Source organism: Pseudomonas sp. BTN1, from assembly GCF_001907715.1.
Taxonomy (GTDB): domain Bacteria; phylum Pseudomonadota; class Gammaproteobacteria; order Pseudomonadales; family Pseudomonadaceae; genus Aquipseudomonas; species Aquipseudomonas paracarnis.
Map to the genome: position 1 here is coordinate 1 of NZ_MPBM01000012.1, position 46,242 is coordinate 46,242.

Genomic DNA, 46,242 nt, shown 5'->3' on the forward strand with positions numbered 1-46,242 from the left:
GACTGGGTTTTTTGGAAGAAGCCGGCGCGACCAGTGCGACCTGTTCTCCCACCTTGAACACCTGCTCCACGCTAAGTGCCGAACCACTTAAAAAGCTGTCGGTCCACGTATCAAAGGTATTCAGGCAGGTGCGGAAGTCCGCGAATACGCGCTCAACCTTCGGCGCTTCGGGATCCATGGGCACTAGCACCAGGTTGGCCAGCACCGAGATCAAGAGACAGCCCCATTCATCAGGGCTCTAACGAACACCACCATCTGCAATCCCTCGCACTGTTTGATCAGGCGAGGGACTTTGCAGCGGTTGAAAGAGGAGGGGAGTAGAGCTTATCCGGCAGTTACGTGGGACGTTTCAGCAGCTTTTTCGCGCAGCACCAGGCTGCACAGCGCCGGCAAAAACAGCAGGGTCAACACCGTGCCCACCAACACCCCGCCAATCAGCACATAGGCCAGGGACGACCAGAATACCGACAACGTCAACGGAATAAACGCCAGCGCCGCCGCCAGTGCGGTCAGGATCACCGGCCGCGCACGCCGCACCGTGGCTTCGATGATGGCCTCGCGAATTGCCATGCCGTGGTCCTGGTTCTGGCGGATCTGGTCGGTGAAGATCAGCGTATTGCGCATCAGAATGCCGCCGATGCCAATCAGGCCCAGGATCGCGTTGAAGCCGAACGGCTGGTTGAACAGCAACAAGGTCGGCACTGCACCAATCAGGCCCAAAGGCGCGGTAGCGAACACCATGAACATCACGCCGAACGAGCGCACCTGGAACATGATCACCGTGAGGGTCAGCAGGATCATGATCGGAAACAGCGCCGCCAGGGCCACGTTGGCCTTGGCGCTTTCCTCAACCGGGCCGCCGATGTCGATTTTGTAACCGCTGGGCAGTTTGGCGATCAGTGGCTGCAGGTCTTTGTACACGGCCATTTCCACATCGGGCGGTTGTACGCCGTCGATGATGTCGGCGCGCACTTCCACGGTGGTGGCGCGGTCGCGGCGCTTGAGGATCGGCTCTTCCATTACCGCCTGGAAATGCCCGACCTGGGCCAGCGGCACCGACGTACCGGCGCTGTTGGTCAGCGTCATGTTGTTGAGATTGGCCAGGTCTTCGCGTTGGCTGCCTTGGGCGCGGGCCACCACTGAGACGGTGCGGTTGCCTTCGCGCACTTCGGTGATCGGGTTGCCGCTGAGCAGGGCGTTGAGTTGGGACTTGACCTCGTCGGGGGTAAAACCCAGCAAGCGCAAGCGATCCTGGTCCAGCACCAGGCGATAACCGCTGGCGCGTTCGCCCCATTCGAGGAAGGTGTCTCTGGTCAGCGTGTTGCCAGCCACAACCTGACGCACGTCTTCCGACAGCCCGCGCAGCACATTCAGGTCCGGCCCGGAGACGCGGAACACCACCGGGAACGGCACCGGCGGTCCGAAGACGAGCTGCGTGACCCGTACCCGCGCCGACGAAAATTCGCCTGCTGCAATGCGCTCGCGCATCCGCAGTTTCAGTGCGTCGCGGGCGTGGGAATCCGGGGTTTGCACAATCAATTTGGCAAACGCCGGGTCGGGCATTTCAGGGTTCAACGATAGGAAAAACCGCGGTGCACCGCCGCCCACATAGGTGTCGACCATACTGGTCTGCGGCTCTTGCAACAGCGCCTTCTCCACCTGCGCCGCCACGGCTTCGGTGCTTTTGAAGGCGCTGCCGGGTGGCATATACACTTCCAGAATCAGTTCCGAGCGGTCGGAGTCCGGGAAGAACTGTTTCTTCACTACCGCCATACCCAGGCCGCACACCACGAACGCGGCCACCACCAGCCCGGTCACCAGCCAGCGCCCGCGCACGCAAGCCTCCACCAGGCTGCGCAGTTTCTGGTAGTAGCGCCCGGCATAAATCGCATCATGCCCGCCGGGCACTGGCTTGATCTGCGGCAACAACTTCACGCCCAGGTAGGGCGTGAACACCACGGCCACCAGCCAGGATGAAATCAGCGCGAAACCCACGATCCAGAAGATATTGCCGGCGTATTCACCCGCCCCGGAGCGCGCAAACCCAACCGGCAGAAAGCCGATGATGGTGACCAGGGTGCCGGTCAGCATCGGCGCCGCCGTGGAGCTCCAGGCGTAGGTGGCCGCGTGGATGCGGTCAAAGCCTTCTTCGAGTTTGACCACCATCATCTCGATGGCAATGATCGCGTCGTCCACCAACAGGCCCAGGGAGATGATCAATGCCCCGAGGGTCACGCGGTCGAATTCGCGGCCCGTGACCAGCATGATCACGAACACGATCGACAGCGTCAGCGGCACGGCCGCCGCCACCACGAGCCCCACGCGAAAGCCCAGGGCCAATAGGCTGATCAGCATCACCACCGCCAGGGCGACGAAGAATTTGAGCATGAATTCATTGACTGCCAGGCTGATGTTTTTCGCCTGGTCGGAGACCTTGGCGAAGTTCACGCCCAGGGGCAGGTCGGCCTGAATCCGCGCTTCTTCGGCTTGCAGGCTCTTGTCCAATTCCAGGCCGTTCCAGTGCTTCTCCATGATCACGCCCAGCATCAACGCCGGGTCGCCCTGATGGCGGATGCGATAACTGGGCGGGTCTTCATAACCGCGGCTCACGGTGGCCACATCGGCGATGCGCAATACGCGGCCATTGACTTGCAGGGGCACGTTCTCGATCAAGGCCAGGCTGTCGAACGCGCCGTCGATGCGGATATAAGCGCGGGCGCCCGCCGTTTCGACGAAGCCTGAGGGCGCCACGGCGTTTTGTGCGGCGAGGGCGGCGAAGATCTGTTCGGGCTTGATGCCCAGGGTTGCCAGGCGCTCATAGGAAAACTCCACAAACACGCGTTGGGCCTGTTCGCCAAGGATATTGACCTTCTTCACCCCTGGCAGGTTGAGCAAACCCTGGCGCAGCTCCTCGGCCATTTGCACTTGTTGGCGATGGGGCAGGTGTTCGGCTTCCAGGGCGTACAACGCAAAGTACACGTCGGAATATTCATCGTTGAAAAACGGCCCGATCACGCCCTTGGGCAGGCGCGTGGCTTCGTCGCTGAGTTTTTTGCGGGTCTGGTAGAACAGTTCCTGGATTTCGCTCGGGCGTGTGGACTCCAGGAAGGTCATGCGCATCGACACAAAGCCTGGCTGGGCGATGGTCTCGACGCGGTCGTAGTAGTCCAGTTCCTGTAGGCGTTTTTCCAGGCGGTCGGCCACTTGCTCCTGCATCTCCTGGGCGGTGGCGCCGGGCCAGGCGGCGGTGATGGTCATGACCTTGACGGTAAACGAAGGGTCTTCGGCGCGCCCCAGCTTGCCGAACGCGAAGACCCCGGCGACGAGGATCGCAATCAGCAAGAACAAGGTGACGGCGCGGTGTTTGACGGCCAGTTCGGAGAGGTTGATCCCGCGCATACTCATTGATCCTGCTGACGGTTGAGGGCCAGCGCCTGGGCGGGCAGCAAGCGCACCGTGTCGCCGCTGTGCAGCAGGTGAGCGCCGAGGGCGACGACGGTTTGGCCGGGTGTTACGCCGCTGTCGAGCAAGGCGTCTTCCTGGCCGAGGCTGGCGACCTTCACTGGGGCGAAGCTGATCTTTTGGTCATCGCCAATCAGCCAGACGCCCGTGCCTTGCCCCGCATCCTGCAAGGCGCCAATCGGCACGCGGGTTTGCAGCGGCTGGCCATTGCCTTGCAGGCGTACGGTGATGGTGGAGCCGAGGGCGAACCGCTCGACCGGACCCTGCAGCACATAACGTGCGCGGTAGGTGCGGGTGACCGGGTCGGCGCTGGCGGACAGTTCGCGCAGGGTGGCGGTCACGGCCTGGTCCGCTGCGCCAAAGGGAAGCGCCAGGGCTTTTTGCGCGGCCAGGTCACGCCGGTTCTCCGGCAGGTTGACGATGGCTTCGCGGGCGCCGTCATGGGCCAGGCGCGCCACGATTTGCCCTTCGGCCACCACTTGGCCGCGATCGGCCAGTACGTCGGTGATGATGCCGTCGCCATCGGCCTTGAGGACCGAATAAGTGCGGCGGTTTTCGATCTGGCTGGCGTCCGATTGCGCCGCGGCCAGTTCGGCCTGGGCGACGCGCAGGTTGGTGGCCGACTGGTCGAAGATCTGCCGCGACACCGCGCCGGTACTGGCCAGGCGTTGGTAACGGTTTTCATCATCACGGCGCTGGCGCAGTTGGGCCTGGGCGGCGTTGACGCGGTTCTTGGCCGAGCGCAGCGCCAGTTCGAAGTCGCCGATGTCCAGCACCAACAGGGTGTCACCACGGGAGACGTGCTGGCCGGGGTCGACCTTGCGCTCGATCACCTTGCCGCTGACCCGAAAGCCCAGGTCACTTTCAGTGCGTGCCGCCACCACGCCGGTATAAGCGCTTTGCTGGGTGCCGGCTGCTTCGACTTTGACGGCCAGCACCGGGCGCGATGTGGGCGCCTGGGCGGCGCTGTCGGCCTTGCTGTTACAACCACTGAGGACCACCAGCAGAGCCAGGGGCGTGAGAAGGCGCAGGGGGAGAGGGGGCATGGCGAACTCCGGAAACCATTGTGCAAAAAATTATGGGCGTAATCTTTTGCTTATATTATGGTTGAAATATAAATTAATCCAGCCCCCGATATTCCCAGTCAGCTATGCGCCAATCTCCAGTGGGCTTGTTCGTGAAAGCGGAGTGTCTGTCCCTGATGACCCGCCGTCAGGCGGAACCCTAAGTGGCCGTTACCGCAGCAATGGATATGTACACAATCCAACTGTGTTGACTGCAAGGCCGCCTTCGCGAGCAAGCCCGCTCCCACAGGTTAAAGTATCGTTCTATATGTAGAACGATCAGGGCCAATTTTACCGTCTAGTGCTCAGGAGTGAGGCGAATTAAGCTGTACTCACTTTGGAGGTACACCATGAAAAAGCTGATTGGTATCTACACCAGCCCCCGCGCCCACTGGGTCGGCGATGGCTTTCCGGTACGCACGCTGTTTTCCTACGACACCATGGGCAAGCACATCAGCCCATTCCTGTTGCTGGATCACGCAGGTCCGGCCGAATTCACCCCGACTGAACAACGTCGCGGCGTCGGCCAGCACCCGCATCGCGGTTTTGAAACCGTGACTATCGTCTATGACGGCGAAGTCGAGCACCGCGATTCCACCGGTGCCGGCGGCAAAATCGGCCCGGGCGATGTGCAATGGATGACCGCAGCCAAAGGGATCCTGCACGAAGAGTTTCACTCCCAAGACTTCGCCCGTAGTGGCGGCGCACTGGAGATGGTGCAACTGTGGGTCAACCTGCCGGCCAAGGACAAAATGGCGGATGCCGGTTACCAGACCATCGTCGATGGCGACATTCCGGTGCTGCCATTGGCAAACGACGCCGGCCACCTGCGCCTGATCGCCGGGAAATTTGCCGGTACTCAAGGCCCGGCCCGCACCTTCACGCCAATAGACGTATGGGACTTGCGCCTCAACGCCGGTAAAGCGGTCACGCTGGACCTGCACGCCGGGCGTAACACCGCCTTGGTGGTGCTCAGCGGCACGTTGTTGATCAACGGCGAGGAGGTCGCACGCCAGGGGCAATTGGCGCTGTTCGAGCGCGACGGTAAGCAACTGACCCTGGAGTCCAACGACGACGCCAAGGTGCTGCTGCTCAGCGGCGAACCCATCGACGAGCCCATCGTCGGCCACGGTCCGTTCGTGATGAATACCGAGCAGGAGATTCACCAGGCATTTGCCGACTTCCAGTCGGGAAAATTCGGGCAGATGCACGCCTGACGGTTCACCGCCACCTCCTGTAGGAGCGAGCTTGCTCGCGAAGAACTTCAACATACCGCGCTCAATCAGACAGCACGCGTGATCGTTGTGGTTTTTCGCGAGCAAGCTCGCTCCTACATTTTGTTTCCAGGGTTCTGATTTCATGCGATCTTCTCGGCATTCGCCCTGGAGTCGCCTGGATGCCCTCATTTATCGCTGATCACCCGATGCTGTGCGCCGTGGCGTTGATCCTGATCGACATCGCCGTGTGGCGCCTTATTTCCGCCAACCTGGCTAACTGGAAACTCGCAGCGCGGCTGGTGATTTTCGCGGTATTCAGTGCCGTGTTGTTCAACGACGGCATGAACCCCATGCAGGCGGCGCCCTATGCCGATGACACCACCTTGCACCTGGCCGCCACGGCATTGCAGATCGGCTGGTGGCTGTTTGCGGCGCGCACCCTCACGGTATTGCTCGGCGCAGTGATGATGCAGCGGGTCGGCCATACCGGGCGCTTGTTGCAGGACCTGATGGGCGCGGTGATTTTCCTCATTGCGATCATCGCCGCCATGGCCTACGTGCTCGACCTGCCGGTCAAGGGCGTGCTGGCCACCTCCGGCGCCGTGGCAATCATCGTCGGCCTGGCGTTGCAAAGCACTCTGAGCGATGTGTTTTCCGGGATCGTCCTCAATACCACCAAGCCTTACCAGATCGATGACTGGATCTCCATCGACGGCACCGAAGGCCGCGTCACCGACATCGACTGGCGCGCCACGCGCCTGCAAACCTCCCAGGGCAGCCTGGCGGTGATCCCCAACTCCCTGGCGGCCAAGGCCAAGATCATCAACTTCTCGCGCCCGGCAGACATGTTCGGCCTGGCGGTCAGCCTGCAAGTGAGCCCCCATGCGCGCCCGCAAACCGTGATCGAAGCGCTGGAACGTGCGATGCAGGGCTGCCGGCCGTTGCTGGCCCAGCCGGCGCCCAGCGTCGCGTTCAAGGCGTCCACCGGCAGTGGCGTGGAGTATGAGATCAGCGGCTTTGTGCCGGCCATGGGCCTCAAGCGCGAAACCCGCAACCAGCTTTACGACCTGGCCTACCGGCATTTGCAGGCGGCGGGCGTGGGCCTGTTGTCCGCCACCGAAGGCAGCACGCCGCCTGCGGTGTCTGGCGCCCGCGCCTTGCTGGAGCGCTCGACGATCTTCTCCACCTTACGCCAGGAAGAAAAAGACACCTTCAGCCAGAACATGACCCTGCACACCTACCGCGCCGGTGAGATGATCCTGGCGGCGGGGGAGGTCAGCGATCACCTGTTCATCATCGAGTCCGGCGTGGTCTCGGTGCTGTTGATCAAGGACGGGCACACGTTCGAGGCAGGGCGCATGGGCCCGGGGGAGGTGATCGGTGAGTCCGGCATTCTCTCCGACCAGGCGGCGCTGGCGGATTTTTCGGCCAAGACCTACTGCACGCTCTACCGCATCGAAAACGAATACCTCAAGCCGTGCCTGGACGCCCGGCATGATATCGGTGAAGCCATGAAGGCGCTGCTGGACTTCCGCCGCCATGCCGCCCAGGCCCTGACCGAAGACGCGCCCGTGGTACCGGTCAAGAAGGGCTTCATCCAGTGGCTGAGGAACCGCGGCCTGTAGATTGGTCACCTGTTCTTCGCCCGGATTGGCTATTTCTCCAGGACGCCGGGGTGACTAACCTGCTCACCAATCCCACTGTCCTGGAGCAACACCATGCAAACCCGTACCGATTTCTACACCGCTTCCCCAGACGCCATGAAAGCCATGCTCGCCCTGGAAGCGGCAGTCGGCAAACTCTCCATCGAACTGCCACTGCTGGAACTGGTGCGCCTGCGCGTATCGCAGATCAACGGCTGCGCGTTCTGCCTGGACATGCACACCGCCGATGCACGCAAGGGCGGCGAAACCGAGCGGCGCCTGTACACCGTGTCGGCCTGGCGTGAAACCCCGTTCTTCACCCCGCGCGAGCGCGCCGCCCTGGCTTGGGCCGAAAGCCTGACCCTGCTCAGCCAGACCCACGCCCCGGATGAAGACTTCGACGCACTGGCCGCCCAATTCAGCCCCCAGGAACAAGTCGACCTGAGTGTCGCCATCGCCACCATCAACAGCTGGAACCGCCTGGCGGTGGGCTTTCGCAAGATGCCCAAGTAAGGCCGTCAGTTGGCTTTGAAATAGCTTCGCGGCGTGGTGCCGGTCATGCCTTTGAAAAAGGCGATCAGTGCACTGTCGCTGGCAAAGCCCAGTTCAAAGGCGCAGTAGCCCAGGCTGCGCCCGGTGGCGAGCAGTTCGATCACCCGCATCAGACGCCACTGTTGGCGCCATTGCTGATACCCCAGGCCGGTTTCCTTGAGGAAAATCCGGCCGATGGTCTTGGTGCTGGCGCCAATGTGCTGTTCCAGGTCCTGCAGCGTGGGGGGCAGGCGGTCGAGCTGGGCTAGCAGCGGCGCCAGGCGCTTGTCCCGTGGCAACGGCAGCAGCATGGGTTGTGCGGCTGCGTGGCGGATTTCATCCAGGCACAGCCCCAGCAAATGGGCATAGCGACCCGCCTGCCAATCAGTCTCGAACGGCGCCAGGGCCATGGGTTCCAGCACTGCCCTGAGCAAGGCACTCACTTCGATCACCCGCACCTGGGCCGGCAACTGCTCGGCCAGGGCCGCACTCACATACACCGAACGATAATCCACTGCCTGCTGCATCACTGCGCGATGGGGCAGGCCGCTGGGGATCCAGGCTGCGCGGCTAGGTGGCAACAGGCACAGTTGATTGTCCAGGGTGATGCGCGTGCAACCTTGCTGGGTGAACAGCAGTTGCCCGCGCTGGTGCACATGCAGGCCCGAATCGTGATTGCCCAACACCGCCGCGATGCCGATCACGGGCGCTGAGTAAACATCGGGGTTGAAAGACGCGGTGGCGGCAAGCCAGGCCATGGGTTGTCCGATTTGATGGATAAAGTGTCGAAGTCTGGATAATAGCCCAGCTGGCGCGCCCTAGAATCCGTCCGTTGTGTTTATGGAGGGATCTTGTGATGACGTTTAAAAAATTGCTGGCGCTGACCATGGCCCTGCTGATGTTCCCGCAGTTGGCCCAGACCCTTTACAGCCCGGCCTTGGGCGATATCGGCCGGGCCTTTGATGTCGCGCCCGAGCGAGCGGGGCAGACCTTGTCGGTGTATTTCCTCGCCTTCGCCCTGGGCGTGGTGGTGTGGGGCCGGTTGAGTGATCGTTTGGGGCGGCGGCCGGTGATGCTGATGGGGCTGGCAGTCTATGTGGGCGCTTCGGCGCTGGCCTTGACTGCGACGACATTCAACGCCTTGCTGCTGGCCCAGGCCTGCGCGGCATTGGGTGCGGCCGTGGGGTCGGTGGTCACGCAGACAGTGCTGCGTGACCGTTTCCACGGTGCCGAACTGGCCCAAGTGTTTTCCGTGATGGGCGTTGCGCTGGCCGCCAGTCCTGCTATCGGCTTGTTCAGCGGTGCGAGCCTGGTGGAGTTTTTCGGTTACCGCGGTGTGCTCTGCACGTTGCTGATGCTCGCGGGGGTGTTATGGGGCTGGTGTTGGTGGGCCTTACCGGAGACCCGTCCGGCATCGCTGCCCACCGCCGCCCTTGGCCAGACGCTCGGCCTGATGCTCAAGGATGCCGGAGTATGGCGCTCGGTCGGGTTGGTCGCGGCGTTCAATATTGCGCTGTTCAGCTATTACAGCGTGGGGCCGTTTATCTTCGCGCAGCAGGGGCGTTCCACCGCCGAGTTTGGTTACAGCGGTGTGCTGCTGGCGCTGGGCTCCGGCTCGGGTGCATGGCTGAACAAAGCCTTGCTCAAGCATGGGTGGAGCGGCGAGCGGTTGGTGGTTGTCGCCGCCGCGGTGACCGTGGTGGGGAGTCTGTTGGTGTTGGCCCTGCAGCACAGTTGGCTGTTGGTGTGGCCGATGCTGTTGGTGGTGCTGGCCTTCGGCATGGCGATTCCCAACGTGCTGGGGGCGGCCCTGGTCGATTACCGTGACCGCCTTGGCACCGCCGCCGCCCTGTTTGGCTTGCTGTACTACCTGGTGATTGGTGGCGGGCTGGCTTTGGTGACCTGGTCCCAGGATCTTGGCTGGAGCCTGTTGGTGTGCGCTTTGGCGGCGTTGTGGCTGGCCACGTCGCGGCTATTCAGAAGTTGACCGACGCGCTCAGGCGCGCGGTCAACGGTGCGCCCTGGAACAGGTAGTCATCACCCATGTATTCGCCGGCGTCGCGCCAGTAGCGCTTGTCGAACAGGTTATCGACGCTCAGGCGAAACACCGTTTCGTAGCCATCGACCTTGGTGGTGTAGCGGCTACCGACGTTGACCACGGCGTAGTCGCCCACTTCCACATTGCCGGTGCGATTGGCGGACTTCTTGGCGCTGTATTGCACGCCGCCCAATACCGCCAGGCCGTTGACCCAGGGCAGGGCGTAGTCGGCGTACACGCTGGCGCGCAGCTTGGGCACGTTGATCGCCTGATGGCCTTCGTACGCCGGCGTGCCGCTGCCGCTCACCCGCGCTCGGATCGCGGCCACGCTGGTGGCGATCTGCAGACGGTCGGTGGCCCAGCCGTTGGCGGACAATTCAATGCCGGTGTTTTTTTGCTGGCCCTGCTGCACGTAGTTGAACGTGTCACCTTCGGGTTTGGCGTACTGGTAAGCCTGGCGCGTCTGGAACACGGCGGCGGCGAAGCTGATACGGCGCCAGTCGTATTTCACCCCGGCTTCGATCTGGCGCGAGACGGTGGGGGCGAGTGTTTCATCGGCATTGCTTGCAAACCACGGCGCGGTGCCGCCCAGGGACAGGCCCTTGCTGTAGCTGGTGTACAGCGAAACGTTGTCCACCGGCTTGTAGATCAGCGAGGCCTGGGGCAGGAACACGTACTGTTGGGTGTGGCGGGTCTGGTTGCCGGTGACGCTGTCGAAGGCTTTTTCGTCCAGGCGCACTTCACGGCCGCCGAGGATGGTTTGCCAGTGCTCGTTGAAGCGGATGCGGTCGGTGACGAACAGCCCGTACTGGCGGCTGTCGAGGTTGCGGTGGCTGTCGTTCAACGGCTTGTCGGTCGGGGGAAAGCTCGGCACCTCTTCGTTGATATTGGCGGTGCCGATGAATTCGTTGACCGACTTGCGTTTGTCGATCACTCGGCGAAACGCGCTGCTGCCAAAGGTCAGTTCATGGCCGATGCCGGCAGTGTCGAAGAGGCCGGTCATGGCCGCCTGGATTTCGTCGTCGCGGCGAGTGTCGTCCGGGCTGCGGTAGTCGTAGACGTCGTAATTGCCTTCGGGGCTGAAGTAGTTCGGCACGCTGGCGGCACTGCAACTGGCCGAACCATAGCAACCCCAGGCAAACGAGCTGTAGTCATCAATCACCACCTTGCTACGCGCCGCGCTGACACTGCCTTTCCACTGAACGCTGAAACGGTACTCGAACTTGCCGTTGAGGTTCAGCGAATCAATCCCGACCTGCTTGCCGCCCGTCTGGTGCCCCAACAGCTTCTTCGGTGAAGCACCGTGGGGCACTTCGGTGCCCCCCAGCAGTTGATACCCCGGTACCGAACGCTGTTGCTTGTTCTGGTATTCGGCGTCCAGTTGCAGCACGGCGTCGGGGCTGATGTTCCAGTCAAAGGCCAGGGACACGAAATCGCGCTGGCCGTTGGCGTGTTCCACATAGGAATTGAGGTCTTCATGGGCGACGTTGGCACGCAGGCCGAACTGCTGCTCGCTGCCAAACCAGCCGCCGACATCGGTGGCGATATAACCGCTGCCGCGATCATCGGTGGACACCGTCACCGAGCGCACATCCTGGGGGCGTTTGGTCACGTAGTTGATCACCCCGCTGGGCTCGGAAATGCCGCTCTGCAAACCCGCCAGGCCCTTGAGCACTTCCACCTGCTGCTTGTTCTCCAGCGCGACGTTCTGCTCGCCGGTGATGGTGCGCCCATTGATCTTGTAACTGCTGGCCGCGTTCAGCGAAAAGCCACGCACCACGAAATTCTCGTAATAACCGATAGGCGCATAACTGTCGCCCACTGAGGCATCGTTGCGCAGCACTTCACTGAGCAAGCGTGCCTGCTGGTCCTTGATCAGCGCGGCGTTGATCACGGTGATCGAGGCGGGGGTGTCCAACAGCGGCGCTTCATCAAAGCCGCCCACCGACGCGGTTTCACTGCGGTAGCCCGACTCATCCTGGCCCTGGACCTTTACCGTCGGCAACTCGATCTCGGCGGCCAGGCTGCTGCCGATGCCGCCACTGAGCAACAGGCCGAGGGCGAAACGTGAAGTGACGACGGGGCGAAAACGCAAAACCATGGGGCAAGGCCTTAAAGCGCTGGGCGGGGGGCGCCTAAGCTAGGCATAAGCGCGGCCTTTTACAAGCTTTCGCGCAAGGTTCGCACGGCGAGACAACCCGTCTCAGCTCCGATGCCGATCCTGTTGCGGCTCGACAGCCAGGCGCCGGCTTGCGATAGACAAGGCTCCCCTCATCGTTTCAGGAGATTGTCATGGGTATCGCAGGTAAAGTCGCGCTGGTCACCGGCGCCGGGCAGGGCATAGGCCGGGCTATTGCCATGCGCCTTGCACAGGACGGCGCCGATGTCGCGTTGGTGGACATTGACGGCGCCAAGCTCAACGCCGTGGCCGCCGAAATCGTCGCCACCGGCCGCAAAGCCTCTGTGTTCATCGCTGATGTATCCAGACGCGAACAGGTGACGGCTGCGGTAGAGCATGCCCACCAGACGCTGGGCGGATTCGACATCATCGTCAATAACGCCGGAGTGGCGCAGATCGACTCATTGCTCGATGTCAGCCCGCAGCAGGTCGAGCGCACCCTGGATATCAACGTCAAGGGCGTGCTGTGGGGGATCCAGGCGGCCGCCAACAAATTCAAGGCGCTCAAGCACAAGGGCAAAATCATCAATGCTTGTTCAATCGCAGGGCATGAAGGCTTTGCGCTGTTAGGGGTCTACTCGGCGAGCAAATTCGCGGTGCGCGCCTTGACCCAGGCGGCGGCCAAGGAACTGGCGAGCGCGGGGATCACGGTAAACGCCTATTGCCCCGGTGTGGTGGGCACCGATATGTGGGTTGAGATCGACAAGCGCATGGCCGAGATTACCGGGGCGCAGGTGGGGGCAACCTACAAGCAGTACGTGGATGGGATTGCCTTGGGCCGTGCGCAAACGCCGGAGGATGTGGCGGGGTTTGTGGCATTTCTGGCAGGCCCGGACGCAGACTATATGACCGGGCAGGCGCCGTTGATCGACGGTGGCCTGGTCTACCGCTGACAGCGTGGTCGACTCGCCTGCGTGGGAGTCGATCCCTTGTATCAGTGGGTTTTGCCGGGCATATCAATACCCAGTTGGTTCACGCGTCGGTACAGGGTTGCCCTTGAAATCCCCAGGGCCTGTGCCGCAGGCGAGGGTTTCCAGCGATGGCGAATCAACGCATCCAGAACCATTTGACGCTCGGGGCTGGCGCTTTGCTCTTCCAGCCCTTGAGGCTGCTCGCCCCGGATTTCAATCGGCAAATCCACCACTTGCAGAGTAGTGCCTTCGCACACCGCACAGGCGTACGCCAGCACATGCCGCAGTTGCCGCACATTGCCCGGCCACGCATAACCCAGTAGCAATTGCAGTGTGGCCTGGCCGATGCCCAACGACACGCCACTGTTACGCGCCTCTTGCTCCAACAGCCGATTGATCAGGGCCAGCTTATCGGTGCGTTCGCGCAACGGCGGCAGGCAGAAGCGCGCACAACCCAGGCGAAAGTACAGGTCTTCACGGAATCGGCCCGCGCTGACCAGCGCCGCCAAATCGCGGTGGCTGGCGCAGATCACCTGAATGTTCACCACGCGGGTTTTCGCTGCGCCCAACGGCGCGACTTCACCCTCGGCCAGCACCCGCAGCAACCGTGTCTGCAACGCCAACGGCATATCGCCGATTTCGTCGAGGAACAACGTACCGCCGTCGGCTTGCAGTAGCAGCCCGCTCATGCCTTTGCTGGAGGCTCCGGTGAAGGCGCCGGGCGAATAGCCGAACAGCTCGCTTTCAATCAGGCTCTCCGGAATCGCCGCGCAGTTCACCGCCACAAACGGCCCGTGCCGGCGCGCGCTGTGCTCGTGCAACTGGCGGGCGAAGACTTCTTTGCCGACGCCGGTTTCACCTTGCACCAGCACGGGCAGGTTGCGGTCCTTGACCCGCGCAGCCAAGCGCAGGTGCTCCTGGATCCGCGGGTCGACTTGAGTCTCTGGCAGCGCCCGAACCGAGGGGCGTCGGGGTGCATTGACCCTCACGTGTACCGCGCCGGGCTTGCCCAGCCAGTGCAACTGCCGGGTTGACTGATCAGTGGCTGCACGCAATGCATCCACATCGAACACTTCGCCGATATGCTCAGGCAGCTGGCCAAAGCGCAAGCGCAGGGCTTGACGCGCCTTGCTGTTCAAGGCGTGCAGACGTCCGTCCTGGTCCCAGGCCAGCAGCAGGTCGGGTTGGCTGTCGACAAAGCCTGGAGTGCTATGGGCTTGTAACACCCAGTGCTGCCGGGCGCTGTGCATGAAAAAAGCGTTTTCGATGGCCTGGGCGCTCTGCGCCACCATCTGCCGTATCAGGTGCTGGCTGCCGCGGTCATCCGGCGACTTGAGCGCCGAGACATCCAGCACACCCAACAGGTGGCCCTGCGGGTCGAAGATGGGCGCAGCCGAACACGTCAGGCCGATAAACGCTGCGCGAAAGTGATCACGCTTGTGCACCGTTACCGCCGTTTTACTGGTCAGCACCGTGGCCACGCCGCAGGTGCCTTCCTCGGCTTCCGACCAGCAGGTGCCCAGGTAAAGGCCGGCCTTGCGGCAGTCGGTGCGAATGCTCGCATCGACACGGTGATCGATGGTCTGGCCCTGGGCGTCGGTGAGCATCACGCAGTAGTCGGCATGGCGCACGCGATGGTGCAACTGTGCGACTTCTTCGCCGGCGATGCGCATGAACAGCTCGGCGCGCTCGCGGCATTCCTTGAGCAAGGGTTCGCTGAGGATACGTGGACCTTGCAGGGAGCCGGGGTCCAGGCGGTGTTGCTCCATGGACCGCCGCCACGAATCGAAGATCAGCGACGGCACGGGCGCCTGGGGCAGGCGCTCGGCATTGCGGACCACGCGACTGACACAGTCGACATGCTCCCTGGAGTTCATGGCGAGCATAAAGCCTCCGGTTCTCAAGCTTTGTTGTTATGCGCGTCATTAAGCGCGCATGTGTGCCCACGGACAAGGGCACCCTGACCAACGCCTGCATTGAGACGCTGCGTCTCATGCCGCTGAGACTCAAGGGTCGAACTGCGTGGTTGCGTCTCACATTTAGTCGACCACTTGCCTGGGCATCGCTGTGTGGCAAGGCTCTGGATCAAGGCTTTGCCAGGTTTTCTCGACGGTTGGCACAAGCTGTGCTGAACAGCTTGGCACTGGCCGCAGCCAGTTTTTTGTGCGTCGAGACAACCTGGAGAACAACAAGATGTCCACCCACCTGTGCACCGATCAGTTACTGCATGCCTACACCGTGATGCGCACCATCCGCGATTTCGAAGAACGCCTGCATGTGGAGTTCGCCACCGGCGAGATCCCCGGTTTCGTTCACCTGTATGCCGGTCAGGAAGCCTGCGCCGCTGGCGTCATGGCGCACCTCAATGATGATGATTGCATCGCGTCCAACCACCGCGGCCACGGACACTGCATCGCCAAGGGCGTCGACGTGTTCGGCATGATGGCCGAAATCTATGGCAAGAAAACCGGCGTGTGCGGCGGCAAGGGCGGCTCCATGCACATCGCCGACCAAGAGAAAGGCATGCTCGGCGCCAACGGCATTGTCGGTGCCGGCGCACCGTTGGCCGCGGGGGCTGCGCTGGCTGCCAAGCTCAAGGGGAGCCAGGGCGTGGCAGTGGCGTTTTTTGGCGACGGTGGCTCCAACGAAGGTGCCGTGTTCGAAGCGATGAACCTGGCGTCGATCATGCAGCTGCCGTGTCTGTTTGTCGCCGAAAACAACGGTTATGCCGAGGCCACTGGCGCCGGTTGGTCGGTGGCCTGCAAAGACATCGCCGAGCGCGCCGCCGGGTTTGGTATGCCGGGGGTGATCGTCGACGGCAATGATTTTTTCGCGGTGCATGAAGCACTCGGCGTTGCTGTGGAGCGGGCGCGCCAAGGCGACGGGCCAACGCTGGTCGAGGTCAAGCTCAGCCGTTTCTACGGGCACTTCGAGGGCGATGCGCAAACCTATCGCGGCGCTGACGAAGTGAAAAACCTGCGCGAAAGCGCCGATTGCCTGGCCTTGTTCCGTCAGCGCTGCCATGCCGAAGGCTGGCTGGATGCAGCGCAGTTCGAGCGCATCGACGGTGAAGTGGCGCAATTGATCGAAGACGCCGTACGCCTGGCCAAAACCGATCCCAAGCCCCAGGCCGCCGACCTGCTAAGCGACGTTTACGTGGCCTACCGCTGATACCAACCCTATAAAAACAAGACGTGGAGAGAATCTAATGGCTCGTAAAATCAGCTATCAGCAGGCGATCAATGAGGCCTTGGCTCAAGAGATGGGCCGTGACCAGAGCGTATTCATCATCGGTCAGGATGTGGCCGGTGGCACCGGTTCCCCCGGTGAGCAGGACGCATGGGGCGGCGTGCTTGGCGTGACCAAGGGCTTGCACCCGCAATTTCCCGGGCGCGTGCTGGACGCACCGTTGTCTGAGGTCGGCTACGTGGGCATGGCGGTGGGCGCCGCTACCCGTGGCATGCGCCCAGTGTGCGAATTGATGTTCGTCGACTTCATCGGCTGCTGCCTGGACCAGTTGCTCAACCAGGCTGCCAAGTTCCGCTATATGTTCGGTGGCAAAACCACTACACCGCTGGTGATCCGTGCCATGTACGGCGCCGGTTTGCGGGCGGCTGCCCAGCATTCGCAAATGCTCACCTCCATGTGGACGCATATCCCCGGCCTTAAGGTGGTATGCCCGGCCACGCCCTACGACGCCAAGGGCATGTTGATCCAGGCAATCCGCGACAATGACCCGGTGATTTTCCTTGAGCACAAAATGCTCTACGGCATGCAGGGCGACGTACCGCAAGAGCTGTACACGGTCCCGTTTGGCGAAGCCAACTTTGTGCGTGAGGGCAAGGATGTGACGCTGGTGACCTACGGCCGCATGCTGCATATCGCCCTGGAGGCTGCGGCCAACCTGGCGCGTCAAGGCATTGATTGTGAAGTGCTGGACCTGCGCACCACCAGCCCGCTGGATGAAGACAGCATCCTTGAAAGCGTCGAGAAAACCGGGCGCCTGGTGGTGATCGACGAATCCAACCCACGCTGCTCGGTCGCCACCGACATCAGTGCCCTGGTGGCCCAGCGGGGGTTCGCTTTCCTGCGCGCTCCCATCGAGATGGTCACCGCGCCGCACACCCCGGTGCCGTTTTCCGATGCACTGGAAGACCTGTACATCCCCAACGCCGCGAAGATCGAGGCCGCCGTGATGAAGATCGCCGACAAGAGGACCGCCGCATGATTCATACCCTGACCATGCCCAAATGGGGCCTGTCGATGACCGAGGGCCGCATCGATGTCTGGCTCAAACAACCCGGCGACCGAGTGGAAAAGGGCGAGGAAGTGCTGGACGTGGAGACCGACAAGATCTCCAGCAGTGTCGAGGCGCCTTTTAGCGGCGTGCTGCGTCGGGTACTGGCGCTCAGTGATGAAACCCTGCCGGTGGGCGCTCTACTGGGAATTGTGGTGGAGGGCGAGGCGACAGAGGCTCAGATCGATAGCGTGATCGAAAGCTTCAACGCCGGGTTCGTCTCCAGTGCCGCCGAAGCCGAAGAGGCCGGCCCCAGCGCACAAAAAGTCGAGGTAGGCGGGCGCTTGCTGCGTTATCTGGACATGGGCGAGGGCGGCACGCCGCTGGTGTTGGTGCACGGCTTCGGGGGCGATCTGAACAACTGGCTGTTCAATCAACCGGCCCTGGCCGCCGAACGCCGGGTGATTGCCCTGGACCTGCCAGGGCACGGGGAGTCGGGCAAGTCTCTGCAAACGGGAGACGCTGCCGAACTCAGTCACGCCGTACTGGCATTGCTCGACCACCTGGCGCTCGACCGTGTGCATTTGGCCGGCCACTCCATGGGTGGGCTGGTGACCCTCACCGTCGCCAGCCTGGCGCCTGCACGTATCGCCTCCATCACCTTGATCGCCAGCGCCGGTCTGGGTGCCGATATCAACGGCGATTACCTGCGAGGTTTTGTCGAAGCCAACAACCGTAACGCGCTCAAGCCGCCATTGACTCAACTGTTCAGTAACCCTGCGCTGGTGACGCGGCAGATGCTGGAGGACATGCTCAAATTCAAGCGCCTGGAAGGGGTGGATCAAGCGTTGCGCCAACTCGATCACAAGCTGTTCGATGGCGGGCGGCAGATGCTGGATCTTCGCAGCGAGGTGGGCCGCCAGCCGAGCCTGGTGATCTGGGGCAGTGACGATGCGATCATCCCGGCAAGCCACGCCCAAGGGCTGCAGGCTCAGGTGCATGTATTGCCGGGGCAGGGGCATATGGTGCAGCTGGAGGCGGCGGAGCAGGTCAATCAACTGATCTCCACCTTTTTGAAAGCGCAGCCCTGATTGAGGTTCAAGGGAGGGACGGTTTGGCCTGTCCCTCCCACAAGGTCAAGGGTGTTTTTTCAGCTGGAGCGTTTCAGGGTTTCGCTGGGCAGCTCCTGAAAAAGCGCCCGGTAGCTGTTTGAAAACCGCCCCAAATGCCAGAACGACCAATTCATCGCGACCTCGGCCACCGTGGTGTCGGTCGTGCTCAGCAACTCCCGCCGCGCCCCGTTCAAGCGGCGCAACCGCAACCACTGCGCCGGGCTCATCCCTGTGTAGGTCTTGAACCCTTGCTGCAATTGGCGCAACGGCACCCCCGCAATCTGCGCCAGTTCCAACAGGTTGGCGGTTTCATCCGGCGCATCCGCCGCCCATTCGCCGATGCGCGCCATCAATTGGCGTTCTTCGCTGCGCTTTTGCAGTGAACTGCCGTCCAGGCACACGCAGGCGTTGTCGAGGATAAACAGGCAGTCGTCGAGCAGTTGCTGGGTGAGGGCATCGCGGCTGATGGGGTCGGTCAGTGCCGACAGGCGCGTAAGGGTGCCGCTCAGCCAGCGAGTGAACAGCGCATTTTGCCGACAGCTCAGCGGTGCCATGAACAGGCCTTCGAGCTTGGCCATATCCAGGCCGTGGCGCTGGACGAACTGCGGGCCGAACACCACGGCCACTTCGCGGTAGTTGACCGGGGTGATCCAGGTGTTGCGGCTTTCGCCATTGAGCAGGTACAGCGCGTTGTCACTGGCGTCGAAACAGAACGCCAGGGCGCCGGCAGGTGCGTTGAAATGCTGCTCCACCCGGGTGTTCATGCATTCTTCGTAGACCTGCACCCCTTGCAGGTCGAGGTAGCGCACCTGCCCGGCAAAATGCCCGGGGGACATCTGCTGGTACTGCTGCACCCAGCCGGGTGTCGCACTGCATTGGGCGGCCACATCGCCGGTGGCGAAGGCCTGTACGCGCAAAGCGGTTGCCTGTGTCATGGTGATCCGTGCGCACTCTATTGGTGCGTTGTGCCGCGTGCAAAGTGGATAGATGCCGTTTCAAGGCTGGCCCAAGATAGACCTCAATGCGCTGGGAGTACAACCCGGCGTCGCATCCCACCCAAGACGAGGTCCTTATGAACGCCCCCTTCGATCAGCTGTCCACCTGGCTGAAAGAACACAAGATTACCGAAGTCGAATGCGTGATCAGTGACTTGACTGGCATCGCACGCGGCAAGATTGCACCCACCAACAAGTTCCTGCATGAGCGAGGCATGCGCCTGCCGGAAAGTGTGTTGCTGCAAACGGTAACCGGGGACTTTGTCGACGACGATATCTATTACGACCTGTTGGACCCGGCCGATATCGACATGATTTGCCGCCCGGTCGCCAACGCCACTTACGTAGTGCCGTGGGCCATCGAGCCCACCGCCATCGTGATCCACGACACCTTCGACAAGCAGGGCAACCCCATCGAACTGTCGCCGCGCAATGTGTTGAAGAAAGTCCTGCAGCTCTACACCGACCAAGGCTGGCAGCCGATTGTCGCGCCGGAAATGGAGTTCTACCTGACCCAGCGCTGCGAAGATCCGGACCTGCCATTGAAAACTCCCATCGGCCGCTCGGGCCGCGCCGAAACCGGGCGCCAGTCGTTTTCCATCGATGCCGCCAACGAATTCGACCCGCTGTTCGAAGATGTCTATGACTGGTGCGAAGCCCAGGGCCTGGACCTCGACACCCTGATCCACGAAGACGGCCCGGCGCAGATGGAAATCAACTTTCGCCATGGCGACGCCCTGGACCTGGCCGACCAGATCACGGTGTTCAAGCGCACCTTGCGCGAGGCCGCCCTCAAGCACAACGTCGCCGCCACCTTCATGGCCAAGCCGGTGGCCGACGAGCCCGGCAGCGCCATGCACCTGCACCAGAGCGTGGTCGAAATCGCCACCGGCAAACCGGTGTTCGTCGATGCCGACGGCAACATGAGCCCGTTGTTCCTGCATCACATCGGCGGCCTGCAGAAGTACATCCCCAAGCTGCTGCCGATGTTTGCACCCAACGTGAACTCGTTTCGGCGTTTTTTGCCGGACACCTCGGCGCCGGTCAACGTCGAATGGGGCGAAGAGAACCGCACCGTCGGCCTGCGCGTACCCACTTCCAGCCCGGAGGCGATGCGCGTGGAAAACCGCCTGCCGGGCGCCGATGCCAATCCTTACCTGGCGATTGCTGCCAGCTTGTTGTGTGGCTACCTGGGCATGATCGAGCACATCGAACCCAGTGCCCCGGTGGAAGGCCGCGCCTATGAACGCCGCAACCTGCGCCTGCCGTTCACCCTCGAAGATGCGCTGGCGCGCATGGAGGATTGCGACACGGTCAAGCAGTACCTGGGCGAAAAATTCGTGCGCGGCTACGTCGCGGTCAAGCGCGCCGAACATGAGAATTTCAAGCGGGTGATCAGTTCCTGGGAGCGTGAGTTCCTGCTGTTGAGCGTCTGAAAACAAGCATAAGAGGGGTGACGATATGCGTCTTGTGAACAAGCTTCTTCCACTGGCCCTGGTCGCGGCGTTCAGCGGTGCCGGTCAGGCGGCGCCGACGGTGAGTGTCTACAACTGGACCGATTACATTGGCGAGACCACCTTGGCGGATTTCCAGGCCAAGACCGGCATCAAGGTGATCTACGATGTGTTCGACTCCAACGAAACCCTGGAGGGCAAGTTGCTGGCCGGGCGCACCGGGTATGACGTGGTGGTGCCGTCCAACCACTTCCTGGCGCGCCAGGTGAAGGCCGGCGCGTTCCTCAAGCTTGACCGCGCGCAGTTGCCCAACTTCAAGAACCTGGACCCCAAGCTGCTGAAGTTACTGGAACAGAACGACCCCGGTAATGCGCACTCGGTGCCGTACCTGTGGGGCACCAATGGCATTGGCTACAACGTCGACAAGGTCAAGCAAGTGCTGGGCATCGACCGCATCGACTCGTGGGCCGTGCTGTTTGAACCGGAAAATATCAAGAAGCTGCATGAGTGCGGCGTGGCCTTCCTCGATTCAGCGGATGAGCTGTTCCCGGCGATCCTCAACTACATGGGCAAGGACCCACGCAGCGAGAATGCCGAGGACTACAAGCAGGCCGAAGCCAAGCTGCTGACGCTGCGGCCGTACATCACCTATTTCCACTCTTCCAAGTACATCTCGGACCTGGCCAACGGCAATATCTGCGTGGCCTTCGGTTATTCCGGCGATGTGTTCCAGGCCGCCAACCGCGCCAAGGAAGCCAAGAACGGGGTGAACATTGCGTACTCGATCCCCAAGGAAGGCTCTAACCTTTGGTTCGACCTGTTGGCGATTCCGGCCGATGCGAGCAACCCTAAAGAAGCCCATGCGTTCATCAACGACCTGCTTGAGCCTGAGGTGATTGCCAAGGTCAGCACCTCGGTGGGCTATGCCAACGCCAACCCGGCCGCCAAGCCGTTCATGCCTGCGGAGCTGGTGAACAATCCTGAGGTGTACCCGCCCCAGGACGTACTCGACAAACTCTATATCTCCACCACGCCTACGCCGGCGACCATGCGCGTGATGACCCGCGCCTGGAGCAAAGTGAAGTCCAACCGATGATGCAGTCCAATGAACATGCCCCGTCCTATTACCGCGCTTCGGCGAATGCCATGGTGCAGCGGCCCGCACTTGAGGCAGACCTGAGCGCCGATGTGTGTGTGATCGGCGGCGGTTTCACCGGGGTCAACACCGCCATTGAACTGGCCCAGCGCGGGCTTTCGGTGGTGCTGCTGGAAGCGCGCTGCATCGGTTGGGGCGCCAGCGGGCGCAACGGTGGGCAATTGATCCGTGGCATTGGCCATGATGTCTCCGGGTTTGCCAAATACGTGGGCGAGGAGGGCGTGCGCTATATGGAGCAAGCCGGTATCGACTCGGTCGCCCTGGTGGGCCAGCGCATTGCCGAGCACGGCATCGACTGTGACCTGCGCTGGGGCTTTTGCGAACTCGCCAATACTCCGGCGCAGTTCGCGGCGTTCAAGGGCGAACAGGCGCACCTGGCGGCCGTGGGGTATGCCCATGAAACGCGGCTGGTCGGCCCACAAGACATGGCACAGGTGGTGGGCTCTGCTATGTATGCCGGCGGCCTGGTCGACATGGGTTCCGGGCATCTGCACCCGCTCAACCTGATATTGGGTGAAGCGCAGGCGGCCGAGGCCCTCGGGGTGCGTATCTTTGAGTACAGCCCGGTGCTGGAGCTGATCCATGGCGAGACGGTGCGGGTGCGCTGCACAGGCGGCAGCGTGCGCGCAGCCAACCTGGTGCTGGCATGCAATGCCCATCTTGAGGAACTGGAGCCGCGCTTGAGCGGCAAGGTGCTGCCGGCGGGCAGCTACATCATCGCCACCGAGCCACTGCCTGAACCAGTAGCCCAGCAGTTGATCCCGCGGAACCTGGCGCTGTGCGACCAGAAAGTCGGCCTGGATTACTACCGGCTGACTGCCGACCGGCGCCTGTTGTTCGGCGGTGCCTGCCACTACTCGGGGCGCGACCCCCAGGACATCGCCGCGTACATGCGCCCGAAAATGCTCAAGGTGTTCCCACAGTTGGCCAACACGGCTATCGAGTTCCAGTGGGGCGGCAAGATTGGCATCACCGCCAACCGCTTTCCCCAGGTCGGGCGGCTCAAGCAGTACCCCAATGTGTTCTATGCCCAAGGCTATTCCGGTCACGGCTTGAACGTGACGCACTGGTGCGCACGGTTGCTGGCCGAAGGGATACACGCGGGGGCAAGCCAGGGCCTGGATATTTTCAGCCAGGTGCCGCACATGACCTTTCCCGGTGGCAAGGCGCTGCGTTCGCCACTGCTGGCGTTGGGGATGTTGTGGTATCGGTTGCGCGAAGTGCTCTGATTGATCGTTCCCACGCTCTGCGTGGGAACGCCGCCGCGGACGCTCCGCGTCCCGCCGTTTAGTGACGCGGAGCGTCATGGGATGCATTCCCACGCGGAGCGTGGGAACGATCAGCGGAGCGTGGAAACGATCAGTCGGTCAGCACTTTGCGAAAGGTTTCCACCAACGGCCTCAAGTTGACGCGGTGCCATGCCGCCCACAGCGGTGTGGTGTAGGCCAGCCACGGCAGCTCGCGCAACACTACGCCTGGCGGTGCGTTGCGGCTCAGGCCTTTTTGCACCATCGCCACCCCCAGCCCGGACGCCACCAGGCCCAGTGCGGTAAAGGGCTCGCTGGCTTCCATGGGAATCTGCGGGGTGAAACCGGCACGGATACAGGCGGCGACGAAATCATCGGCCGGGTTGGCGCCAGGTTTGCGCTGCACGCCGATCCATTGTTGGTCGGCCAGGTGCTCGGGTAACAGTTCATGTTGTTGAACTAGCGGATGCTGTTCGGGCAGAGCCAGCAGCATCGCGTCGTCGAGGACTTGCCAGGCGGTCAGGTCCGGGTCGTCGGCGGCAGGTGGTTCGCTCACCAGGGCGATGTCCAGGCTGCGTTGGCGCAAACCTTCCAGTTGTTCCAGGGAGGGCAGGTTATACAGCTTGATATGCACGGCGGGCCTATCGTCGCGCAGTATGCGCAAGGCATTGGGCAAGACACCGGCGTGCATGGCGTTTTCGATATAACCGATGCACAAACCGCCTTCTTCGCCGCGGCCCAGGCGCTTGCCCAGGGACTCCAGGCGGTTGGCGTGGGTCAGCAGGGCCTTGGTTTCGGCCAGGAAGGTCTGGCCGTCGCGGGTCAGGCGGATGCGCTGCTGGCTGCGCTCGAACAGGGTCAGGCCCAGGCGTTCCTCGAGCTGGGCGATCTGCCGGCTCAGGGGCGATTGGGAAATGTGCAAGCGCTCGGCGGCGCGGCCGACGTGTTCTTCTTCGGCCACCACTTCGAAGTAGCGCAACTGGCGTAGATCAATCATGTAAGACCTGCAAGGACTCAAGTTGGTCGCAGTATGTCTTGGACGGTCTGATGGGCGCAATCTAGCATCTGCTCAACGGTCACCGCGACCTCGCACCGATTGAGGAACCACATGAGCTTGAAAGACACACTGCCCGGCGTACTGGGCTTTGGCACCGCCCCCTTGGGCAATATGTTCCGCGCCATCCCCGAAGCAGAAGCCCAGGCCACCGTCCAGGCCGCCTGGAACCAGGGCGTGCGTTACTTCGATACCGCGCCGTTCTACGGCTCGGGCCTGTCGGAAATTCGCCTGGGCCAAGCGCTGTCCAACTATCACCGCGACGACTACGTGCTCAGCACCAAGGTCGGCCGGGTGATTCTCGATGAAGTCGAAGAAACCGCCCGTGACCTTGGCGAAAAAAGCGGCGTATTCGAACACGGCCGGCCCAATAAAATACTCAATGACTACAGCGCCGACGCCACCCTGCGCTCCATTGAAGACAGCCTGACACGCCTGCAAACCGATCGCCTGGACATCGTGTGGGTTCACGACATCGCCCAGGATTTTTACGGCGACCAATGGCTGGAATACTTCAACCAGGCCCGCACTGGTGCCTTCAAAGTACTCACCCGTTTGCGCGAGCAAGGAGTGATCAAGGCCTGGGGGCTGGGCGTCAATCGTGTCGAGCCTTGCGAGTTGACCCTGGACCTGGCCGAAGCCCAGCCTGATGGTTTTCTGCTGGCGGGTCGCTATACGCTGCTGGACCACGACCGCGCCTTGCAGCGCCTGATGGACGCGGCCCACGCCCAGCAGGTCGAGATCGTTGTCGGTGGCCCGTACAGCTCCGGCATCCTCGCTGGCGGTGCGCACTTTGAATACCAGCAAGCCGGCCCGGCGATCATTGCCAAGGTCGAGCAGATCAAGGCAATTGCCCAGGCGTTTGGCGTCAGTATCAAGGCCGCTGCGCTACAGTTTTCACTGGCCCATCCGGCAGTGGCAGCGGTGATTCCTGGTGCCAGTCGTCCGGGGCGGATTGCCGAAGACGTCGCGGCGCTGTCTGAACAGATTCCAGCAGCCTTCTGGCAGGCGTTGCGCGAGGCCCGCTTGATCTCGGACCGTGCACCTTTGCCTCTCTCACGTTAAGGAGCTTGAGCATGAAAATTGATGTAAGTGGCAAAGTGGCTATTGTCAGCGGCAGCACCGCCGGGATTGGCCTGGGTATCAGCCAGGCCCTGGCGCAATCCGGTGCCACGGTGGTGGTGATCGGGCGGGATGCAGGCAAGGTGGACGACGCCTTGGCCAGCATTCGCCAAGCGGTTCCGGCTGCTCAACTGCGTGGTGTGGTGGCCGACCTCGGCACCGTTGAAGGCGCACAGAAACTTTTCGCCGCCGAACCCCGCGCCGACATTCTGGTCAACAACCTGGGCATCTTCGACGCGGTGGATTTCTTCGACGCGCCGGACAGTGAGTGGGCGCGCTTCTATGAGGTCAATGTGATCTCCGGCGTGCGCCTGGCGCGGCATTATGTGCCGGGTATGGTCGAGCAGGGCTGGGGCCGGGTGATCTTCGTGTCGTCGGAGTCTGGCGTGGCGACGCCGGCCGACATGATCAACTACGGGGTGACCAAAAGCGCCAACCTGGCGGTGTCCCACGGCCTGGCCAAGCGCCTGGCGGGTACTGGGGTGACGGTGAATGCTATCTTGCCGGGGCCGACCTTTACCGATGGCCTGGAACACATGCTCAAGGACGCCACGGCCGAATCCGGGCGCAGTGCCCGAGAGGAAGCGGATGTATTTGTGCGCCATGCGCGGCCCACCTCGATCATCCAGCGCGCGGCCAATGTGGATGAAGTGGCGAACCTGGTGGCGTACATTGCTTCACCGCTGTCTTCGGCGACGACCGGTGCCGCGCTGCGGGTCGACGGTGGCGTTGTCGACAGCATGGCAATCTGATTTTTTTCCTGACTGGAGTATTGATCGTGGCAACAGCGTCTTCTGTGATTGAAATTGCGGTGTCGGCCGACCAGGTCTGGCAACTGATTGGCGGCTTCAACAGCCTGCCTGACTGGCTGCCTTTGATTGCCAAGAGCGAGCCGAGCGAGGGTGGCCGTGTGCGTCACCTGACCACCGCTGACGGCGGCGCGATTGTCGAGCGTTTGCAGACCTTCGACAACGTGGCGCGCACCTACAGCTACACCATCGAAGCCTCGCCGTTTCCGGTGAGTGCTTACTTGGCGACCTTGCAGGTTGAAGCGCTGACGGACACCTCGGCGAAAGTGACCTGGTCCGGCGTGTTCACGCCGGCAGCGGGTACCACCGAGGCGCAAGTCGAGGCATTGTTTGCCGGTGTCTACGAAGGCGGGCTTGAGGCGTTGCGCGGTAACTTCTAAAGAATGTGGTGAGGGAGCAAGCTCCCTCGCCACAGGTGGGTTTTAGCCTATATGGAGCAAGGCTGCCGCGACAGCCTCTGCCGGCGTCATCTGCGCCGTATCCAGCCTGAACGGTGGGGTTTCCCAGCGTTCGTACTTATGCGCCTGCACCGATTCCCAGGTCGGCGGCACCAGCCCGGGAATATCGCCCACACGCCCTTCGACTCGACGCCGATGCGCCTGCTGATCGGTACACACCACCTCGATATTGCTCAGCGCCACACCGGCCGCTGTCGCCACCGCTTGCCAGGCATCGCGGCTTTCCTTCACGGGGTTCACACAATCGGCGATCACCCGCTGCCCCAGGCGCAGGTTACTCAGCGCCAGCGCATTCGCCACCGCGTAGCCGCTGGCCCCCACATCGCCTACCAACACCGCAGCCTCCCGCAGCGCCTGCTCAATCACATCGATACGCAGGTAAACCGCGGCCAACTGTCGCGCCAGCTCCCTGGCAATCGTGGTCTTGCCACTGCCGGGCAAGCCGCTGAATACAATAAGCATGACCCTTCAACCCTTTGTAGGCGCGCTGCTCGCGAAAAACGCCAACCATAACGCGCACTCCCTGAATAAACGCGGCGCCTGTGAGTTTTTCGCGAGCAACCTCGCTCCTACAATGGTATTAGAACCGCTTGACTCATTTCACCCACAGGAGCGCCCATGACCCTGCCGTTCGTGAAGATGCACGCCCACGGCGACGACTTCATTATCATTGACCGCCGTGGCGAGGATAACCCTATTACTGCGCAGATTGCCCGCCACTTGGGTAACCGCCGCACCGGCATCGGTTTCAATCAGCTGGCGGTGGTGCTCGACTGTGAGGAGGCTGCTGCGCGCGTTCAGTTCTGGAACCCGGACGGAACACGCTTGCAAACCTGCGGCAGCGCGACGCGTGGCGTGGCGGATCGCCTGATGCATGAGGCTGGCACCCAAAGCATCGTGCTGGGCAGCGACCGTGGCTTGCTGACATGCACACGTGCTGATGGGCAGCGCGTGTCGGTGGATATGGGCCCACCCTCGCTGGACTGGGCGTCGGTACCCTTGGCCAGGGCGATGGACACCTGCGTGTTGCCTATCGACGGCCAGCCGGCGGCGTGCAGCATGGGCAACCCGCATTGCACGTTTTTTGTGGAGGATGTGACGGCGCTCGATATTGAAGCCATGGGCTCGACCCTGGAAGTTCACCCGCTGTTTCCGGCCAGGACCAATGTGCATTTCGTGCAAGTGCTGGACCGCGGCCATATCCGCCTGCGTATCTGGGAGCGTGGCGGAGGTGTGCCGCTGGGGTCCGGTTCATGCTGTTGCGCGGCGGTCGTCAACGGCATCCGGCGAGGGCTGCTCGATGAGCGTGTGGAGGTCCAGTGCGACGGCGGCGCGGTCACGGTGCAATGGGACGGGCGGGGCGGGGTGATATTGACCGGCCGGGTCGAGCCGATCATGCAGGGCACCGCGTACCTGGACTAGAACTTCACGGTAAACGTGGTGCCGGCGCTCGCACATGAACTCACCGCCACGTCGCCGCCATGTACTCTGGCCAGTTCGCGCACGATATACAGGCCCAGGCCTACGCTGCGCACGTCGCTGCCCTGGTCGGTGCCGCGGGTCATGGGTTCGAACAATCCGGCCAGCAGGGTTTGGGGAATTGCCGGGCCGTGGTTGTGCACCGCGACCGCGCAGGTGTTATCGCCCAGGCGCGAGGTAATGGTGATCGGCTGCAGCAAGTCGCCATAGGCCACGCTGTTGGCCACCAGGTTACCGATCATCTGTTGCACGCGGTCGGCGTCCAGGCACGCGTCGCCCTGGCCCTCGGCGTGATGCACCAGCGTGGCCTTGGGGAAGGCCACCCGCAGTTCGTCGACGCTGCGATGAATAACGCTGTGCAGGTCCAGCGGTTGCGGCTTGATGGTAATGCCCTGGCCGACCCGGGCCTGGGTGAAGTCCAGCAGGTCGGCGATCATGCGGTGGGCGCGTTCGGACGACTGGCCGATGTGCCCCAACAACTGGCGCTCCTTGGCCGTGCGCTCGCCACGCTGGAGAAAGTCGGAGGCCATGCGGATCGCGGTGAGTGGGTTTTTCAGGTCATGGCTGACAATCGCCACCATCTGCTCGGCAAACAACGCCCGGCGCTGGGCAATGGCATAGGCCTCGCTCAGTTCGGCCTGGGCCTGTTGCAGGGCCAGTTCCGTAGCAGTTTTTTCCTGCAGCAGGGCTTCAGCCTGCTTGTGGGCATTGAGCAGCTCACGCTCGTACTTGTCACGGTCGGTGGTGCCGAACAGCGCCAAGTCATACACCACGCCGTCGGGCTGCTGGCGCCGGTTGGCGTTGAGCAAGACCGTGACTTTGTGCCCGTTGCAATGACGGATGTCGAGCTTCACCTCGGTGACGCTGCCATGCATACGCAGCATCGGCGCCAGGTGCGTCTGGTAAAAAATCCGCCCGCCCATGGCCAGCAGGTCCTGGAAACGCCGGCCCAGCAGCTGGGCCGCAGTAAAGCCCAGCCAGTCGCACAAGCGCGGGTTGACGTGCAGGATCGTGCCATCTTCCTGGGTCACCGCCAGGGCACACGCCGCGCTGTCAAACAGCGGGTCAACGGGCATCGGCAGCCGCCCAAGGGGCCAGGAACCGGTCCATCGCCGTTGCACACGCCTGGGGGGCGCTCATATGCGGGCAATGGCCGACATTCTCGACCAGGCAATAAGTGCTGTTAGGTAGTACGGCGTGCAGGTATTCACCCACGGCCACGGGGGCGATCAGGTCGTCGGTCGATTGCAGGATGAGTACCGGGGTGGTCAGGCCGAACACATCCTGGCGGTTATCCGAGAGGAAGGTCACGCGGGCGAACTGCTTGGCGATGTCCGGCTCGGTGCGGCAGAAGCTCTCGGTGAGCGCCTCGCTCAGGTGCGGCTGCGTCGGGGCGCCCATGATCACCGGGGCCATGGCGCTGGACCAGCCCAGGTAGTTGCTGTCGAGGGTGTCGAGCAGGTCGTCGATGTCGTCGCGCTGGAAACCGCCGACATATTCCTCGGTATCGATATAGCGTGGCGATGGGCCAATCATCACGTGTGCGGCAATGCGGCCCGGGAGGAAACGGTCGGCGAGGGTGCCGATCATCGCGCTGACCGAGTGGCCCACCAGAATCACCGGGCCTTGGGCATAGGCGTCGATAATCTCGTTCAGGTCATGGGCATAGCCATCCAGGCGGCTGTATTTGGTTTTGTCGAACGCACTTAAGTCCGACAGGCCGGCGCCGACCAGGTCATACAGCACCACGCGAAAGCGCTCGAGAAAGTGCGGTGCCAAGGCATTCCACATGGCCTGGTTGCAACCAAAGCCGTGGGAAAACACCAGTGTCGAGGGACCTTTGCCCATCACATGTACATTGTTGCGGTGACGTAGGTCCATGGGGTTCTCGTGGATGGCTAATTGCTATGCAGCTTAGCGGGCAGTTTAGATAGTCGCAGGCCCTGGGTCACGCGTTTGCGTGCAGATAAGGTAAAGTCGGCGTCTTCAGGGAGAGACTTCAGGTAACCATACATGATCGTGCTTGTGCGGCAATCGGTGTTCAGCCTACTGGCCCTGGTGTTTTCCAGCCTGTTCATCGCCGCTCATGCGGACACCTCGCCGATTGGGGTTGCCCTTGATCAGCGGGTTATTGACCTGACCAATACCCTCGACTCGGGCACCGTGCTGCGCCTCAAGCAACAACTCGCCGACCTTGAACAACGCAAAGGCGCGCAAGTGGCCGTATTGCTGGTGCCGGCCACCGGCAGCAGCGGCATCGAAGACTATGCCAACCAACTGTTCCGCGCCTGGAAGCTGGGGCGCAAGGACGTCAACGACGGCATCCTGCTGGTGGTGGCCAAAGCCGACCGCACAGTGCGCATCGAGGTGGGTTATGGCCTGGAAGGCATCGTCACTGACCTGCTGGCCCATCGCATCATTGAAGAACGTCTCACTCCAGCGTTTCGTCAGGGCGATTTTGCCGGTGGCATCCAGCAAGGCGTGAGCGCGCTGGTGGTCCTGGTGGACGGTGGCGACCTGCCTGAAGTGGCCGGGCCGGGGATCAACCCGCAATTTTTCGCGATATTGGCGGCGTTTGTCCTGGGGGCGCTCGCCGGTACACTGATCGCCGCTGGCAAGTTGCACTGGTGCAGAGCTTTGATCATCGCAGTTGCGGCCACGCTGTTGCTGACGGTATTGGCCGGTGGTCGGGACTGGCCGATGTTCCTCGTTGCAATGCCGCTGACCTTGTTGATTGGCGGCGCGCTATTCGGTGCGTTGTGGCAGGTGCGCACGCTGTTTTACGGCGTGATCGGGCTGCTGGGTTATATCCTCGGGTTGGTGGTGGCAAACCATTACGTAGACGTCAGTTTCACCCACTGGTTGCTGTGGCCCCTGGGCGTCTTGGTGGTGCTGGGGTTGTACCTGGTGCTGGTGCTGCTCATGAGGCAGACCTGGCGCACCAGCCGCGCAGGTTTTAGCGTACGACTGCTGGCGGCGGTGGCCGTGTATGGGGTGGCGGGGCAGGTGATGGACGGCGATCGCGACGCCTGGTTGCTGGCATTTCCTATCGCATCGTTTGTTGCGCTGATTATCTTTGGCAAGGTCGGCGAAGGTTCTGGCTCCGGCGGCGGGTCCAGCTCAGGTTCCAGCGGCTCCAGCACCAGCAGCAGTTCGTCGGGCGGTGGCGGTTCCAGCGGTGGCGGGGGGGCTTCCGGCAGTTGGTAGATGACTCGGCGGCTGTCCCATAGTGGAACAACCGCTGAACTCTACCTTTGAGGGTGAAGCCCCTGGGTACTGGTTGTTCGGCAAAGCCCTGAGTGCTAAAGCGGCTTAGACAGTGGAGTTGTCACGCCTTGGTCCAACCGCCGTTGCCGTCAGGTTTTATTTCGAAGTCGATCGGTTCACGCTGGGCATTGGACGCGGAGTCGTTTAAGGCCTTGTCATCCCAAGTTGGGAAGGCGGGCAGGGTGCCGGTGCCGTGATATCCAGCCCTGGTATTGACCTGGGCGTCATCGACGGTCTTTTTGTCTGAAGGCAAGAAGTTGCGATCCAGCCGAGTGCGGTTGGCGTGGTCGCGCGTCGCATTGCCAATGTTTTTCCAGCCGCCCTTGCCATTGGACACTTCGGCATCTTCTCCAGCCTGTTTGTCCAGAGAGTTTTTCCTCGGTACATCGTTATCGATAGGGTGTTTGGCAGCGGGCTGGTACGCGGGTACGAATGGGGCGGAGCCATTGATTGAAGACATGATTGCACCTCTCTGATTGCTTGGAAATTAACCCTGTCAGAGGGTGGCCCTGACAGGGCGTTTCGCAGGCTACAGCGCCTGGGGCAGGCGCTCAACGAGGTCTGTTTTGGCTGGATGTAACAACGTGAAACCGCATCAGGTGTTGGTTTTCGAGTGAGTCAAAAGGCTATAGGCGCAGTCCGGCCCACGCTCCGAAAAGTCAGGCTGGCTGTCAGATAGCGCAGCGCAGTGCCAGCTTTTCACTCACCGAAACACATTCGGTCGTTGCAGGTCTTTTGGTTGCCTCACGCTTGGAAACACTTTTGCAATCACTCGTGCAACGGCTTGCATTAAAGCGTCTTCACCATCTCATGCCACGCCATACCCCCATGATCCGACGGCGAAGGGCGCACGTAGGTGTAGCCCATTGCTCGGTACAACGGCACATGCTGCGCCTTGCACATCAGGTGGAGGGTGCGCTTGCCCATTGCCTGCATGCGTTGCACGAACTCAGTCATCAGCCGTTTCGCATAGCCCTTGCCTTGATGGGCCGGGTCGACCACCACCGACATGATCACCACATTCGGTGCCTCGGCCACATGGCCCACCAACTCCTTGAAGGCCTCGTCCGACATCACCACTTCATGGGCGCACCCTGAGTTGATGAAGCCCACCACTGCGCCATCTTCCTCCAGGATCAAAAAGCCCTCGGGATACTGCGCGATACGCGTGGTGATCTTTTCAAGCGTGGCGGCTTCGTCGCCCTCGTAGGCGCTGGTTTCGATTTCAAAGCAGCGTGCTGCGTCGGTGGGCAGGGCGTTGCGCAGGGTGAGGGTGGGCATGGGCCGTTCCAGAGATTTTCAGTGAAAGGCCACATCATAGAGAAACCTTGCACCTTTGGCACCGCAAGGCCGGCCCTGACGGGTGAAGCGTGAGGTTCAACTTTGGTGCTGCGCAATCAAACTGTGGGGCTTGCCTGCGATGACGGCCTGAAGGCCGACACCTATCTATCTGACCCTACGCGATCCAAATGTGGGAGCTGGCTTGCCTGCGAAGGCGGCCTGGCAGGCGACACAGTTGATTGCGTACATATCCATTCCTGCGGTAACGGCCACTTAGGGTTCCGCTTTTACAGCGGGTCACTTTTGGAAGGACCCAAAAGTAACCAAAAGGTCCTCGCCCCAAAACTCGGCATCCCTGCGGTTACCCCCCAAATCCCTGTCGAATTCCGGCCAGCGTGGTTTAACGGGGCGCCTGAGATCAAAAGCAAGATCAAAAGCAGATCAAGAGCGGCTCGCTTCGCATCGTGGTTACCGCCTGGGTAGGAGCGGGTAGGATTGAGTTTCGCAAAAACCAGAAAAACCGCCGAGGCGGGTTTTCTCACAACTTACTGCACAGCAGGTGAATCAAGGCCGTGTTTTTCAATCACCGTAAACACATCCGCCACATCCTGGACCATGATCCGGGCGGTATTGGCAACTGTGCGCGGGTTCGCAGACCAGGAAGAATCACCCCCGGCAGACCCGAAGGTCTCCGACGCACAGCCGCCATACCGACAGGATGTATCAAACCCCACTCACCAACTTCCCACTGTCCATCCGGCGCTTATACGCACTGTCCCGACTCGCCAACCAGAAGTACAACGGCGACGTCACCACCAACCCCATCACCCACGACAAGTCCGCGCCGTTGATGTGCTGCGAAATCGGCCCCACGTACAGCGGCGTGTTCATGAACGGAATCTGCACCACGATCCCCACCGCATAGGCCAGCAGCGCCTGCGGGTTGTACTTGCCGTAGATGCCGCCATCCACGCGGAAGATCGAGGCGATGTCGTATTGGCCTTTGTGAATGGCGTAGAAGTCGATCAGGTTGATCGCCGTCCAAGGCACCAGCACCACCAGCAGCACCAGCACCATGTCGACGAAGTGGCCGATGAAGTCTTGGGAGGCAAACACCGCCGCAATCGAACAGGCGGCCAGCACGATGATGGAGATCACCGCACGGCTTTTCGCGGTCGGGATCCAGCGGTAGGCGAAGGTCTGTATCAGGGTGATGATCGACAGCACCGCGCCGTACAGGTTGAGGGCGTTGTGGCTGATCACGCTGAGCAGGAACAGCACCAGCATCAACGGGCCGATGGCGCCGGTGGCGAGTTTGACGGCGTCCATGGTGTCCATGCCTACCGGCGTGGCGAGCACTGCCACGGCGCCGAAGATGAACGCCAGGCTCGACCCCAGCGCCGAGCCCAGGTAGGTGGTCCAGAAGGTGGCGGCTACCGGCACGTCGGCGGGCAGGTAGCGGGAGTAGTCCGACACGTAGGGCGCAAACGCGATTTGCCAAAGTGCAGCCAGGGAAACAGTGGCCAGCCAACCGGAGATGTTGAAGCTGCCACGGGTGAGGAAATCGGTGGTCTGCACATGGGTGAAGATGTAGCCAAAGCCCAGCACGATGCCTGCGCCGAGGACCCAGGTACCGATGCGGTTGAGTACGTGGATGAAGCGGTAGCCGATGATGCCGATGATCCCGGAACCGATGGCGCCGATAACGATGCCCACCGGTACAGGCACGGCGTCCACCACACCATGCAGGGATTTACCGGCCAGCACGATGTTGGAGGCGAAGAAGCCGATGTACATCACCCCGGCAATCACCACCACCAGCAATGCGCCGAGGGAGCCGAACTGTGCACGACTCTGGATCATCTGCGGGATACCCATTTGCGGGCCCTGGGCCGAGTGCAATGCCATCAACACACCGCCGACCAAATGGCCGACAAGGATGGCGACAATGCCCCACACCAGGTTGAGGTGGAACAGTTGCACACCCAGTGCGCCAGTGACGATCGGCAACGGCGCGATGTTGCCGCCGAACCACAGGGTGAACAGGTCTCTTACCTTTCCATGGCGATCTTCCGGGGGCACGTATCCAATCGTGTGTTTTTCGATGAGCGGGGCGGAGGATGTTGCAGTGGTAACCATGACGAGCTCCAAGGCAAGGTGAGTACGTGGGCGTACTTCGCTGTGCGGCGCATGGGCACCGCTTTGTTGTTGGAGTGATCATCTGCAATGGGCGCAGGCAGGTAAATTAGTAAGTTTGTTGCTATAGACCTTAAAAAAAGTATCTCGTGAGGTTTTTTGCTCCGGTATGTTGCATGCACGTCAATGGCTTGAAAAACCGGTGTTTCTGCGCACTTGTTTGGGGCAAAAAACTACGTTTAGGGAGGTGCCGATGGCAGCCTATAACCTGCGTCAGCTCAGATATTTTGTGACCACGGCCGAATGCGGCAGCGTTGCCGAGGCGTCGCGCAAGCTGTATATCGCCCAGCCGTCGGTTTCCACGGCGATCAAGCAACTGGAAGACAGCTTTGGCGTGCAACTGTTTATCCGCCATCACGCCCAGGGCGTTTCCCTCACGCCCAGCGGCGCGCGCTTTTATCGCAAGGCGTTGGAGCTGTTGCGGGTAGCCCATGAGTTCGAGCAGAACGCCCTGGCCGATAACGATGTGGTGGCCGGGCAGATTGACATCGGTTGTTTTGAAACCGTGGCACCGTTGTACTTGCCACGCTTGATCGCCGGTTTCAAGGCGCGCTGGCCGGGCGTGGAGATCCGCATCCGCGATGGCGAGCAGCAGGAGCTGGTGCAGGCGCTGACGGCGGGCAGTATCGACGTGGCGATGCTGTTTGAGCACGACCTGGGCAGCACCATCGAGACCACGCCGCTGATGCCGCCGCAACAGCCCTATGCGTTGCTGCCGGCCGACCACCGCTTTGCCCAACAGGCCAAGGTGTCCCTGGCCGACCTGGTGCTGGAGCCGATGATTTTGCTGGACGTGTTGCCCAGCCGTACCTACTTCGTGAGCATCTTCGAAGAACGCGGGCTGACCCCGAATATCGTATTCAGCTCGCCCTCCATCGAAATGGTGCGGGGCATGGTGGGGCGGGGGTTCGGGTTCTCGATCCTGGTGACCAAACCGTTCAGCGAGTACACCTATGATGGGCAGAAAGTGGTGTGCATTCCCTTGGTGGAAACGGTCACGGGGTCGGGGTTGTCCGCCGTCTGGCTACGCCGCGCACCCTTGACCAAACCGGTGCAGTTGTTTGTCGACTACTGCCGCGAAGAGTTGGCGCGACTACTGGGCTGAGCACCAAACCCCAATGCCGATCAGTTAAGCGAACACAGTGCTCAACGCAACGAAGATCAAAGGTGGGAGCTGGCTTGCCTGCGAAAGCGGTCGTGCAGTAACCGATGCAGTGATTGACACACCGCCTTCGCGGGCAAGCCCGCTCCCACAGGGATTTGCGCTTAACTGATCGGCATTGGGGCTGGCCCCTCCCACATAGGTGGTGCGATATCTTCAGGTACTGATAAAGCCTAGCAACCGCTGCAACATCGCATCGCAGCCATCGAGCTGCTCCAGGCTCACAAACTCATCGGGCTTATGCCCTTGGTCCATGCTGCCTGGCCCGCATACCACGGTGGGAATACCCACCGCATCGAACAGCCCGCCCTCGGTACCAAACGCTACGGTGCCGAATGCCTGCGAGTCGCAAAACGTCGCAATCAATTGCGCCGCCTGGCTGCGCTCATCCGTGACCAGCCCTGGGTAGGCCGACAACTCGGTGAACCGAATCGAACTCTGCTTGCTGACCGCCTGCATGCGCGGCAACACCTGCTGCCGCGCGTAGGCCTGCAGCTCTTCAGCTACTTCGCCCGGGTCCATGGAGGGCAGGGCGCGCACCTCAAAGTCAAAGCGGCAGTCGGCCGGCACGATATTCAAGGCCTTGCCGCCGTTGATCATGCCGGTCTGTACCGTGCTGAACGGCGGGTCAAAACGTGGGTCCTGACGCGCGCGTAGCCGTTGGCCAATGCGCCCCAGTTCACCGATCAACTTGGCGGCGTGTTCAATCGCATTCACACCCGAGGGCGCATAGGCCGAGTGGCACGCCTGGCCCTGAACATCGCAGCGCATCGCCAACTTCCCCTTGTGGCCCAGCACCGGCTTGAGCTCGGTCGGCTCGCCGATGATGCACAACATCGGCTTGACCGGACGCTGTTCAAGAACGGCGAGCAGCGAGCGCACGCCCAGGCAGCCGACTTCCTCATCGTAGGACAGGGCGATGTGCACCGGCAGGCGCAATGGCGCCTTGACCAGCGCTGGCACCAACGCCAGCACGCAGGCGATATACCCCTTCATGTCGGCGGTGCCGCGCCCGAACAGCTTGCCGTCGCGCTCGGTCAGCGTGAACGGCGGCAGGCTCCAGGGTTGCCCATCCACCGGCACCACGTCGGTATGCCCCGACAGCACGATACCTGGTAGTTCCACCGGGCCGATGCTGGCAAACAGGTTGGCCTTGCTGCGTTGCGCGTTGTAGACCAGCTCGCTGGTGACGCCAAGCCCGGCCAGGTAATCGCGCACATACTCGATCAATTGCAGGTTGGACTCGCGGCTGGTGGTGTCGAAGCCCACCAGGGTTTCCAGCAGGTCGCGGCTGCGGCTCATCGGTCGTCTCCGGCCACACCGTAGCCGGGGGAGCGGTCGGGGGCGAGGGCGCGATCGATATAGTCCTGCACCTGTGGGCGGTAGGCATCCCAGAGTTTTTGCAATTCGCCAATCGGCGCCTCGTCGGCCCAATCCACGCGCAAGTTGATAATCGGCCAAGTCAACTCGCCCACCACCACCAGCGCGGCGGAGTGCACCGGGCCGGCTTCGCCACCGGCGGCGATGGCGGCATGCATCGCGGCCAGTAGACGGTCTGCGAGCTGGCCTTCGCCCTGTTCGAAGGCCGTGACCATCGCGGTGATCACTTCAGGGGCGGCGAGCATATTGCCCGCCGCCACGCATTGCTCGCCCGATACCGCGTGATGGGTACCCAGGGTCTGACTGCCGCTGAAATGCACGCTGCGGCCCAGGTGGTCAATCGCCGTCAGTTGCCGGTACTGGCTGTAGCCGTTGCGGGTGAGCGCTTTATCGACGGCGTCGGCGGGAGCCAGGCCCTGTTCCAGCCCGTCGAGGACGTCCGGGCCGAGGGCCGGCAAGGTGATGTTCTGGGTCGACACGGCGCCCACACCGGGCCGCAGCCACGGGCAGCGGGCGCCCACGGCGATGCTCGATGAGCTGATGGCAATGCCCAGTTGGCCGGTCTCTGCACAACGGCCGACGATAGAAAAGGTCATGGCTAGCCTCCTTACTCTGGGATAACCGCGATCACATCAATTTCCATCAGCCACTGCGGCTGGCCCAGGGCCGAAACCACCAGCCCGGTGGAAATCGGGAACACGCCCTTGAGCCACTTACCGACTTCCTGGTACACCGGCTCGCGATAGCGTGGGTCGATCAAATAGGTGGTGGTTTTGACGATATGGCTGAGGTCGCTGCCGGCTTCTTCCAGCAGTTGCTTGACGTTCTTCATCGCCTGCTCGGCCTGGGCCCGTGGGTCGCCGAGGCCGACCAGGTTGCCGTCGAAATCAGTGCCCACCTGGCCGCGTACGTACACGGTGTTGCCGGCGCGCACGGCCTGGCATAGGTCGTTGTCCAGGCTCTGGTTGGGATAGGTTTCTTTGGTGTTGAACATGCGAATGCGAGTGTGAGTAGGCATCAAAAAACTCCTGGGAAAAATGATCAGGCGCTGACAGGGGACTGGCGGGCAACCGGGGCGGCTTCGCGGTACTCAAGGTACTGACGCTGGATGGCGATATGGTCGGCCACGTATTTGGCGTCGTGCCACACGCCCCAGATAAACGACGAGCCACGCCGCGATTGCCATGGCAACCCAAGGAAGTAGATGCCCGCTTCGCTGGAGACACCGCGCTGGTGTTGCGGCTTGCCAGCGGCGTCGAAGGCGTCTACCTGCAACCAGCTGTAGTCCACGGCAAATCCGGTGGCCCAGATGATCGAAGTGATGCCAGCCTCCGCCAGGTCCAGTGTCAGGATCGGCTGCTTGATGCATTCAGCGTCGGGGAACACGCGACGTGCCTCGGGCTCCAGGGGCAGGTCGAGGCCGTTGCGCTCGATATAGGCGTCGGCCGCATCCAGCAAGGCCAGGTAGTTTTCATCACCGCGCGCCAGGTTCTCCACCAGGTTGGGTTGGAACGTTGCCACCGTGCCGTCGAAGGCGTGAGTCAGGCCGACCAGGGTCATGCCTTGCTGGGCCAGCTCGCGAAAGTCGATGGTCTTGCCGCCGTGGGCGCCACTCACGGCAATGGTGACGTGCTCGCGGCCGGGTTTCATCGCCGCCTGGTCCCACTCGCCCAATACGCCCAACCACCAGCAGAAGTCGCGGTTGCGATAGGCGCGAGGAGGGCGGTCATGGGCGCCGACCGACAGGTACACCTGGCGACCGGAACGCTGCAATTCATCGGCAATTTGCACCCCGGACGAGCCGGCGCCCACCACCAGCACAGCGCCGGCTGGCAGTTGCCCAGGGTTGCGATAGTCGGCGGAGTGGATCTGGTGCAGCGCGGTGTCTTTAGGCGCGATAGCGGGAATCACAGGCTTTTGAAAGGGCCCGGTGGCGGCTACCACGCGGTTGGCTTCGATCACGCCTTCGCTGGTGTGCACGGTAAAGCCGGGGCGCCCCTCGTTGCGTACCACTGAGGTGACGTCCACGCCGGTGCGGATCGGCGCGTTGAATTTACGGGCATAGGCTTCGAAGTAATCGGCGACGCGCTCTTTGGGTGCGAACCCATCGGCGGGGACGTCATCGAAATGCAGGCCGGGGAAGCGGTCATGCCAGGCCGGGCCGTTGGCGACCAATGAGTCCCAGCGGCCGGTGCGCCAGCGCTCGGCAATACGGCTGCGTTCCAGCACCAGGTGCGGCACGCCTTGCTTGCTCAAATGCTCGCTCATGGCCACGCCAGCTTGACCTGCGCCAACCACCAGCGTGTCTATTTTTGTTATCGCTACAGTCATGTCTCTATCCTTGCGTAATGCAGTTGGATTCAGCTCGGGCATGACGTCAAGTTAGGCGGCGGGGGGGTATTAATAAAATATTATTAAGTTGGGAAGTGAGCATAAATATCGGATGCAGAGCCGGCGAATGCCTGCCAGACAGCACATACATGCAATTCCCCACACCTGCCAACCGGCCACACTCTCCCCATCGCTCAATGCTCCGGGGAAACACCCAGCCATGGAATCAACCGCCAACACCCGCCCCGACGAAGTCGTCACCCTGGTCGTCAAGCACCGGGTCAAACCCGGCTTTGAAGTCGAGTACGAAGCCTGGCTGCGCCGCATCGTGCGCATCGCGGGCGAACGCCCTGGGCACCTTGGCGTTGACGTGGTGCGCAGCCAGCAAAACGGCATGGCGCTGTTCACTTGCGTGCTGCGCTATAGCTCCACCAACGCCCTTGAGCTGTGGCTCGGCTCCCCGCAACGCCAGGCCCTGATCGACGAAGCCGCGCCCATGCTCGCGGATGGCGACCAGACGGAAATCGGCGCGGCCAATGAATTCTGGTTCACGCCCCAGGCCGAGGGCGGTGCCAAGCCGCCGCGCTGGAAGCAGGCGGTGGTCAGCCTGTTTGTGATCCTGCCGCAAACCCTGCTGCTGCCGTTTATCTGGGGGCCGATCCTGCGGTTGCACCCGTTTTTGTCCAACTACGTGGTCTCCACCTTCCTGGTCACCCTGACCATCGTGTTGCTGGTGGTGTACCTGCTGATGCCGGCGGCCACCCGCCTGTTCGCTCCCTGGCTTGAAGCCTCTGTAAAGGAAACCCTATGAACGCCGATCTGATTCTGTTCAATGGCCAGTTCCACACCGTGGACCGGGAAAACCCACGCGCCACCGCCGTGGCCATCCACCAAGGGCGCTTTGTCGCCGTCGGTACCGACGGCGAAGCCATGGCCCTGCGCGGCAGCGGCACCCAGGTCATCGACCTCAAGGGCCGCACCGTAATTCCCGGCCTCAACGACTCGCACTTGCACCTGATTCGTGGCGGGTTGAACTACAACCTTGAACTGCGCTGGGAAGGCGTGCCGTCCCTGGCCGATGCCTTGCGCATGCTCAAAGACCAGGCCGACCGCACGCCCACGCCGCAATGGGTACGCGTGGTGGGCGGTTGGAACGAATTCCAGTTCGCCGAAAAGCGCATGCCCACCCTGGAAGAACTCAACCAGGCCGCCCCGGACACCCCGGTGTTCGTGCTGCACTTGTACGACCGCGCCTTGCTCAACCGCGCAGCCCTGCGGGTGGCGGGCTACACCAAGGACACGCCGAACCCGCCGGGCGGTGAGATCGTACGCGACAGCAACGGCAACCCCACCGGCATGCTGGTGGCGCGGCCCAACGCGATGATCTTGTACTCGACCTTGGCCAAAGGCCCGAAACTGCCTTTGGAATATCAGGTCAACTCCACCCGCCAGTTCATGCGGGAACTCAATCGCCTGGGCCTGACCAGCGCCATCGATGCCGGCGGCGGCTTCCAGAACTACCCCGATGACTATGCGGTGATCGAGCAACTGGCCAAGGATCAACAGTTGACGGTGCGCATCGCCTACAACCTGTTCACCCAGAAGCCCAAGGAAGAGCTCAGCGACTTCAAGCACTGGACCGGCAGCGTCACCCTGCACCAGGGCGATGACTACCTGCGCCATAACGGTGCCGGCGAGATGCTGGTGTTCTCGGCGGCGGATTTCGAAGACTTCCTCGAACCCCGCCCTGACCTGCCGCTGACCATGGAACAGGAGCTGGAACCGGTGGTACGCCACCTGGTGGAACAGCGCTGGCCGTTCCGTCTGCACGCCACTTACGACGAGTCCATCTCGCGCATGCTCGACGTGTTCGAGAAGGTCAACCGCGATATTCCGTTCAATGGCTTGCCGTGGTTCTTCGACCACGCCGAAACCATCACCCCGAAAAACATCGAACGCGTGCGTGCCCTCGGTGGCGGTATTGCGATTCAGGATCGCATGGCGTTCCAGGGCGAATACTTCGTCGAGCGCTACGGCGCCAAGGCCGCCGAAGCCACGCCGCCGATCAAGCGCATGCTGGCCGAAGGCGTGCCGGTAGGGGCGGGCACCGATGCCACCCGCGTGTCGAGCTACAACCCCTGGACCTCGCTGTACTGGATGGTCAGCGGCCGCACCGTCGGTGGCCTGGAGCTGCACGCCGAGGGCTTGCCGCGCCTTACCGCATTGGAGCTGTTCACCCACGGCAGCGCCTGGTTCTCCTCCGAGCAGGGCAAGAAAGGCCAGATCAAGGTCGGTCAATTGGCGGATGTCGCCGCGTTGTCGGCGGACTTTTTCAGTGTCGAGGAAGAAGCTATCAAGTGGATCGAGTCGGTGCTGACCGTGGTCGGCGGCAAGGTCGTTTACGGCGCTGGCGACTTCGAAGATTTCGCACCGCCACGGGTACCGGTGCTGCCGGACTGGTCGCCGGTGGTCAAGGTGCCGGGGCACTGGCGCCCCACGTCGCCGATGCAGGCCCAGGTTCACCAGTGCAGCGGCCCCTGTGGCGTGCATGCCCATAGCCATGAAAAAGCGCGCCTTTCCAGCGTGCCGGTCAGCGACTTCCAGGGTTTCTGGGGTGCGTTCGGCTGCTCCTGCTTTGCCTTTTGAAGAACACCCCATCCCTAAAGGAGTTACCCATGACTTACAAGCGCTTGAACAAAGACGATGCTGTTGTTTTGTTGGTTGATCACCAGACCGGCCTGATCTCCCTGGTGCAGGATTTCTCCCCCAACGAGTTCAAGAACAACGTGCTGGCCCTGGCCGACGTGGCGAAGTTCTTCAACCTGCCGACCATCCTGACCACCAGCTTTGAAAGCGGCCCCAACGGCCCATTGGTGCCTGAGCTCAAAGAACTGTTCCCCGACGCGCCGTACATTCCGCGCCCTGGCCAGATCAACGCGTGGGACAACGAAGATTTCGTCAAGGCCGTCAAGGCCACCGGCCGCAAGCAAATCATCATTGCCGGTGTGGTGACCGACGTGTGCGTGGCGTTCCCGACCCTGTGTGCCCTTGACGAAGGCTTTGAGGTCTTCGTGGTCACCGACGCTTCCGGCACCTTCAACGAAACCGTGCAACAAGCCGCCTGGGCGCGTATGACCGCCGCCGGTGCACAACTGGTCAACTGGTTCTCGGTGGCTTGCGAGCTGCAAGTGGACTGGCGCAACGACATGGAAGGCCTGGCCAACCTGCTCTCGCCGCGCATTCCCAACTACCGCAACCTGATGAACAGCTACTCGGCGTTCGCTGCCAAGTAACCTGGTCGGTAAAACACCGCAAAACCCTGTGGGAGCTGGCTTGCCTGCGATAGCGGTGCATCAGTCAACAGCATTGCTGGCTGATACACCGCTATCGCAGGCAAGCCAGCTCCCACATTTGATTGTGTTCACATTTTGGTTTGTGGTGTGACCACTGACAGGCTATAAAACAGCCCATCGTCCCCTGAGAAGCGACAATGAACCCCTTCGAAGACATGCGCCTGTTCTGCCAGGTCATGGAATCCGGCAGTTTCACCGCCGCCGCCGAGCAATTGGGCTTGTCCAAGCAATTCGTCAGCCGCCGCCTGATCCAACTGGAAGACCGCCTGGGCGTGCGCTTGCTTAACCGCTCCACACGGCGCCTGGACGTCACGCCGCTGGGCCAGAGTTACTACGAGTCGGCCTTGCGCCTGCTCGGTGAGGTGGAACAAGTGGAGCAGGGCATCGCTGGCCAGAACAGCGAGCCCCGAGGCACCATTCGCCTCAGTGCACCCTTGTCGTTCGCCATGGCGCACCTGGGTTGCCTGTTGCCGTTGTTTCTGCGTCAGCATCCGCAGGTCTGCGTTGAAGTTGACCTGAGCGACCGCCCGGTGGACTTGATCGGCGAAGGCTACGACCTGGTGCTACGCATCGGCACCCTGGAAGATTCCACCCTGATCGCCCGACGGATCGCCGCTATCGAGCGGGTGTATTGCGCCAGCCCCGACTACCTGGCGTTGCGGGGTACACCTTTGAAACCCGAGGACTTAACCACGCACGACTGCCTGCCCTACGGCCACGGCCGCCAGGTGCAATGGCGCTTCAAAGGCAAGGTGCAAGCCTTGAGCGTCAGTGGGCGCATGCGCGTCAATAACGGTGACCTGCTGCGCGATACCGCGATAGCCGGTCTGGGCGTTACCTATCTACCGACGTTCATCGTCAGCGACGCCTTGAAGGACGGTCGCTTGGTCAAGGTATTGGAAGACTTCGCCCCAGAGGCCTTGACCCTGTCGGCCGTGTACCCGCAGCACCGACAGAGTTCACGCCCGGTGCAAGCGCTGGTGGAGTTCCTGCGCGAACGCCTCGCTAGCGGCTGCTGAACAGTTGGCGGATCAGGTTGGGCGTGCTGCCCGTCCACCGCTTGAACGAACGCCGAAAATTCGCCGCATCGTTGAAGTTCAGGTACGCCGCGACTTCCTCGTTACTCAAGCCCTTGGCCAGGTACAAGTGCAAGGCCACATGCTTGCGCACCCGGTCGACCTGTTGCTGAAAACCGGTGTCGTGCCGTTGCAACTTGCGCTTTAGCGTGGCCGGGCTCATGGCGAAGATGTGCGCGGCCTGTTCCAGGCTGGGTGGTTGGCGCACATGTTCGCGCAGGTAGGCATAGAGGCAGTCCAGAAAACTTGTGGCAAAGCCCAGTTGCTCGATTTGTTCAAGGGCTTGCTGGCGCGCGACCTGGCCCGCCGTGGCCGAAGCGCCCGGCCAGTTGTGGGTGAGGTATTCACGGGGGATGCACATCATATCCAGCGGGCGTTCGAAGCGCGTGTGCTCGCCCAGATGCACCCAGTATTGCTCGACATACCGAGGTTCGGCATGGTTGAAACTGCACACCCATGGCAAGCGCTGGCCGCTGAGCCATTGGCTCATGGCAACCAGCGAGGTCATGCTGGCTTCGAGCAGAAAGCGCCAGTGTTCGCCGGCGCCGCAACTGTCCAACCAATACAGGTAAGCGTGGTGCTCATCCAGTTCCAGTTGCAGCGTGGCCAGCGGGCTGAGCAGCACTTGTTGCTGGATCAGGATGTCCAGGGCCTGATGAAGGTTCTGTGCATGCCCCAGCGCATGGCTGGCGGCGCCGTAGTAGCCGGGCAGCAGACGTTGGCCAAACAGGAAACTGCTGTCATCGGCGTCCAGTAGTTTGCGGCTGTTGCCGATCAAGCCCAGAAACTGTTGCGGGCTCAACCGCGCGTTGCCGGCCAGGATGTCTTCGTGGAACAGGCCGGTGCCCCGCAGCAGGCGATGGCTGTCGATGTCCCGGGACAAGCCCAGGTCGATCAACGTGGCGGGTTGATAGTGACCGGGGATGAAGCGGCTGTCGTTTTCATACCAGCTGGTTTTCACGGCCATTTCAGGCGCTTTTCGCAAGGGGTTGCTTGGCCCGGGCCAGGCCCATATTCAGCCGCGTGAGCAGCTCGTGGGGGGACTCTTGCAAGGCCATTGCCACCGCCGTGGTCGCCGCCAGTTGCAGGCGTTCGCCCTGTTGCCGGGTCTTGTGGGCCAGGCTCTGCACCGCGTGTTGCAACTCCAGCGCCAGGCCCTGGGCCTGACGCTCGCCGGTATTGGGCAGCAGCACCACGAAACGATCGCCCGCCAGGCGGCACAACAGGTCTTGGCGGCGCAGGTTGAGCAGCAGCACGTGGCTGACCGCCTGTAGCACCGCATCACCCTCGGCATGCCCGTAGACCTGGTTGATGGTGGCGAAGTTATCCAGGTCCAGGGCGAGCAACGACAGTGGTTGTTGCTGCGCTTGGCTGTCGCGCAGGCTGTCGATGAGTTGGCGCTTGAGGTAGTCGGCGCCGGCCAGGGGCGTGAGTTTGTCGAATAGCCGGTGCTCGCGAAACAACCGCTCGCGTTTTTCCATTTGCGCGCTGATCGCCAGTTGTTCGTGGTGCCAGTGATAAATGCCAATCGTCAGCAGGATCATGCCCACCGGCATTGGCCCTGACTCCAGCCAGTGGTCCCAGGACACGCTATCAGGCAGGCGGATGAATTCGTCGAGGCTGTCGATCCACCAGGAAAAAAAGATGCACGACAGCCCCAGCGCCAGGTATTGGGTGACCCGTCCGGCGGGGCGGCTTTTCAACACCAGGCCCAGCCAGATCAGCGCGAGCAGCGCCGAACCGCCTTCGCCGATGATATCCAGCCATACCCATTCGCTGACGCTCTTGAGCTCGCCGCAGGCCAGGTGCAGCAGCAGCCCGAGGTTGGCGGCGATCAGGAGCAACGCGAGTTTCCAGCGGTGGGGTTTGAGCACGGAAAACATGGCCACGGGTCCTTGGGCAAATGAGTAATGGGCGCCAGCACAGCAGATGGATGTGACGGTTGGATGACGGGCGGGAGGGTCGAATCAGCTCATGCCCTTGGCACATTTTTCAGCTGAACATATATCTTATGTGGGAGCTGGCTTG

41 protein-coding genes and 1 pseudogene are annotated in these 46,242 nt (G+C 62.0%); 21 read left to right on the forward strand and 21 right to left on the reverse strand.

What is annotated here, in order from left to right; translation table 11 throughout:
- The 3 genes from BMH52_RS29930 to BMH52_RS05245 form a co-directional block, all read right to left on the reverse strand.
- The coding region (locus BMH52_RS29930; RefSeq protein WP_143192513.1) for a hypothetical protein at positions 1 to 214 on the reverse strand (214 nt) is incomplete at its 3' end.
- Between the two features lie 110 nt (positions 215 to 324).
- Positions 325 to 3,399: an efflux RND transporter permease subunit gene (locus tag BMH52_RS05240; RefSeq protein WP_020301847.1), complete on the reverse strand. Its 3,075-nt coding sequence runs from the start codon at positions 3,397 to 3,399 to the stop codon at positions 325 to 327.
- A 2-nt stretch (positions 3,400 to 3,401) separates the two neighbouring features.
- Positions 3,402 to 4,508, reverse strand: a complete 1,107-nt coding sequence (locus BMH52_RS05245) for an efflux RND transporter periplasmic adaptor subunit (RefSeq protein WP_073843094.1) — start codon at positions 4,506 to 4,508, stop codon at positions 3,402 to 3,404.
- A 368-nt stretch (positions 4,509 to 4,876) separates the two neighbouring features.
- Here BMH52_RS05245 and BMH52_RS05250 point away from each other — a divergent pair, with 368 nt between their 5' ends.
- The 3 genes from BMH52_RS05250 (at position 4,877) to BMH52_RS05260 (ending at position 7,899) form a co-directional block, all read left to right on the forward strand.
- Positions 4,877 to 5,743, forward strand: coding sequence for a pirin family protein (locus BMH52_RS05250; protein WP_054896578.1), 867 nt, complete (start codon positions 4,877 to 4,879; stop codon positions 5,741 to 5,743).
- A gap of 179 nt (positions 5,744 to 5,922) precedes the next feature.
- On the forward strand, positions 5,923 to 7,368 hold the full coding sequence (locus BMH52_RS05255; RefSeq protein WP_072434437.1) for a mechanosensitive ion channel family protein: 1,446 nt from the start codon (positions 5,923 to 5,925) through the stop codon (positions 7,366 to 7,368).
- 93 nt (positions 7,369 to 7,461) lie between these two features.
- Positions 7,462 to 7,899, forward strand: a complete 438-nt coding sequence (locus tag BMH52_RS05260; RefSeq protein WP_003190655.1) for a carboxymuconolactone decarboxylase family protein — start codon at positions 7,462 to 7,464, stop codon at positions 7,897 to 7,899.
- Positions 7,900 to 7,904: 5 nt separating this feature from the next.
- Here the strand turns inward: BMH52_RS05260 and BMH52_RS05265 are convergent, their stop codons facing one another.
- Positions 7,905 to 8,675, reverse strand: coding sequence for a helix-turn-helix domain-containing protein (locus BMH52_RS05265; RefSeq protein ID WP_038449861.1), 771 nt, complete (start codon positions 8,673 to 8,675; stop codon positions 7,905 to 7,907).
- Between the two features lie 98 nt (positions 8,676 to 8,773).
- Between BMH52_RS05265 and BMH52_RS05270 the strand changes: the two genes are divergently transcribed.
- Positions 8,774 to 9,904, forward strand: a complete 1,131-nt coding sequence (locus BMH52_RS05270; RefSeq protein WP_072434438.1) for an MFS transporter — start codon at positions 8,774 to 8,776, stop codon at positions 9,902 to 9,904.
- Here BMH52_RS05270 and BMH52_RS05275 read toward each other — a convergent pair.
- Positions 9,894 to 12,056, reverse strand: coding sequence for a TonB-dependent siderophore receptor (locus BMH52_RS05275; RefSeq protein ID WP_073843096.1), 2,163 nt, complete (start codon positions 12,054 to 12,056; stop codon positions 9,894 to 9,896). The genes BMH52_RS05270 and BMH52_RS05275 overlap by 11 nt on opposite strands.
- A 191-nt stretch (positions 12,057 to 12,247) precedes the next feature.
- On the opposite strand from BMH52_RS05275, the gene BMH52_RS05280 reads away from it, so the two are divergent.
- A complete protein-coding gene (locus BMH52_RS05280; protein WP_003190660.1) occupies positions 12,248 to 13,027 on the forward strand; it encodes an acetoin reductase in 780 nt (259 codons plus the stop codon).
- 41 nt (positions 13,028 to 13,068) lie between these two features.
- Here BMH52_RS05280 and BMH52_RS05285 read toward each other — a convergent pair whose 3' ends face one another.
- On the reverse strand, positions 13,069 to 14,931 hold the full coding sequence (locus BMH52_RS05285; protein ID WP_034125781.1) for a sigma-54-dependent Fis family transcriptional regulator: 1,863 nt from the start codon (positions 14,929 to 14,931) through the stop codon (positions 13,069 to 13,071).
- Between the two features lie 307 nt (positions 14,932 to 15,238).
- Here BMH52_RS05285 and BMH52_RS05290 point away from each other — a divergent pair, with 307 nt between their 5' ends.
- Genes BMH52_RS05290 through BMH52_RS05300 form a run of 3 tightly spaced genes read left to right on the forward strand, consistent with a single transcriptional unit; the run spans position 15,239 to position 18,373 of the window.
- The gene (locus BMH52_RS05290) at positions 15,239 to 16,216 is read left to right on the forward strand and encodes a thiamine pyrophosphate-dependent dehydrogenase E1 component subunit alpha (protein ID WP_057977155.1); all 978 of its coding nucleotides are present in this window, start codon (positions 15,239 to 15,241) and stop codon (positions 16,214 to 16,216) included.
- Positions 16,217 to 16,253: 37 nt separating this feature from the next.
- Positions 16,254 to 17,273 carry an alpha-ketoacid dehydrogenase subunit beta gene (locus BMH52_RS05295; RefSeq protein WP_003190665.1) on the forward strand — a complete coding sequence of 340 codons (1,020 nt, stop codon included), beginning with the start codon at positions 16,254 to 16,256 and terminating at the stop codon, positions 17,271 to 17,273.
- Positions 17,270 to 18,373 carry an acetoin dehydrogenase dihydrolipoyllysine-residue acetyltransferase subunit gene (locus tag BMH52_RS05300; protein WP_072434440.1) on the forward strand — a complete coding sequence of 368 codons (1,104 nt, stop codon included), beginning with the start codon at positions 17,270 to 17,272 and terminating at the stop codon, positions 18,371 to 18,373. Before BMH52_RS05295 ends, BMH52_RS05300 begins: the two co-directional genes overlap by 4 nt.
- A 59-nt stretch (positions 18,374 to 18,432) precedes the next feature.
- Here the strand turns inward: BMH52_RS05300 and BMH52_RS05305 are convergent, their stop codons facing one another.
- Positions 18,433 to 19,329: a helix-turn-helix domain-containing protein gene (locus BMH52_RS05305; protein ID WP_072434441.1), complete on the reverse strand. Its 897-nt coding sequence runs from the start codon at positions 19,327 to 19,329 to the stop codon at positions 18,433 to 18,435.
- A 137-nt stretch (positions 19,330 to 19,466) separates the two neighbouring features.
- On the opposite strand from BMH52_RS05305, the gene BMH52_RS05310 reads away from it, so the two are divergent.
- The 3 genes from BMH52_RS05310 to BMH52_RS05320 are packed head-to-tail and all read left to right on the forward strand — an operon-like array spanning position 19,467 to position 23,228.
- On the forward strand, positions 19,467 to 20,825 hold the full coding sequence (locus BMH52_RS05310) for a glutamine synthetase family protein (protein WP_014718136.1): 1,359 nt from the start codon (positions 19,467 to 19,469) through the stop codon (positions 20,823 to 20,825).
- Between the two features lie 25 nt (positions 20,826 to 20,850).
- Positions 20,851 to 21,939, forward strand: a complete 1,089-nt coding sequence (locus BMH52_RS05315) for a polyamine ABC transporter substrate-binding protein (protein WP_034125776.1) — start codon at positions 20,851 to 20,853, stop codon at positions 21,937 to 21,939.
- Entirely contained in the window at positions 21,936 to 23,228 is a 1,293-nt protein-coding gene (locus BMH52_RS05320; RefSeq protein WP_073843098.1) for an FAD-binding oxidoreductase, read from the forward strand. Before BMH52_RS05315 ends, BMH52_RS05320 begins: the two co-directional genes overlap by 4 nt.
- A gap of 130 nt (positions 23,229 to 23,358) precedes the next feature.
- Here the strand turns inward: BMH52_RS05320 and BMH52_RS05325 are convergent, their stop codons facing one another.
- Positions 23,359 to 24,243 (reverse strand): LysR substrate-binding domain-containing protein, encoded by an 885-nt coding sequence (locus BMH52_RS05325; protein ID WP_073843100.1) that lies wholly within the window; start codon positions 24,241 to 24,243, stop codon positions 23,359 to 23,361.
- 111 nt (positions 24,244 to 24,354) lie between these two features.
- Here BMH52_RS05325 and BMH52_RS05330 point away from each other — a divergent pair, with 111 nt between their 5' ends.
- From BMH52_RS05330 to BMH52_RS05340, 3 genes are read left to right on the forward strand one after another with little or no spacing between them, the layout of a single operon-like run.
- Entirely contained in the window at positions 24,355 to 25,365 is a 1,011-nt protein-coding gene (locus tag BMH52_RS05330) for an aldo/keto reductase (protein ID WP_072434444.1), read from the forward strand.
- Positions 25,366 to 25,376: 11 nt separating this feature from the next.
- Positions 25,377 to 26,174 (forward strand): SDR family NAD(P)-dependent oxidoreductase, encoded by a 798-nt coding sequence (locus BMH52_RS05335; protein WP_020301857.1) that lies wholly within the window; start codon positions 25,377 to 25,379, stop codon positions 26,172 to 26,174.
- Positions 26,175 to 26,200: 26 nt separating this feature from the next.
- The gene (locus BMH52_RS05340; protein ID WP_032903525.1) at positions 26,201 to 26,611 is read left to right on the forward strand and encodes an SRPBCC family protein; all 411 of its coding nucleotides are present in this window, start codon (positions 26,201 to 26,203) and stop codon (positions 26,609 to 26,611) included.
- A 42-nt stretch (positions 26,612 to 26,653) separates the two neighbouring features.
- On the opposite strand, the gene BMH52_RS05345 is transcribed toward BMH52_RS05340, so the two are convergent.
- A complete protein-coding gene (locus BMH52_RS05345) occupies positions 26,654 to 27,151 on the reverse strand; it encodes an AAA family ATPase (RefSeq protein ID WP_073843102.1) in 498 nt (165 codons plus the stop codon).
- Between the two features lie 156 nt (positions 27,152 to 27,307).
- Here BMH52_RS05345 and dapF point away from each other — a divergent pair, with 156 nt between their 5' ends.
- Positions 27,308 to 28,111, forward strand: coding sequence for a diaminopimelate epimerase (gene dapF / locus BMH52_RS05350; protein ID WP_073843104.1), 804 nt, complete (start codon positions 27,308 to 27,310; stop codon positions 28,109 to 28,111).
- Here dapF and BMH52_RS05355 read toward each other — a convergent pair.
- Entirely contained in the window at positions 28,108 to 29,244 is a 1,137-nt protein-coding gene (locus BMH52_RS05355; protein WP_014718145.1) for a PAS domain-containing sensor histidine kinase, read from the reverse strand. The genes dapF and BMH52_RS05355 overlap by 4 nt on opposite strands.
- Positions 29,234 to 30,049, reverse strand: coding sequence for an alpha/beta fold hydrolase (locus BMH52_RS05360; RefSeq protein ID WP_072434445.1), 816 nt, complete (start codon positions 30,047 to 30,049; stop codon positions 29,234 to 29,236). Before BMH52_RS05360 ends, BMH52_RS05355 begins: the two co-directional genes overlap by 11 nt.
- A 132-nt stretch (positions 30,050 to 30,181) precedes the next feature.
- Here BMH52_RS05360 and BMH52_RS05365 point away from each other — a divergent pair, with 132 nt between their 5' ends.
- Positions 30,182 to 31,375 carry a YgcG family protein gene (locus BMH52_RS05365; protein ID WP_073843106.1) on the forward strand — a complete coding sequence of 398 codons (1,194 nt, stop codon included), beginning with the start codon at positions 30,182 to 30,184 and terminating at the stop codon, positions 31,373 to 31,375.
- Between the two features lie 121 nt (positions 31,376 to 31,496).
- On the opposite strand, the gene BMH52_RS05370 is transcribed toward BMH52_RS05365, so the two are convergent.
- From BMH52_RS05370 to BMH52_RS05385, 4 genes and pseudogenes are all read right to left on the reverse strand, one after another.
- Positions 31,497 to 31,895, reverse strand: coding sequence for a hypothetical protein (locus BMH52_RS05370; RefSeq protein ID WP_072434446.1), 399 nt, complete (start codon positions 31,893 to 31,895; stop codon positions 31,497 to 31,499).
- 329 nt (positions 31,896 to 32,224) lie between these two features.
- On the reverse strand, positions 32,225 to 32,716 hold the full coding sequence (locus BMH52_RS05375) for a GNAT family N-acetyltransferase (RefSeq protein ID WP_014718149.1): 492 nt from the start codon (positions 32,714 to 32,716) through the stop codon (positions 32,225 to 32,227).
- 545 nt (positions 32,717 to 33,261) lie between these two features.
- Positions 33,262 to 33,357, reverse strand: a pseudogene (locus BMH52_RS29495) (fructose-bisphosphate aldolase); the annotation flags it as partial.
- Positions 33,358 to 33,439: 82 nt separating this feature from the next.
- Entirely contained in the window at positions 33,440 to 34,855 is a 1,416-nt protein-coding gene (locus tag BMH52_RS05385; protein WP_073843108.1) for a cytosine permease, read from the reverse strand.
- Between the two features lie 250 nt (positions 34,856 to 35,105).
- Here BMH52_RS05385 and BMH52_RS05390 point away from each other — a divergent pair, with 250 nt between their 5' ends.
- Complete coding sequence (locus BMH52_RS05390; protein WP_014718151.1) at positions 35,106 to 36,017, forward strand: LysR substrate-binding domain-containing protein; 912 nt, start codon at positions 35,106 to 35,108, stop codon at positions 36,015 to 36,017.
- A gap of 213 nt (positions 36,018 to 36,230) precedes the next feature.
- Here the strand turns inward: BMH52_RS05390 and argE are convergent, their stop codons facing one another.
- Genes argE through BMH52_RS05410 form a run of 4 tightly spaced genes read right to left on the reverse strand, consistent with a single transcriptional unit; the run spans position 36,231 to position 39,827 of the window.
- Positions 36,231 to 37,376 (reverse strand): acetylornithine deacetylase, encoded by a 1,146-nt coding sequence (gene argE / locus BMH52_RS05395; protein ID WP_073843110.1) that lies wholly within the window; start codon positions 37,374 to 37,376, stop codon positions 36,231 to 36,233.
- The gene (locus BMH52_RS05400) at positions 37,373 to 38,050 is read right to left on the reverse strand and encodes a DUF1028 domain-containing protein (protein WP_014718153.1); all 678 of its coding nucleotides are present in this window, start codon (positions 38,048 to 38,050) and stop codon (positions 37,373 to 37,375) included. The genes argE and BMH52_RS05400 overlap by 4 nt, the downstream gene beginning before the upstream one ends.
- Positions 38,051 to 38,061: 11 nt before the next feature.
- A complete protein-coding gene (locus BMH52_RS05405) occupies positions 38,062 to 38,472 on the reverse strand; it encodes a RidA family protein (protein ID WP_014718154.1) in 411 nt (136 codons plus the stop codon).
- A 23-nt stretch (positions 38,473 to 38,495) separates the two neighbouring features.
- Entirely contained in the window at positions 38,496 to 39,827 is a 1,332-nt protein-coding gene (locus tag BMH52_RS05410) for an NAD(P)/FAD-dependent oxidoreductase (RefSeq protein WP_161981182.1), read from the reverse strand.
- Between the two features lie 178 nt (positions 39,828 to 40,005).
- Between BMH52_RS05410 and BMH52_RS05415 the strand changes: the two genes are divergently transcribed.
- The 4 genes from BMH52_RS05415 to BMH52_RS05430 all read left to right on the forward strand — a co-directional run bounded on the left by BMH52_RS05415 (position 40,006) and on the right by BMH52_RS05430 (position 44,157).
- Positions 40,006 to 40,596 carry an antibiotic biosynthesis monooxygenase gene (locus BMH52_RS05415; RefSeq protein WP_014718156.1) on the forward strand — a complete coding sequence of 197 codons (591 nt, stop codon included), beginning with the start codon at positions 40,006 to 40,008 and terminating at the stop codon, positions 40,594 to 40,596.
- On the forward strand, positions 40,593 to 42,431 hold the full coding sequence (locus BMH52_RS05420; RefSeq protein ID WP_014718157.1) for an amidohydrolase: 1,839 nt from the start codon (positions 40,593 to 40,595) through the stop codon (positions 42,429 to 42,431). Before BMH52_RS05415 ends, BMH52_RS05420 begins: the two co-directional genes overlap by 4 nt.
- Positions 42,432 to 42,460: 29 nt before the next feature.
- Positions 42,461 to 43,078, forward strand: coding sequence for an isochorismate family cysteine hydrolase YcaC (gene ycaC / locus BMH52_RS05425; RefSeq protein WP_003191905.1), 618 nt, complete (start codon positions 42,461 to 42,463; stop codon positions 43,076 to 43,078).
- Positions 43,079 to 43,275: 197 nt separating this feature from the next.
- Entirely contained in the window at positions 43,276 to 44,157 is an 882-nt protein-coding gene (locus tag BMH52_RS05430) for a LysR family transcriptional regulator (protein WP_072434450.1), read from the forward strand.
- Here the strand turns inward: BMH52_RS05430 and BMH52_RS05435 are convergent.
- Both BMH52_RS05435 and BMH52_RS05440 read right to left on the reverse strand, forming a co-directional pair.
- Complete coding sequence (locus BMH52_RS05435) at positions 44,144 to 45,181, reverse strand: AraC family transcriptional regulator (protein WP_072434451.1); 1,038 nt, start codon at positions 45,179 to 45,181, stop codon at positions 44,144 to 44,146. The two genes, BMH52_RS05430 and BMH52_RS05435, sit on opposite strands and share 14 nt — an antisense overlap.
- Position 45,182: 1 nt before the next feature.
- Positions 45,183 to 46,097, reverse strand: coding sequence for a GGDEF domain-containing protein (locus BMH52_RS05440; RefSeq protein ID WP_014718160.1), 915 nt, complete (start codon positions 46,095 to 46,097; stop codon positions 45,183 to 45,185).
- Between the last annotated feature and the right edge of the window lie 145 nt (positions 46,098 to 46,242).

Bases quoted from the DNA above. Each gene is read 5' to 3' on its own strand.
- BMH52_RS05355 (WP_014718145.1), bottom strand. From the start codon at position 29,244: ATGCCCGTTGACCCGCTGTTTGACAGCGCGGCGTGTGCCCTGGCGGTG.
- BMH52_RS05240 (WP_020301847.1), bottom strand. From the start codon at position 3,399: ATGCGCGGGATCAACCTCTCCGAACTGGCCGTCAAACACCGCGCCGTC.
- BMH52_RS05250 (WP_054896578.1), top strand. From the start codon at position 4,877: ATGAAAAAGCTGATTGGTATCTACACCAGCCCCCGCGCCCACTGGGTC.
- BMH52_RS05300 (WP_072434440.1), top strand. From the start codon at position 17,270: ATGATTCATACCCTGACCATGCCCAAATGGGGCCTGTCGATGACCGAG.
- BMH52_RS05400 (WP_014718153.1), bottom strand. From the start codon at position 38,050: ATGACCTTTTCTATCGTCGGCCGTTGTGCAGAGACCGGCCAACTGGGC.
- BMH52_RS05385 (WP_073843108.1), bottom strand. From the start codon at position 34,855: ATGGTTACCACTGCAACATCCTCCGCCCCGCTCATCGAAAAACACACG.
- BMH52_RS05285 (WP_034125781.1), bottom strand. From the start codon at position 14,931: ATGCTCGCCATGAACTCCAGGGAGCATGTCGACTGTGTCAGTCGCGTG.
- BMH52_RS05390 (WP_014718151.1), top strand. From the start codon at position 35,106: ATGGCAGCCTATAACCTGCGTCAGCTCAGATATTTTGTGACCACGGCC.
- BMH52_RS05410 (WP_161981182.1), bottom strand. From the start codon at position 39,827: ATGCCCGAGCTGAATCCAACTGCATTACGCAAGGATAGAGACATGACT.
- BMH52_RS05280 (WP_003190660.1), top strand. From the start codon at position 12,248: ATGGGTATCGCAGGTAAAGTCGCGCTGGTCACCGGCGCCGGGCAGGGC.
- BMH52_RS05325 (WP_073843100.1), bottom strand. From the start codon at position 24,243: ATGATTGATCTACGCCAGTTGCGCTACTTCGAAGTGGTGGCCGAAGAA.
- BMH52_RS05365 (WP_073843106.1), top strand. From the start codon at position 30,182: ATGATCGTGCTTGTGCGGCAATCGGTGTTCAGCCTACTGGCCCTGGTG.
- ycaC (WP_003191905.1), top strand. From the start codon at position 42,461: ATGACTTACAAGCGCTTGAACAAAGACGATGCTGTTGTTTTGTTGGTT.
- BMH52_RS05405 (WP_014718154.1), bottom strand. From the start codon at position 38,472: ATGCCTACTCACACTCGCATTCGCATGTTCAACACCAAAGAAACCTAT.
- BMH52_RS05440 (WP_014718160.1), bottom strand. From the start codon at position 46,097: ATGTTTTCCGTGCTCAAACCCCACCGCTGGAAACTCGCGTTGCTCCTG.
- BMH52_RS05265 (WP_038449861.1), bottom strand. From the start codon at position 8,675: ATGGCCTGGCTTGCCGCCACCGCGTCTTTCAACCCCGATGTTTACTCA.
- argE (WP_073843110.1), bottom strand. From the start codon at position 37,376: ATGAGCCGCAGCCGCGACCTGCTGGAAACCCTGGTGGGCTTCGACACC.
- BMH52_RS05310 (WP_014718136.1), top strand. From the start codon at position 19,467: ATGAACGCCCCCTTCGATCAGCTGTCCACCTGGCTGAAAGAACACAAG.
- BMH52_RS05270 (WP_072434438.1), top strand. From the start codon at position 8,774: ATGACGTTTAAAAAATTGCTGGCGCTGACCATGGCCCTGCTGATGTTC.
- BMH52_RS05360 (WP_072434445.1), bottom strand. From the start codon at position 30,049: ATGGACCTACGTCACCGCAACAATGTACATGTGATGGGCAAAGGTCCC.
- dapF (WP_073843104.1), top strand. From the start codon at position 27,308: ATGACCCTGCCGTTCGTGAAGATGCACGCCCACGGCGACGACTTCATT.
- BMH52_RS05305 (WP_072434441.1), bottom strand. From the start codon at position 19,329: ATGACACAGGCAACCGCTTTGCGCGTACAGGCCTTCGCCACCGGCGAT.
- BMH52_RS05290 (WP_057977155.1), top strand. From the start codon at position 15,239: ATGTCCACCCACCTGTGCACCGATCAGTTACTGCATGCCTACACCGTG.
- BMH52_RS05415 (WP_014718156.1), top strand. From the start codon at position 40,006: ATGGAATCAACCGCCAACACCCGCCCCGACGAAGTCGTCACCCTGGTC.
- BMH52_RS05420 (WP_014718157.1), top strand. From the start codon at position 40,593: ATGAACGCCGATCTGATTCTGTTCAATGGCCAGTTCCACACCGTGGAC.
- BMH52_RS05345 (WP_073843102.1), bottom strand. From the start codon at position 27,151: ATGCTTATTGTATTCAGCGGCTTGCCCGGCAGTGGCAAGACCACGATT.
- BMH52_RS05295 (WP_003190665.1), top strand. From the start codon at position 16,254: ATGGCTCGTAAAATCAGCTATCAGCAGGCGATCAATGAGGCCTTGGCT.
- BMH52_RS05335 (WP_020301857.1), top strand. From the start codon at position 25,377: ATGAAAATTGATGTAAGTGGCAAAGTGGCTATTGTCAGCGGCAGCACC.
- BMH52_RS05260 (WP_003190655.1), top strand. From the start codon at position 7,462: ATGCAAACCCGTACCGATTTCTACACCGCTTCCCCAGACGCCATGAAA.
- BMH52_RS05430 (WP_072434450.1), top strand. From the start codon at position 43,276: ATGAACCCCTTCGAAGACATGCGCCTGTTCTGCCAGGTCATGGAATCC.
- BMH52_RS05245 (WP_073843094.1), bottom strand. From the start codon at position 4,508: ATGCCCCCTCTCCCCCTGCGCCTTCTCACGCCCCTGGCTCTGCTGGTG.
- BMH52_RS05435 (WP_072434451.1), bottom strand. From the start codon at position 45,181: ATGGCCGTGAAAACCAGCTGGTATGAAAACGACAGCCGCTTCATCCCC.
- BMH52_RS05255 (WP_072434437.1), top strand. From the start codon at position 5,923: ATGCCCTCATTTATCGCTGATCACCCGATGCTGTGCGCCGTGGCGTTG.
- BMH52_RS05375 (WP_014718149.1), bottom strand. From the start codon at position 32,716: ATGCCCACCCTCACCCTGCGCAACGCCCTGCCCACCGACGCAGCACGC.
- BMH52_RS05275 (WP_073843096.1), bottom strand. From the start codon at position 12,056: ATGGTTTTGCGTTTTCGCCCCGTCGTCACTTCACGTTTCGCCCTCGGC.
- BMH52_RS05320 (WP_073843098.1), top strand. From the start codon at position 21,936: ATGATGCAGTCCAATGAACATGCCCCGTCCTATTACCGCGCTTCGGCG.
- BMH52_RS05370 (WP_072434446.1), bottom strand. From the start codon at position 31,895: ATGTCTTCAATCAATGGCTCCGCCCCATTCGTACCCGCGTACCAGCCC.
- BMH52_RS05330 (WP_072434444.1), top strand. From the start codon at position 24,355: ATGAGCTTGAAAGACACACTGCCCGGCGTACTGGGCTTTGGCACCGCC.
- BMH52_RS05315 (WP_034125776.1), top strand. From the start codon at position 20,851: ATGCGTCTTGTGAACAAGCTTCTTCCACTGGCCCTGGTCGCGGCGTTC.